Source organism: Leisingera sp. ANG-S5 (genome assembly GCF_000813925.1).
Lineage (GTDB): Bacteria > Pseudomonadota > Alphaproteobacteria > Rhodobacterales > Rhodobacteraceae > Leisingera.
The window spans coordinates 111,315-167,539 of the sequence record NZ_JWLH01000010.1 but is presented as its reverse complement, the minus strand read 5'-3'; the positions used below and the strand labels follow the sequence as shown (position 1 = coordinate 167,539).

Genomic DNA, 56,225 nt, shown 5'->3' with positions numbered 1-56,225 from the left:
GCTGCGGCACCCGTCAAAGCAAGCGTGAATATTGCGAAGAAAACCAGCGCAAGCAGGATCGGCCCGAGCTTGCCCGGCAGCTTGCATACCAAGCCGCGCAGCCATTCCCATCGCCTGGAGCACCTTTCAAGACTGCTGTCGATCACTGTTGCGTATAGGGGCAAGGCGCTGACCAGCGTCGCGTAAAGGTAAACACCGGAAATGTTCTCAAAGAAGGCGGACCGGACAAGTGTGGGCCCAACCACCTGCAACGCCTGCCAGTGATCCCCTCCGAACGAGCCGAACCAGTCAGCCGAAATGAAATATATTACTCCATGCAACAGGACGAAAATGACGACCCTTGCAGGCAGGTCGATCAGGAGGATACGGGCCTGCATGGCTGCTTCACGCTGCTTGGCGGTACTTACGGCAAAAAGAAAGAAGCTCACGTAGTTGACGGCAAATACAACAGGTACACCATTTGTCACGACCTGCCGCAGAAACCGGCTGAACGCGGGCCCACTTTCCAAAAGCAATGCCCCGAAGCCCGGCGTGAGGGCGATATAGAGCAGCAGTAGCGGAAACAGGCCTGCACAACTGACAACCAATGTGTTGCGGACAAATTTCCAGGCAGGCATATTGATGCTGAAGTATGTATTCATTGCACAGCGCATTGCCACCCATTCCGGCACGAAGCCGATGGGCGGCGCTCATAGTCCTCAAAACGTTTTGTTCTACCAGTTAGGTTATCCGTCAACATATTCAGGAAAGGGCGGGCAGAGAACGGCATTGACGAAAGCACTCATCCGCTGCGGCAGCGAAGCTGCTTCCGTCCCTGACAGCCAGTTATCATACCATCGTCATCAACTTGTACTCTTGTCAGGAAGTGCCTCCTGAGTTCTCAGCACTCTCAATCGCCTCGAGGATCGCGCAGTCCGCAAGACTTCCCTTTCCAGGGCAAGCACCAAGGAGGCGGTCAAGCGAATCCCGGATGCGGATTAAACCTTCGATTTTGGCCTGAACTTCGCCGCGCTTGGCTTTTGCCTGCGCCTGCACGTCCTTACAGCTCGCGCCGGGCGCTTCCAGAAGCGCGAGCAGGCCGGCGGTCTCTGCCAGCGAAAAGCCGAGCCGCTTGGCCCCCGCAATGAACCTGAGCCGCTGCAGCGTTCCGCCGCCATAGTCCCGCGGACCGCCAGCGGTTGGCCGCGGCGGCTGGCGGATCAACCCCTTGCGCTCATAGAAACGGATAGTTTCCACTCCGATCCCCGCCGAACGAGCGGCTTTTCCAATCGTCAGAGTTGCCATGGCAGCCTCCTCTCAGGATCAACCATTGACTCCGTACCATGATACAGAGGGTAGCATATCCGGCAAGCGGGATTTGCATGGGACCTTTCATCAAACGCTGGCTTCTTCCTGTCTTGGGTGCAGCACTGGCGCTCTGGCTGATCTTCCGGCTGTACGGGAGCCTTGACTTCGCACGCTTCCTTGACGGGCTGCGCCAGGCCAACCCGGTTTGGCTATCTGTGCTGGCGGCCACGATCCTGCTTGAACAGGTATTAAGCGGCTGGAAGTGGCGGCAAATCCTCTTTGATGTGAAACCGGTCGGTTCGTTGCCACTGACAGGTGCGCTGCTCGCTGGGTACGGCGTGAACGTGCTTGTACCGCTGGGCGTCAGCCCGCTGGTGCGGGCCTGGCTGGTCGCGCGCCTGCACGGGTTAAAAATGGCCACGGTGCTTTCGACAGCAGTCATCGCCAGGTTTCTCGACGGAGTCGTGTTCGCGCTTTTTGCCGGAGCGGTGGCTGCCGCAGGGCGCATTCCGCAGATTGAGGGGGATCTGCGCCTCGGTCTTAGCGTTGCGGGTGCCTTGAATCTGCTGCTCTTCGGCGGGCTGCTCTGGGTGCTCTTTCGTTTCCGTGACCTCTTCAACCGCGAGGAACCGCTGATCTGCCGTCTCTTCGACTGGATCACCGAACGCATGGGCGCGAGCGGTCCGGGGCTGCGGGCATCGCTAGGCGCGGGCATCGTCTGGCCAAGGGCGCGCGCGCGGCGCATCGCGGCTATCATCGCGGCCGTCGCGGGCAAGCTGGTGGCGGCGACGCATTTCCTTTGGGCGGGACTTGCGGTGGGAGTGCTCCTGAGGCCCTGGGACTACCTCTTTCTGATGGTATTCTCAGGCTTTGCCATGGTCCTCGGGCGGTTCGTGCGGATCCCGGCGGGCTTTGTGTTCGGTGCGGGCTTTGCGCTCAAGGCGCTTGGGGTTGCTGACGAGCCTGCGCTTCTGATGATCCTTTTCAGCTATATCCTCACGATTATTCTTGTGGTCGGCATCGGGCTTGTTGTGCTTTGGCAATCGGGTCTCGACATCCGCCATGCCCGTGTAAAGGCGGAGACAGGCAATGCCGGGCCATGAAGCGCAAGAAGCCGTACGCCGGCGGGGGTTCTGGCGGATTGCCGGTGCGGGCGCGGCTTTTCAGGGCGGATCCGCGGCAGTGGACAGCGCAACAGTTGTAGCCAGCCTGACCCACATGCTGACAGGCAGCGCGCTGGCCGTCGGCTATGCCAGCGCCGTGCTGCGGCTGGGATGGCTTCTGCCGCAGCTGCCGGTGGGATACCTCGCCGAACGCGCCAAGCGCAGGATGCCGTTCTATGTTTTTGGTGCTTTTGGCCGGGCTGCAGCAGCCGGAGCCATCGCGCTTCTGCTCTGGCGTGGAGCGGATTGGCCGCAAGTTGACTGGCCGCCGGAGCCGCTCGCCGCTGGCTTTCTTGCGCTCTGGACGGCCTATGCTTTTGTCAGCGGCGTCGTTGCGGTTCCGTACAACGATATCGTAGGGCGTGCGATCCCCTCCAACCGCCGCAGCCGGATGCTGGCGTGGCGGTTTTTCGGTGGCGGGCTGCTCGCCATCGCCGCCGCGGGGGCGCTGCGTCTGGCCCTCGAAGTGATGCCCCCGTTGCAGGCCTATGCGTTCATGTTTGCGCTGGGTTCGGCGCTGATGTTCCTATCCTCAGCACTGTTTGTCTCGGCCGGAGAGCCGCCTTCATCGCCCGGCAGGCGTCCCGCCGTCCGGAGCGCGGGAGCGGCTGACTTTCTGCGCGAGGGGCTGGTCACCTTCCGGCAGAACCGCGCGTTCCGCCTGTTTCTGATCTTTCACTGGCTTGGCTCCGCCACGCTGATGGCGCTGCCCTTCTACATCGTAGCTGCACGTGAAAGCGGGATCGGGCTGGCCGGGGTTGGCACGCTCCTGGCCGCGCAGACCGCAGGAGCACTGGTCTCGAACCCGCTTTGGGGCCGCATCGGCGACGGCATGGGCAAACTGCCATTATTGTGGTGCGTGACGTTCCTCCGCCTCATGGCGCCCGCCCTCATGCTTGCCCTGCTCGCCGCCGGAGCGGGAATTTTGGGCTTTGCGGCGCTTTATCTTGTCATCGGCGCAATGATGAATGGCGTGACCATCAGCTACCTGAGCTTTCTCATGGAAATCTCGCCCGATGACCGGCGTCCCGCCTATTCAGCGTGGTTCAACACCTTCGCTGCACCTGCCGCCCTCTCACCCCTGCTGGGCGCCATCCTCGCCAGCCTGATCGCCACGCCCGCGGTTTTTGCGGCGGCCATCACCGCCGCTCTTGCGCAGTTTGCGGTGCTTAAACAACTTGACCGGCTGGCCGGGGAGGCCGCACCTTGATCCCACATCCACATTGCCTCTGACCTGGCCATCCGGCGAATTAATTTATGCCGTTGGCACGCTGCAGCTCCCGCACGTACTGGGTGATGCCTTTGACGTCGCCATCGGTCAGCCCCTGCTGAGCAGGCATGCTTCCGAAATCCCAGTGATGCGCGCGCACGCCGTTGCGGACTGCGAGCAAGAAGGCGGCGTCGCCATGGTGCGAAGGTTCATAGATCTTGTGGACCAGCGGCGGCCCCATGCCGTTGCGGCCCGCGGCATTGTCACCGTGGCAGTCGGCGCAGACCGCGTCAAAGGCGCGCTTGCCGATCTTTGCGGCCTCACTCAGGTCCGGCGGCAGCTGAACCTCGGCGAGCGGGGCGCCGGGCTCCGGAACGGCGCGCTGCGCAGTTGCATCGTTGCCGCCGGCGCTGCTGTAGACGAAATAGGCCGCCGCCGCTGCCACGGCTGCGGCCGCGAGGATGGCGAGAATCTTATTCATGAGGGTCTCTTTCTTTCATAGGTGAATGAATTGCCGTGAGCCGGGTTCGGGCCATACTGATGCTGGCTGGCCTCCGCCGGTCCGGGCTCCCCGCGGGAGCCGGATGCGAAGGCGCGGATCTCTTGGTAGCGGATCCGCACATCCTCGCTTTGCTGATAGAAACGGAAAAGATCCTTTAGCGGCGAAGAAAACTCCTTGTGTGCCGACAGCATCGCCACAAGCGCGCCCAGCGAAACCCGCTCCTGCAGCACGAAATAGCCGCCCAAGGAGTAGAACAGGAACGGGGTCAGGGCGGTCAGGAAGTTGTTGATCGCCTTGGCCAGGAACTTCAGCCGGTGGATTTGCAGCCGCAGGTCCTGCAGCTGCCGGAAACTGCGCGCAACCGGCAGCGCGCCCTGCCCCGAAGCCCGCATGTCCCGGTCCAGATTCTCACCCAGCAGGCGCATCTCGCGGATCCGTTTGCGGGACACCGCATTCACCCGCCGCTGCAGCTGCGGCACGATGATCAGCTGCAGCGGAAGCACCGTCAGGGCGGCCGCCGCAAGGATCGGGTCCTGCACAAACATGAACAGAAGGATCGTCGCCAGCGTCCCGCCCTGCAGCAGCGGGACGGTCAGCAGTTCAGAGGCAAAGCCGCCGACAGGTTCAACCTCGGGTCCAAGAACCGGCATGATGGCAGGCTGGCGCTGCGCGGGCTGATCCTGCCTCCACTGGCGGTAGACAGCAAGCCGCAGCCGGCGCACGAAGCTTTCAGCCACCCGGCCCTTGCGGATGTTCAGCCAGTATTTGTTGAGCCCGTTGAGCGAAATCGCGACCAGATAGCCGCCGCAGAGCAGAAACAGCAGCGAGACCTGCGAGACCTCGAAGCTCAGGACCGGAATCGCGGCGTCTCCGCTTTCGAAGACCCGGTTCACGATCTGCTTTGGCAATTCCAGGGTCAGGTAAAGGATCGGCATCGCGCTGAGGCTGAGCAGAACTAGGACCGTCTGCTGCTTACCGGTCGTGCGCAGGATATGGCGTGGCAGTCCCGGCTCCAGACCGCCTGCCGGTAACTGGGGTGGCGTAAACGGTGCCGCCCGCCGCAGAAAACGCTGGCGCAGCAGCCAGGCGGCCTGACCTGCCAGGGTCAGCACAAGCAGCGCGGGCGCCAGCACCAGAACCAGATGCATCACCGGGTGCAGCCATCCGGGCGCGGTATCATCATACCAGAACCCGAAAGCGCCCGCGGCGTCGTGTGTGAGAGAATGCAGATCCAGCATCGCGGGAATGATTGCCTGTTGTCTGATGTTCACCAGCGGCGCCGAAAAGTAAGTGTTTTTCTGCTCCTGGGCGCTGGCTGGGACCGCTGGGGTTTGAAAAAGGCGGAGGCCGGCGGGCGGCCTCCGCCACCGGTTATTTCAGGGCGGTCAGGGTCAGTTTGCCTTTGACCCGTTCGGCGACGAATTCGATGGCGTCGCCGGCTTTCAGCTGCTCCAGCATCGTGTCATCGGCGACCCGGAACACCATGGTCATCGCCGGCATGTCCAGATCCACAAGCTCCTCATGGATGATGGTGACCTTGCCGGACTTGGGATCGACCTTCTTGACCGTTCCCGCGGTGAAGGTGCCGCCGCTGCCTTCGAGCACGGCAACCGGGCCGTGCATGCCGGATTCGTAGTGGCCGGGGATCAGGCAGGCGAACTCGAAGGTGCCGGCGTTGGAGAAGGTCCAGACCACTTCGCCGCTGGCGCCCGGGTCCAGACGCACCGAGTTCGGGTCGTCATGCTCCATCTCCATCTTGGCCATCAGCTCCTTGTGGTGGACATTGCGCTCTGCCGTGTCCAGCACGAACTCATGCTCCAGCTCGCCGGCGTTGGTGATCACGAATTTCACCGTCTCGCCCTTGGCAAAGGAAAAGCTCGACGGCTCAAACAGCATCTCGCCGTCATCGGTTTCCTTCATGGTCACGGCGACTTCCCGGTCCGCATGGGCGGCATCGCCGGGCTTGCCCACTTCCATGCCGCCATGGCCGCCGCCGTGGGTGCCGCCAGCAAGGGCCGGCGCAGCGGATAGAGCTCCAATCAGGGCTGCGGAAAGGATCTTGTTCATGTCTGTCTCCTCGTGAGGTTTGGGTGGGTGCCTGAGGCCGTTCAGCCTTTGGCGGTTGGTTTTGGGGTAATGCGGGTCTGCGCGTCTTCGGCGCGGGCAAAGTCCGGCAGTTCGCCGGTCCACTCATAGGCCTGGGTGCCGGGCGGGTTCTCGTACCAGCCGGGGTCGCTGTAGTCGTTTGCATCGATGCCTTCGCGCACCTTCACGACCGAGAACATGCCGCCCATCTCCAGCGGCCCGTACGGGCCCCAGCCAGCCATCATCGGCACGGTATTGTCGGGCAGCGGCATCGACATCTCGCCCATGTCGGCCATGCCGGCGGTGCCCATCGGCATGTATTCGGGCTGCAGATTGCGGATCTGGCCCGTCAGCTTGCGCTTGTCGGTGCCGATGAAGGTCGGGACGTCATGGCCCATCGCGTTCATCGTGTGGTGCGACTTGTGGCAGTGGATCGCCCAGTCGCCCGGATGCACCGCGTCGAACTCATAGGCGCGCATGGCGCCGACGGGAATGTCGATCGACACCTCCGGCCAGCGTGCGCTTTCGGGCACCCAGCCGCCATCAGTGCAGGTGACTTCGAAATCATAACCATGCATGTGGATCGGGTGGTTGGTCATGGTCAGGTTGCCGGTCCTGACCCGTACCCGGTCGCCCTGGTTCACAACCAGCGGGTCGATGTCCGGGAAGATCCGGCTATTCCAGCACCACAGGTTGAAGTCCGTCATCTCCATCACCCGCGGCACATAGGAGCCTGGGTCGATGTCGAAGGCGTTGAGCATGATCAGGAAGTCCCGGTCCACCCGCATGAAATCCGGGTCCTTGGGATGCACGATGAACATGCCCATCATCCCCATCGCCATCTGCACCATCTCATCCGCGTGCGGGTGGTACATGAAGGTGCCGGATTTGATCAGGTCGAACTCGTAGACAAAGGTCTTGCCCGGCGGGATGCCTGGGTGGCTGAGGCCGCCGACCCCGTCCATGCCCGAGGGCAGGATCATCCCGTGCCAATGCACCGAGGTATGTTCGGGCAGCTTGTTGGTCACGAAGATCCGCACCCGGTCGCCCTCCACCGCCTCGATGGTGGGGCCGGTGGACTGGCCGTTATAGCCCCACAGATGCGCGATCATGCCGTCGGCCAGCTCCCGCTCGACCGGTTCGGCGACCAAGTGGAATTCCTTCACCCCGTTGTTCATCCGGAACGGCAGCGTCCAGCCGTTCAGGGTGACCACGGGGTTGTAGTCCGGCCCGGTGGAGGGCGACAGCGGCGGCTGGGTTGCCGCGCTGTCCATGCTGGCGGCTTCGGGCAGGCCCATGTTCACGGTCTTGCCCCAGGCCTGGCTGGACACCAGCGCAGCACCCGCGGCGCCGGCCCCAAGCAGTTGACGTCTGTTCATCATGTCATGTGATCCTTTCAATGGCCTGCGCCGCCGCCCGCGGCGATTTCCACGCTTCCGCCCTGCGGGGCTGAGCCGGAACCGCCGCCGTAAATCGCGGCGCTGACATTTGCCTGAGCCAGCCAGAAGTCGCGCTTGGCGTTGGCCGCTTCCAGCGAGCTTGCCAGTTTTTCACGCACATCGGTCAGCAGTTCGAAGGTATTGGTGATCATGCCATTATAGCTGAGAAGCCCTTCTTCCTCGATCGACTTGCGCAGGGGCACCAGCACGTCCCGGTAGTGGCGCGCGATCTCATAGGAGGAGTGATATGCTAGCTCAGCACTGCGGGCCTCCGAGCGGACATTCACCGCCCGTTCCGCCAACGTATTGGCCGCCTGCATGTAGGAGAGTTCAGCCTTGCGCATCCGCGCCTTGCCGGTGTCGAATACTGGAATTGCGAACTCCAGCTCCAGTTGCGGCAGGGTTTCGGTGTGGGTTTCCCCGTCCTCGCGCTCGCGCTCTGCCTCGGCACCGGCAATCAGCTCCAGGTCGGTGACAAGCCGGGTCCGGTCGGTCAGGCCAAAAGCGCGGGCCTGCGCTTCCAGCCCGAGCTTGGCGACTTTCAGGTCAACCCGGTTCCGCAATGCCGCCGTCTCGATCGACGAAACCCGCGGCAGGGACTTTGGCAGCGGCGGCAGCGCATCCGGCACATAGTAATTGGCATCGCTGCCCCACAGGCCCATCAGCCGGGTCAGCTCCTCCTTGGCGAGCTTTGCCTCCAGCCGGGCGCGGGCTACTTGCCCCGCAAGCTCTGCATTAAAGGCAAACTCCCGCGCCTGTCCCGCCTTGTTCAGCGCACCTGTCTTGCCCAGCTGGCTGGCCAGCTCCGCCCCCGCTGCCGCTGTTCCGCTGGCCTGGCGCAGATAGCTCAGCCGCTCAAAGGCGGCCACCGCATTGATCCAAGCCTGCCGGGTCTGCCCCGCCAGCGCCAGAGTATCGTTCACCGCGTTCAGCTGGGCCTGCTGAAACTGCGCCTCAGCCACGGCGATGCGCTGCTTGCGGGTCTTCACGTCCAGCAGGTTCACAGCGATGGTGGATTCCAGCGCCCGGTACAGGCCCAGCTCCGGTGCGCCGATCCCCATCAGGCCGATCGAAACCACCGGGTTTTCCGGTGTCATCTGCTGCCAGGCCTCTGCTGCTGAAAGGCCAACCGCAGCGTAAGACGCCTGCAGCCCCTTGTTGTTCAAGAGCGCAGCCTGCACCGCGGTATCGGCAGAGATCGTCTTGCCCTGCACCAGCTGCCGGACCTCTTTGGCCAGCGCCTCATTCTGGGCCTGTGTCTGGGCGAAGGCCGTGCGCTTGCCAATGGCGGCAGAGGTCTGGCGGGCGACTTCCTGAAACCCGGCCTGCGGGCTGGTGTATTTCTCCGGCACCGCAGCCGAGCAGGCGGCCAGCACCAGGGGCGGCGCCAGAAGGACGCGCCAAGTTTTTGCCGTCATCAGTGGTTCTCCTGCTGCTGCTCGTTGACACCACGCCAGGAGGCGGGGCCGCTAGGCTCGTAGTTTTCAAACCCCTTGAGGGGAGACTGGTACTTTAAGGAACGGTATGGACCGGAAGGTGCGGCGGCAGTTTGCAAGGCTGCGGTATCGGGCAGTGCCGCCGGTGTCCTGGCGCACGCCCCCAGCAGCAGGGCGCCCGCCCCGGCCAGAAAAAGAGACTTCATGTGGTTTTCCTGAGAAATATCTGTAGAAATTCTGTGCTAGAGCACAGAACAGATTCAATGACCGCTGTGGCGGTTCAGGATCTCAGGTTCTTGGAGGACGCAAGACCTTGACCTGGTCCTGTGAGGGAAGCTGGGCGGAAGCCATTACCCAGCGGATAGGCTGCTGAACAAAGGTTGAATCCGGCTGCAGAGAAATCACCGCAACGGCCATACAGGCGCCTGCGCAGCAGTTTCCGGTATCAGCAGCGTTCCAGGGAGCGACCGGTCCATCGTGTGCGCTGGTATGGGAAGCGTCGTATGCCGCGCCTGAGATGGCCGCATCGGCGTGGCTGCCCCCACTATGAGAAACTACCGCACTACCGTGATGGCCAGCGAGGGAATGCGCGGCGGACGGAAGCGCAAATCCCAGCGAAAGGATCACTGCAAATGCAGCAGCCACCCTGATCAGCCGGAAGATATGTGCCAGAAACGCCATTCCGGTATTTCTCCTGACAGGACCGGCCCGCGTCAAGACGGCAATGATGCATGCAGCGCACAAATTTGCGTGCCCCTAAGGAAATTCTGGATTTTGCGCAACATTCCGCCAATGCATGCATTGCTTCCAGCAAACCTTCCCGCGCGGGAGGGGTGGCCGAAACCGGAAACACTTGAGAACCAAAAGTTGAGTGAAAGGCGCGAATCATACCGCAGAAATCTGTCAGCTTTCGGAGACTGTGCATGCCTCGACGACACACACATAAGATCATGCAAAATGTGGCCTAACCGGCTTGCTTTCAAGCTAGCTTCAAGGTGGTAAGCCCTGTCTGCCAGCGGCTGGAGACAAGGCCGGCTTCGATCACTACTCTACAGAAAATTTAGCTGGAGTGAGCTGCGCAGCAAATTTGACATGCATTTCGAGGACTAATGCCGGGTGTACCCTAAGTTGGCTTGATTGCTGCTGCATGACTGAAGTAATTTCCGCACTGATCACAGGCCTAAGACCGGTAGGCAGTAGTCTGGCGCATGACAGGCTTTATAACCCTTGCGGTCCTGTGGGCCCATCACTAGTGCCCGCGTTTTAGCGCGGGACGCCATTTGATTTTGTTCATAAGTTGTGAGCGGGGCCGTTGCTGAGCGTTTTCAGGATCGGGCAATCGGGCCGATGGTCGCCAGAGCATTGCTCAACAAGGTACCTGAGCGTGTCTCGCATGGCTTTCAGACCTGATATTTTTGCGTCGATCTCTTGCAGATTTTGTTCCGCAACGCGTTTTACTTCGGCGCTGGTGCGGGACTCGTCATCATAAAGCGCCAGTAGGTCACGGCAGTCCTCAATCGTGAACCCAAGTGATCGGGCCCGACCGATAAATTCAAGACGGTGCAGTTCTCTCTCTTCGAATTCGCGATATCCATTGCGACCGCGCGTGGGTTTGACTAATCCGATATCCTCATAATATCGGATGGTTTTGGCCGGCACACCTGACCGTTCTGCAACATCCCCGATATTCATGCTGTTTCTCCCTTCGGTCGGCCTTATTCAGCTGGCGCGGACTGCAATGCGGCTTTCGGTCCTCTGATTTCCACATGGTGCTTTCCTGCCGCTGGCTTAATCCAGCGCAGGCGCAACGCATTGGTCAGAACAAATACGCTGGACAGCGCCATAGCGCCTGCTGCTAGCACCGGTGACAACAACGGCCCGCCGAAAGGGTATAGCACCCCCGCCGCGACCGGGATCAGCAGCGTATTGTAGCCGAACGCCCAGAACAGGTTTTCCCGGATGTTGCGCATGGTGCCCTGGCTGACCGCAAAGGCGTTGACAACTCCATTGAGGTCACCGGACATCAACACGACATCGGCGGTCTCAATAGCCACATCGGTTCCAGTGCCGATAGCGATACCTACGTCCGCAGCAGCAAGGGCCGGTGCATCATTGATACCGTCCCCGACAAAGGCCAGCTTGCCGCCATCCGCACGCAGGTTGTTGAGCGCAGCAACTTTGCCTTCTGGCAGCACTTCGGCAACCACATGGTCAATCCCGAGATCGTCGGCGATCGCTTGGGCCGTCACGGCGTTGTCGCCGGTGATCATAGCAACCTTGAGGCCCATCCTGTGCAGCACCTCAATGGCACCAGGCGTTGTCGGCTTGACCGGATCGGCCACGGCAATCACCGCGGCAATCTGTCCGTCAACAGCAGCGTAAAGCGGTGTCTTGCCCTTGCTGGCCAGCGAACCGCTTTTCCCGGCCAGCGCACCAAGATCCACGCCTTCGCGTTCCATAAACCGGTCCGCGCCGATCAGCACCTGACGGCCTCCAACCGATGCCTGGACGCCAAAGCCGGTGATCGAGTCAAAGCTGTCGGCGTCCGGCAGCTTGATCTCCCGCGCTTCCGCTGCTGCAACGATAGCCTTGGCAATTGGATGCTCCGAACTTTGTTCCACGGCGGCGACCAGCCGCAGCACCTCATCTTCGGTCTGGCCCCCGGCCAGGATCAGGTCAGTCAATTCCGGCCGGCCAGCGGTAAGCGTGCCGGTCTTGTCGAGCGCAACCACCGTGCTTTCCTGCAGCAGCTGCAGCGCATCTCCCTTGCGGAACAGCACGCCCATTTCGGCGGCACGGCCGGTTCCAACCATGATTGAGGTCGGTGTCGCAAGGCCCATTGCACAGGGGCAGGCGATAATCAGTACCGCCACCCCTGCGACCAAAGCGAGGCTGAGCGCGGGCTCGGGGCCAAACAGAAACCAGACAGCGACGGTCAATGTCGCAACCGCTATTACGGCGGGCACGAACCAGGTGGTAATCCGGTCCACCAGCCCCTGGATCGGAAGCTTCGCGCCCTGCGCCTGCTCGACCATCCGAATAATCTGAGCCAGCATCGTATCACTGCCCACCTTCGCCGCCTGGAAGGTCAAAGCGCCGGTCCCGTTCACAGTGGCACCTACGAGCTCGGAGCCTTCGGTTTTCTGCACTGGAATGGGCTCACCTGTGATCATGCTTTCATCGACATAGGAGGAGCCGCTCAAAACCACCCCATCGACCGCGATCTTTTCGCCCGGTCGCACGTGGATGATATCGCCCACAGCAATGTCTTCGACCGCGCGCTCCTCAATTTCGCCGCCACGCTCAACCCGTGCGGTTTTCGCCTGCAGCCCGACAAGTTTACGGATCGCCTCGCCCGTGCGGCCCTTGGCCCGGGCTTCCAGCAGCCGACCCAGCAGGATCAGCACGACGATCACTGCGGCGGCCTCGTAATAGACATTGGCCGTCCCCGAAGGCAGCCATGAGGGCGCGAAAGTCGACACCAGCGAGAACCCGTAGGCCGCCGATGTGCCCAGCGCCACCAGCGAATTCATGTCAGGCGCGCCTTTGAGGAGGGCCGGAAAGCCCTTGGTGTAGAATTGCAGGCCCGGCCCGAACAGGACGATTGTGGTCAACAGGAATTGCAGGAAATAGCTGGTCTGCATTCCGATTGCGCCCGCTACGAATTCATGCATGCCTGGAATCACATGGCTGCCCATCTCGATCAGGAACACCGGCAGGGCAAGAACGGCCGCAAAGAGCGTCCGCCGGGCCAGTTGCCGGGTTTCCTCAGCTTTGCGCTTTTCTGCGTTGTTCTGCACACTTGATTTCGGCTGCGCGGGATACCCAGCTGCCGTAGCCAGCGCTGCAAGTTCGGCAGGTGTCGTGGCGCCTGCTGCAAACCGCACCGTCGCGGTTTCAGTGGCCAGGTTGACGGCGGCGTCCAAAACCCCCGCTCCCTCCTTCAGTGCCCGTTCCACGCGGCCGACACAGGAGGCGCAGGTCATGTTTTGGACTTCCAGTGTGGCTTCATCGGTCACGGCGGGATATCCGGCCTCCTTCAGCACTGCAGCCAGGCCAGCGGCAGAGAGCGACCCGTCGTGGCTGACCTGCGCAGTCTCGTTCGCGAGATTGACCGTGGCACCAGTGACTTCGGGCAAGGCCTGCAGCGCGCGTTCCACGCGTCCCACGCAGGATGCGCAGCTCATGCCTTCAACTTGGAACCGGACTGTTTCGTTCTGTGTCATTTCATCACCAAAGCTGGTTGTTTGCAGCAACATGGGACTTCCAGTTACTGGAAGGTCAAGGGTCATTCCCCTTTCCTGCTTGAAAATAGTTTCATCAGGCGATTGACAGTGCATTGCCCGCTTGACCTTCCCGTGCGGTAACCCGGTAGCACCAGGCATGGAACCAAGGAGAACCAAGCATGATCACATTTAAGGTCAACGACATGAGCTGCGGCCATTGCAAATCGGCAATTGAGAAGGCAGTCACCAACCTGGACAGCAGCGCGACGCTGGAGTTTGATATGGAGGCGCGGAAAGTCCGGATCGAAAGCAAAGCTGCTCGTGAGAGCATCCAGGCAGCGCTCAAAGAGGAAGGCTACGCGTCCGAAGTTTGCTGACACTGTTCAAGGGTGCCGCTAATGGCGGCACCCTTGTTTCTGGCTCGGGACACCTTTTTCCCGCGTTCCCGCTGCCGGGCAAGCCATGGTTTCGCCAGCGGCTTCCGGGCAGCCATCAGTCCTTCGACAGTTCCGTTGCCCTTCGCGCAGCAGGCAAAGGCACCACAGCAGAATTCCGCGGCATCAGCCGATCTTCACCAGCGTGTCGGTAACAAATTCGTAGGTCGGCACATCCAGGTTGCGCGGAGCCGGGCCCTTTCGGATACGGCCGGAAGTATCATAGTGCGAGCCGTGACAGGGGCAAAACCATCCCCCGTATCCGCCAGTCGGATCGCCACCTCCCTGGCCTAACGGGATACAGCCCAAGTGGGTACACACGCCAACCACTATCAGCCACTCGGGCTTCTGAACCCGATCGGCGTCCAGTTCCGGATCTATCAGCGTTTCTGCATCATCCGCGCGGGCCTGAGCAATCCGGGCTTCGGTCCGGTGATCGATGAAAACGGGTTTGCCTTTCCATTTCAACGTGATCCGGCTGCCAGGCTCGACACCCTCAAGATCGACCTGCACAACCGAAAGCGCCGAGACATCGGCACTCGGGTTCATGCTGTCGATCAGTGGCCAAATGGCGGCTCCAGCGGCCACGGCTGCGGTACCTCCTGTAGCATAGTAGAGGATGTCGCGCCGGGTGCCAGGGCCGGAATGTTCCGGATGGTCATTGTCCTGTACCATTGTCAATCTCCCTTCCCTTTGAGTGACAGCCGGGCGATCCTCAGCGGCCGTGTCCAACTGCCATAGTGCCCCCCTCTCCAGTCCCTTTTGTGCTTCGATTGGCTTCGCCTTGGTGACGCATCGTGCTCATCCTTGGTTTGGGTATGGCAATTTTCGAAAGAACTTCCGCTTACCTACAAGATGCCGTGAGACGGCACCCATCCAGCCGCCCTTCCATCCCAGGCGGAAGCTCAAGACAGTCCGGCACACCGCCCCCGTTGGCCCGGAAGCAAAGGAGCGCTTCAAAAAATTGCCCCGATACAGCGCCCCGAGATGGCCATTAGGATGTATCGCCGGGCCCAACTGTGCCCTCTTCTTCCTTTTCGCGCCTTCCGGAGCTGTGTGTCCCAACGTGGCCACGGTGCCCCCGGTGCATCAAGAAATGCATTACCAGGCAGGCAACTAAAAGTGAGGCCGGCGACAATATAAGCGGCAATACGAATTCACGGTATTCCCATCCCATTACAATTGCGCCAAGGGCAAGTGACCCAGCCAATGGCCCCCATTTGCGCCAGATGGATGGCTTCCGGGTGTTTCGAACGATGCTATCCTGTCCGGTTTCTCTACTCATTGCAGTCTCCTTTCATCTACCTATTCAGTTGGCTGCCGGTGCTGGCTGTGTACGCCAGACGTGTTGTCCCGTTGCCCTTCCCGGGCAAGAAACAGCCGCTCAGCCAGCAGCACCGCGATGATCACGGCTAGAGCAATCAGCACAATCATTGGATCCGACTGCCACTTGATCACTGAAAATGCCGCCAGAACCGCCGCGTCGAGAGCCAATGCTGTCAGCAGGATCCAGCCGCGCACTTCGATCTTGCGCCGCAAGTTCCGCCAGACGCCCCAATGCACTGCCATATCCATGACCAGATAGAAGAACGCCCCCAGCGAGGCGATGCGCCCAAGGTCAAACAGCACGGTCAATGCACCGGCAACAAACACGGTATAAATCAGCATGTGCGACCGGATGGAGCCGGACATGCCGAAATGGCTGTGCGGGATCATCTCCATGTCGGTCAGCATGGTGAGCATGCGGGAAACGGCGAAGATGCTGGCTATCAGCCCCGACGCAGTTGCCACCATAGCCAGTGCCACGGTCAGGTAGAATCCAACCTGCCCGAGCACCGGGCCCGCGGCCTCGGCAAGGGCGTAATCCTGCGCTGCGCGGATCTCCTCTGTGCTGAGGCTGGCGCCGACAGCCAAAGCCACCAGCAGATACACTGCGGTACAAATGGCGATTGAGATCAGGATGGTCCTGCCGACATTGCGGTGCGGATCGGTGATTTCAGCACCGCTGTTGGTTATCGTGGTGAAACCCTTGAACGCCAGGATGGACAGGGCCACCGAGGCTGCGAAGCCCAGTCCGCTGGTTTCTGCACCGCCGTTCCCTGATTGCCATTCACCGCCGCTGGCCCAGAGTGCCGCAATGCCGAACAACGCGATCCCTGCGATCTTTATGGCGGACATCACGATTGACCAGCGCCCGACAGAACGGTTTCCGGAAACATTGACCATATACGCGAAGATGATCAGCGCCACGCCGATCAACGGCACCAACGGTCCGCCATCGATACCGAAAGGCCGAAGCGCGTAAGTCGCAAAGGTGCGCGCCACCAGGCTTTCGTTGATCACCATCGACAGCGCCATGAGAACCGAGGCCGCAGCCGCCACCGTACCCGGACCATATGCCTTGGTCAGGATCATCGCGATTCCGCCGGCGGAGGGCCAGGCGTTGGACATCGCAATATAGCTGTAGGCGCTGAACATCGTGACCAGCGCACCTGCGGCGAACGACAGAGGGAACCAGGACCCGGCCAACCCCGCAATCTGTCCCGTCAACGCAAAGATACCGGCCCCGATCATCACGCCGGTGCCCATGGCGACAGCCCCGGTCAGAGAAATCGAGCCGGACCTGTAGTCCGCGGCCTGGGCATGTCCTTCACTTTCCTCGCTCATCGCGGACTCCTATGAACTAATTGCCTGGTTTCTTTGCTGTTTGCTGTTGCGTCTGCGATCCGGCGCGGGCCTCCCCGACCTCCTGCACCATCACGCTCTCCGCTCACGGCCCGGCCCCGGTTGTTCACTCGCCTAGTGTCGAAACAGCGGCCTGCAGCCGTCTGGCTCTGAACGCGGCGACCACGCCTGACTGCGCTTGCAACACCGGACAGAGAGGCGAGGAAAAGGAAAGTTTGCCCGGTCATATCTTTACCCCGCGTAGGCGCAGGGAATTGAGCACCACGGAAACAGATGACGCGCTCATTGCAAAAGCGGCAAACATCGGACTGATCAGAATGCCGAAGAACGGAAACAGTACTCCCGCCGCGACCGGCACCCCGGAGGCATTGTAGATCAACGCAAAGAACAGGTTCTGCCGGATGTTGCGCATGGTCGCGCGCGCCAGGCGCCGGGCACGCACGATGCCATCCAGGTTGCCCTTGACCAGAGTGAAACCCGCACTTTCGATGGCCACGTCGGCGCCGGTGCCCATGGCGATACCGACATCCGCCTGTGCCAGCGCGGGCGCGTCATTCACGCCGTCCCCGGCCATGGCGACGCTGCGCCCCTGTTCCTGCAACTCGCGGATAATTCGGGCTTTGTCCTGCGGCAGCACATCCGCGCGGATCTCGTCGATACCCAGCTTCCCGGCAACGGCGCGGGCCGTGCGCTCATTGTCGCCGGTGGCCATGATGATGCGGAAGCCCAGATCATGTAGCGCCTTCAGCGCGGAAGGGGTCGCTTCCTTCACCGGATCGGCAACGGCCACCAGGCCGGCCACGGCGCCATTCAGTACCACGAACATTACGGTTTCACCCTGATCCCGACGGGCATCGGCCGTAGAAGCAAGACCGGCAGCCTCCAGCCCCAGGTCCGCTATCAGGCGGAGGTTGCCAAGCGCCACCGCATGGCCGTCCACACGCCCCTTCACCCCCTTCCCGGTGACTGCATCAAATTCCGTGGCCTCACCGAGTTTGATGCCCCGTTCCAGCGCTCCGGTCACGATGGCCTCGGCCAAAGGGTGCTCCGAGCCTTTCTCCAACGTCGCCGCCAGCCGGAGCACTTCTGCTTCGTCATGGCCCGGCTCGGGCACAACCGCGATCAGCCGCGGCTTGCCCTCGGTCAGGGTGCCTGTCTTGTCGACAATCAGCGTGTCCACCTTTTCGAACCGCTCAAGCGCCTCGGCGTTCTTGATGAGCACACCGGCCTGCGCACCCCGGCCGGTCGCGGTCATGATCGACATCGGCGTCGCCAAGCCAAGCGCGCAGGGACAGGCGATGATCAATACGGCGACCGCCGCGACCAGGCCATAGCTCAGCGCAGGAGCCGGACCCCAGATCGCCCATCCGGCAAAAGCCAAGACCGCAACAGCAATCACGGCCGGCACAAACCAGCCTGCCACCTTGTCGGCATACTTCTGGATTGGTGCGCGGCTTTTCTGCGCCTTAGCCACCATATCGACGATCTGGGACAACATCGTGTCGGCCCCGACTCTCGTGGCTTCAATCACCAATGACCCGGTGCCATTGATCGTCGCACCTGTAACACTGGAACCCTCGACCTTCTCGACCGGGACAGGCTCTCCGGAAATCATGCTTTCGTCGACCGAGGAGCGTCCCTCCAACACCGTGCCGTCCACCGGCACCTTGTCTCCCGGCCTTACCCTCAGCCGGTCTCCCACCTGCACCTCATCCAGGGGGATCTCTTCTTCCTGTCCACCGATGCGGATCACCCGTGCGGTCTTGGGCGCCATATCCAGCAGGGCACGGATCGCCCGCCCGGTCCCTTCCCGGGCCCGCAATTCCATCACCTGCCCCAACAGAACAAGCGTGACAATCACTGCCGCAGCCTCAAAATAGACGCCGACATGCCCTTCGGCGTCACGGAAGCCGTCAGGGAACATGCCCGGTGCAAGTACTGCCGCAACGCTGAATAGCCAGGCCGCCGCCACTCCCATGCTGATCAAGCTGAACATATTGAGGTTCATGGTGCGGAACGAGTTCCAGCCGCGAACAAGAAACGGCCAGCCGCTCCACCAGACAACCGGCGAGCCAAGAAGCAGTTCAATCCAGAGTGTGTTACGTTCCCCGAAAATATCCCGGACACCTGCCAGGCCGGCATAGGGCCCCATGGTAAGAACCAACAATGGAACTGTTAGTATCGCACCGGCCCAGAGCCGCCGGGTGAAATCGGTGAGTTCTGGGTTTGGCCCCTCCTCCGCAACAGAACCTGCTTCTCGCTCCAGCCCCATCCCGCAAAGAGGGCACGCGCCCGGTTCGGTTTGCCGAACTTCCGGGTGCATTGGGCAAGTATACACAGGGCCTTCCCAGCCAATGGGAACCTTGTCATAACCTCCACTCAGAGCAGTTTTTCCATGCCCGAAAGCTGCGTGCCCATGGTGGTGAGCATGACCGGCCGTTTCCTTGCCAGCTTCTGGGACAAGGTGCATGCCGCAAATCGGGCAGTTTTCAGCTTCAGCGCTCCGAATGTGCGGGTGCATCGGACAAACAAATTTGTCTTCGTCTGCTACACTGGAGCTTTTATTGTTGGGAAGTTCGTTCATGTTATTGCCCTTCCGGTTGGGGAATGCCGCCATCGTGAGTTTTCAAGTCACTGTAAGGTCAACGCAGCCAGCGTATGATTTGCCGCCTCGGCTAGAAGCGGGGCGATGCCGATAGCATTGCTTTCATGAGGAATCGTATCGGTGGTCACGACTTGGCTTGCCCCGGCGGCCAGAATCTCGGCGTGAGCTTGCCCGGCAAAGACTGCATGGATTACCGCACACAGAGGCGGCTTGGCTCCGGCTTCCGCCAGCCGTTCGATTGCCCCCACCAATGTTCTCCCCGAGGACGCAATATCATCGACTAGAACTGGTGTGCCGGAACATCTCCACTGGCGGCCGGATTTGCTAACCTCAACTCTGCGGTCGCCGGAACGCACCTTGCGCAAAACCTCGTATGGACAGCCAACGAGCGAAGCGACCTCCGCAACCCATTGCCGGCTTTCGCTATCGGGGCCAACCAGCACCGGATTTTCAACACTCTCCGCGATCCACTGTGCCAGCAGTGGCGCAGCAGAAACCCGGCCAGCGGGAATGGCAAACAACTCATCAAGGGCCTGGATCCGATGCAGATGCGGATCCACCGTCACAAGCCAGTCAAAGCTTTCCTCGAGGAAACGGGCGAACAATCTGGCGCTAACCGCCTCTCCAGAGTGGAACCTCCGGTCCTGGCGCATGTACCCCAGATAGGGCGCAATTAGACCGGCGTGTACAGCGCCCATCTCGCGCGCCGTATCAGCGGCAAAGCGCAGCGGCATCGCATGCCGGTCCGGGTCACACAAAGAACACAGGATCACCGACTCGCGGCCTTCGAGATCACCATGCAGGGTTATCCGGCTCTCGCCATCCGGAAACCGGTGCCAGTCCACTGGCGCCACTTCTGCCCCGATCAGCGCCGCCAGTTGATCTGCCAGTGGACGCATATTGTGAAATGGGATCAGAACGGGTCTCATTTTGGCACCTCAATGCGGAAAATCTCTTTCTGCGCGCTGGAAAAATCGCTGGCATAGGCCAATTCGCCCGGCGTCTCAGCCCAGATTTCGAACAGGGGTTGTCCGAGCTGGACCAGTGTCCCGGGCCGCGCCATAAGCAACACCCCTGCGCGGGCCTGCTGCGGGGCCCCGGCCAGTTTTGCCACCCGGGCAATAAGGCGGTTGTCGATAGCTGTGATCACTCCATCGCAAGGGGCTACAAAAGGTATCCGGTAGGGGGCTTTAGCCGGCTCGGCAAACCCGCCCTGAGCCGCGCATATCGCCATGAACCGATGCTCCGCCGCGCCGCTGTCGAGCAAAACCCTCGCCCGCTCAACGCCTGCGGTTTCTCCGCTCATTTCCAGCAGGAGCCCAGCCAGTACCAGCGCCCGTTCTCTCAGATCGCCCGGCGCATCTGGTGTACGGCGCAGCACCTTCAGCACATCCATTGCCTCGAGTGCCGGACCGATCCCGCACCCTACTGGCTGGCTGCCGTCGCTGACATGAATCGCCAGGTCCAATCCAATCGCCCGGGCTGTGGCGCGCAGCCGCGCCGACAGGGCTTCGGCCGCATTTTCCGAACGCACTTTCGCGGTGGGCCCCACAGGGATGTCGATCACGACACGGTCCGATCCGGCCGCCGCCTTTTTGGAGAGAATGCTGGCAACCAATTGCCCGTCGCTGTCAAAGTCGAGAGGCCGCTCAATGCGGATCAGAATGTCGTCGGCCGGGCTAAGCCCCAAGGCTCCGCCCCAAACGATGCAGCCACCCTGCGCTTCGACAACCTTGCTCATGGCAGCAGTATCGAGCGCCACCGGAGCCATTACCTCCATTGTGTCAGCGGTCCCTGAAGGCGAAGTAATGGCACGGCTGGATGTCTTGGGGATCACAAGCCCCGCTGCCGCGACGATGGCCACTACGATCGGTGTGGTGCGGTTCCCGGGCAACCCGCCAACGCAATGCTTGTCCAGCACAGGCCCTTCGCCCCATTCCAGTGATCTGCCAGCCTCCTGCATGGCACGGGTCAAAGCGATGGTTTCACAGGTACTCAGGTGCTCTCCTGCACAAGCCGTTACGAAGGCAGCCAGATCCAAATCCGACAGCCGGTGTGCCATCGCATCTTTTATGATCGTGGCGAATTGCGCTTGGTGCAGCCGCTCACCATAGACCTTGGCGCGGATTAGCGAAGCCGCCTCTGGCAGTTCGGGGTGAGAGAACTGACCCATATCACCCAGCCTCGGCCGCAATGCCGCCCAAGCTGCGTCGGATAGCGCTGCCGCTTCCGGACCCAGCCATCCTGCCCCGGTGACAACGTTCAGCGATGCGATCACGGACCGTCCGCCGCAGTCGATCCGCACCCGGGTCAGCGCACGAAACCCTTCGGCGCGGCAAACATGGCAGTCCAGATGCATGAAGACGACAGGCTGGCTGTAAGTGTCTATTTCCGCCCGTACTAGCGGAAGGCAATGTCTATCACGCGTCATCGCGGCGTCTCCAAACGGATTGTTTCAAGGTGCTCTGGCACCCTCGCTTTCCAGCCCAGTTCATGGTTGATGCGAAAACGCAGCGCGTCGGCCGCTTCTGGCTCACCGTGAGTCACGTAGGTCATCCGGGGTGGGACCGACGCAGCGCCCAGCCATTCAAGTAGCTCGTTGGCATCGGCATGGCCGGACAAGCTGCCCGGAGAGATCACCTCAGCCTCGATCGGGATGTCACGCCCAAAGATGCGCAAGTGATCTGCTCCGGCGGCAAGCGCAGCACCGCGCGTTCCGCTGGCTTGAAACCCCGACAGCAGGATCGCGTTACGGCGGTCCCCTCCATATGAAAGAACGTGATGCAGAATACGTCCTCCAGTCAGCATGCCGCTGGCTGAAATGATGATTTTGGGGAAAGGCATGGTGTTGAGCTGCTTGGATTCTTCAACAGAACGCACACGCTTGGCGAGTTCAAACATATCCAAGCATTCGGCCCAGCTGACCTTATGCTCACTGTGATGGCGGTGATAAATTTCGGTGGCATTTGTCGCCATCGGGCTGTTTAGAAAGACCGGCACTTCGGGAATATCACCGCGTCTGCGAAGCCGCGCGATGTGATACATCAGCCCCTGTGCCCGCCCTACCGCAAAGGCCGGGATGAGGATTGTTCCGCCCCGCCCGATAACCCGGCGGATAACACGGGAGAGCTGCGCTTCGGCATCGACAAGCTCATGCAGGCGGTTGCCATAGGTGGATTCACACACAAGGACGTCTGCTCCCGCAAACGGGGTTGGAGAGCGCATCAGAGGGTCGCTTTGACGGCCGAGGTCACCGCTGAAATGCAATGACGTGCTACCAAGGCATAATCGTATTTGCGCAGCTCCAAGCAAATGCCCTGCCGGGATGAAGTTGGCCGTGATCCCGTCGCCTAAATCGACTGGCATGTCGAATGGCACAGTTTCCAGCTTGCTCAGCGCCTTCTGCGCATCCTTTCGCGTGTAAAGGGGGGTCGGGCGGGCATGGACCGAAAACTTCTTACGGCGGGCAAAGGACGCCTCTTCCTCCTGCAGATGTCCACTGTCGGGCAGGATCAAGCCGCACAATTCCTTAGTCGATTGTGTGCAAATGACCTTGCCCGCGAACCCTGCCTTAACCAGCGCAGGGATATAGCCGGAATGATCGAGATGTGCATGTGTCAGGAGAACAGTATCGATAGATCGAGGCCGGACCGGAAAAGGCTTCCGATTGCGTAAGCGGAGCTGCTTGAACCCTTGAAACAGCCCGCAATCGATCAGGATCCTGCGACTGCGCCATTCAACGAGGTAGCGGGATCCAGTGACGGTCCCGGTGGCCCCGAGGAAGCGCAGGGTCGGTTGCTGCGACTTGCTCATTGCACGTCTCCTCTTCTATTGCTCCGAACGCTTTAGGGTAGCAAGGTGACTTGTTGCGCCTCATCCACGCGCGGCGATCACGTTGAAAATTGGCCCAAATACGAGTGCCACGAACCAACCGTAGGCAAAGGCTTCTGCTAGTCCGATCAGGAAGGAAGTTGCTGTGAGCCACGTCATGCCAGGCATCAGCGAGATCCAAGCGCGGTACATCGCATACTGCGGAAAGATCAGATCGAAGCCGACACACAGCATATAAGTCACGGCCAGGAAAATGCTCAGCGCCCAGCCCAGCTTGACGACAGGGATACGCGGGGGCGCCATCACGTTTTCGGGGCCGACCTCAGAAACTTGACCGGTTGCGCAAGGGCCGCATCCAAGCCGCAGCACAGCAAAGACTAGCAGAGCTGCAGTCGCAAAATAGAGTATGGCAAACACTTCTCGAACTCCTGAACACACCACACAGCATGTGAACCGGGCCGCTTGGCTGGGCGCTCAACTGGACCGGGTGGTTGGTTCAGGAAAAATTCGGAGGGTGTGGAGACGGTGAAAGGGCTATTCCGTCCGCAAGCAGCCGGATATTGAGTACGGCAACCGACATTTCCGGCTTCCATTCAGGCATCAGGACAATTGGGAGTAGAGCCAAGGCGTGACACATTGCATGCAGTCCACAGTCACCCAAAGACGCAGGCACGCTATAGAGGTTCTGATCGTGCTGAATAGACTCTTGCTGCCCAAAATCCGCAGCTAAGGCCTGAACATGGCTATAGCCAGGCATTGAATGCTCTGCACCTACCGTTCGGTCCGACCCCGCAGACGCCATCAGAATTGCAGACAACAGCAGGACCAGAGTCAGGTGAAGCGCCGAGCGAAGCCGCCGCAGTCCAATTCTCCTGTACGTTACTCCTGCAACTCCCACGATCCGCTTCTCCAAATGACTACTCAAGTCTACATTTTATTTACCCGGAGGCCTTGATTTGCCTCAACCGCCTTGCTCTCGCTTCCAGGCTGCCCAAAGAAGAGGCGCTCCGGTCAGCAGCCCTAGCCCCAGCACTGCCCAGATGGCACCAGGTCCATCAGGCCCGGCCAGCTCACTGCCAAGATGCGCCAGGATGAAGCTCGCTGGCAAAATGCCCGCCGCGGTTGCGAGTGCGAAGCGCCAGAACCGCAATGCAGTCAGCCCTGCTGCATAGCTGATCAAGTCAAATGAAACGAAGGGCAAAAGGCGGCTGCCAAACACCGTCAGCATCAGCGCATTCTGCGATCCCATGAGACCTGTCTCAAGCTTAGCGCCCAGATGGCGCTGGATAGCCGAGCGCCCCAATCGCCGGGCAATCAGAAAGGCGATGATCGCTCCCAACTCGGCCCCCAGTGCAACGAGACCGGTGCCCAGCACATGCCCGTAGGCCGCCCCGGCTGCCACCGCTACAGGAGCTGAAGGCAAAGGGCTGGCAACGATCGCCATAGTCATGAGCCCTACGATCACCAGCGGCCCCAAGATGCCAGCTGCATCGACCCAGGCTGTAATGTCTGCACGCGTCATTACAGGCGGCAAAGCATCAGCCCTCCAAAGAACAAGCACCAGCAACAAAGCGACGGCCACAACCGCTAGCACCGACCTGTGGCAGCGACGGAAATCCGGTAATCGTCCTGTGCGCAGCATGTGCCTTCCTCGTCGAAATCGTTGGCGCGTTTATTGATGTATCGCCATCTTCCACAGACTAGGGCATTCAGGATTGGCCGATCCACCTCGCCCGGATGGGCAATTGTATCGCTCAGTCGTAGCGAAGCGCTTTGCGACAGCTCGATACAAATAGGCGAGCTTTCCAAGCAATATTGCACCGGCCCTGAGTGCTGTTGCCCGCGATAGAGCAATCGTCGTCACTCCGCAGCTTCGCGTGCCTGTTTTACCAGTTCTTGCAGTTGCGGTTGCTCAACAAAACCGGGAATCAAGTTTTCGCCAATCACGAAAGACGGCGTGCCGTTGAAGCCCAACTTGCGCGACAGCGCCATAGAAGTGGCAATATGCTCCTCCACCTCTGGCGCGTCCATGTCCTGGCGCAACTGTTCCACGTCCAGCCCGGTTTCACGTGCGATACGGATGACCGCAGCCTCCGTAGCCCTGCCCTGCATTCCCATCAGAGCCCAATGGAATTCTTCGTACTTTCCTTGTATACGCGAAGCCAGAGCGGCACGCGCGGCAAAGACAGACCCGTCACCCAGGATGGGCCACTCGCGGTAGACCAGCCGGATATTGGCATCATCTTTCAGCAGCCCCTGCACTGGAGCCATCGCACGGCGGCAATAGGGGCAGTTGTAATCGAAGAACTCGACAACCGTTACATCCCCTTCGGGATTGCCCAGAACCGGGGCGTTGGGATCGCGTTCCAGCGTGGCACGGTTGTTGTCAAGAACCACCCGAGCAGCTTCAGCTTTGGCGGCGTCCTGGTCACGCTGCAGCATTTCGACCGCCTGCATGATGATTTCGGGCCGCTCCAGGATTGCCTCATAGACCAGTTGCTTGATCTCCTCCTCTGTCAATTCTTTGGTCAGGCCGGGCAAAGGCAAAAAGGTAAGACAAAGTACCGGCAATATACGTTTAGGACGGATCATTGGTTTCTTCCTTCTTGCTGGGCTTCTACTTCTGTTCTTTCTGCTTGGTACCGCTGCTCGCGCTCGGGCCAAGCTGATTTTATGAAATTCAGGATACCGCGAATTTGCGCATCACTCAGCTGGCTGCCAAAGCCTGGCATGCCGCTGTCCAAGGCGACTCCGCTGTTTGCTAGCGCAGCCTGCCCCCCCAATTTGGTATACTCGAACAGCATTCGGTCAGAATGGTGCCAAGTGTGGCCCGTCTCATCATGCGGAGGCGCCGGCAGACGGCCATCCTCTCCTGGGCTGCGCCAATTCGGCTGGCCCTCCAGATTTGCCCCGTGGCAAGACGCACAGTACTCCGCATAGAGCACCTTTCCCTGTGCAACTGACACCGCATCAGCCATTGGCGCGACCGGGAAAGAAGGCCGGAAAACCCACGCCGCTGCAACTCCGGCGACCGCCAGCACCGCCGCCGCACTGATGACCGCCCGCGTCATGCCTGCACCCGGATCCAGGTCATCATGCCAGAGGCCGCATGCGAAAGCATGTGACAGTGGAATGCCCAATCGCCGGGATTATCGGCAACAAAAGCAATCTCGTGGCTTTCGCCGGCAAAGCTGAGAAGCGTGTCGCGCAGGTGGCCCATCGAGCCATCGGCATTTACGGTGCGGAAATGCATCCCGTGCAGATGCATAGCGTGCGGGAATGCTGTGTCGTTGGACACTGTGACCCGGACAGTCTCGCCCCGCGCCACCGTGGCCAGCGGAGTCTGCGTCATGCCAACAGTACCGTTGAAGGCCCAGAACTGGTTCGCCTCCACCATTTGCCGGAACCCGGTGTTCTGCCCGTTAAGAACAGCACTGCGCAGCGAACCCATTGCTCCGCCAGCCATGTCAAGCCGCAGCTCCCTCGCAGCATCCAACCCCGTCACCTCCATCGCCGGGTTCGGCGGAAGCGGCGCCGGGGAACCGCGCCGGGCGCTACTGGACACGCCGCGCACCGGGAAGGCAGCATGGGCATAGCCTTGATTGTCCTCGATCCGCGCGAGAAACGCCTCTTCGCCGTCTCCGGCTGTGACATCTACAAGGAGATCAGCACGCTGGCCGGGACCGAGCAGCAAATCTCCCGAAACGGTCTTGGGTGCTGGCAGCGGCATCCCGTCCAGCGCCATCACCCAGCCCTCGAAGTTGACCAGCGCCAGCATGAAGATCCTAGCGTTGGAGGCATTGATCAGCCGAAGCCGGAGCCGCTCATGCCGCTTGACCGATTGGGTCCAGGCTGACTGTCCGTTGGTCGAAATGAAATTGCCCAACCGGCCAGCATGTGACCGGTCATGGCGCGTCTCGAAGTCTGGATTTAGCTGCCCGCCATCAGGTTCCAGCAGCCAGTCATCGAGTACCAGTGTGATATCCCGGTCAATATCCGGAGGTGCCTTTTCGTCAACAATGAGCGGGCCGTGCAGTCCGCGCGCCACCTGTTCGACGGACCGGTTGTGCGCGTGATACCAATAGGTGCCTGCATCCCGAACGGTGAAATCATAGTCGAAGCTGCCCCGTGGCTGAACCGGTGCCTGGGTAAGCCCAGCAACCCCATCCATCGAATTCGCCGCGCGGATGCCGTGCCAATGGACCGTGCTTGCCTGCGGCAGATCGTTGACAAAACGCCGTCGCACCCGGCCGCCTTGGGGCACCCGGATTTCCGGTCCCGGCGTGCCGCCTGAATAACCCCAAATCTCAGTTTTTGGGTAGTCTGACGGCAGTAGCTGCACCGCTTTGACGGTGGCGCGCAACTCCATCATGTCCGGCACCAGGGCATCCCCCCGGACCGGCAATTCCGCCAACACGCCAGCGGCACCCGCCGCTGTCAGAAACCCTCGTCTTGAAAACATTTCTCTTTCCTCTCAGACAAGCGAACCGCGAGGGACGGTTCACTGATGTTCTGATTATCTCAATAATCAGAACATTCACTCAGTTTGGCGGAGGGCGGTATGCCTCTACTGCTTCCAAACCGCGTCTCCCTTGGCTTTGCACTGCCGCCTTCCAGCATGGGAACGTCAATGCCGCCTCATCACCATTTTTGTATCCGAGAGTATCCCAGACACATTCGCCCAAGTTCTTAGGACGGGCCCGAGCGCCTGCTTTTCCATGACAGGCTTCTAGAGCTCCCACACCGCGCCCCTGCCAAGGCCGTGGTGCGGTTAGTGAACGTTTGGGGACGCATCTCTCTGCATCTCGGACCGAACTCTGCCTATCCGACAACCGGCAAGTCCTATGCGCAACCTCAGGCTGGCAAGTTCACCACGGGGTGAAGCACAACCCGGGTATCCAACGGCACCCTGTCGTAGAGGTTGATCATCTGATCGTTTACCAGCCTTGCACAACCATTCGACACGCGCCGTCCGATTGTGTCCGGTTCATTGGTGCCGTGAATACGCAGAAACGTATCCCCGCGCCCGGGCTGAAACAGATAAAGCGCGCGTGAGCCAAGTGGATTACCGAGACCACCGGGCATGCCATCGGCAAACCTGGCATAGCGGTGCGGTTCGCGCTGTATCATGTCCGGTGTCGGCTTCCAACTGGGCCACACCTTTTTCGCGCCGACATAGAATTCGCCCGCCTCGTACAGGCCAGGCCGGCCAATCCCGACCGCATAACGGATCGCGCGGCCCTCAGGCAGCGTCCAGTACAGTGCGAACTGCTCTGGATCCACATGCACCTCATATGGCGTAAGGTCGTTCTGGATGCGCACCTCGCGCGGCAAAAGCTCTTCGGGCATATCGTAGACCGGAAGCGTTGGCGTATGCGCGCTGCCCTTTGAACCCAGCACCGTCAACGCCCCTGCCCCGACAATGAAATCCCGTCTCAGCATAATTCCTCCTTCTGACTGTTTCACCGGTACCGTATAGTCTTCTGAGCCCCTGCCAAAGATTAACACCCGCTGCGCCCTCGATAATCAGCACGTCTGCTTGCCTGCCATTTCTTTCACGAGCCCCTGCCTCCGGCTCAGCCTCTGACACGCGCCGCAATACGCGGAGCATGAGATGTCATTCGTCGAGTGCGGCCTTGCGGCGCCTGAACTCTTCTTCGTCGATTTCACCTTGGGCAAACCTGCTGCGCAGCACCTTCAGCGCGTCACTAGAGGTGTCCGGGCCTGCGCTACGCTTGTCAGTCAGCCATCGCACCGCCACTACGATGAGAGCAATAAACGCTCCCCAGAACAGCAGCATCATCAGGGCGCCGAGCATACCGAAGCCGCCTGCCCACATCATGTGGCCATATCCCCGGTCCCAGTCACCCGAAGTATCCGCCCAAGCCACAGCAGAAGCCAAGGGCAGAAGCACAATTGCCAGAGTTGCAACCTGTCGTTTCATCTTTGTCTCCGGTTCACGTTTCAATTTCGGTTTGATCCTTCGCCAGAGGGATTGCGAGCGTCGCCAACAGCCCGCCATCCGGACGGTTAGCCAGGGTTATGTCACCGCCATGAGCCCGCGCAATCGTACGAGCGATGGATAAGCCGAGCCCGTAGCCGCCGGTTTCGAGCGACCGCGACGCCTCCAGCCGCAGAAACGGATCAAACACCCGCTCCAAATCTTCCTCAGGGATACCTGGGCCGGAGTCTACCACCGTGATCAAAGCGTTTTTGCCATCGATCCCGTATCCAACCCGCGCCCAGCCACCATAGCGCAGCGCGTTCTCGATCACGTTGCGCAAAGCCCGCCGCATCGCGTTTGGCCGCAGGCCAACTTCTGTCGTCACCCCTGGATGTAAATCGAAGCGATCAAGCATATCAGCGCGCAGCTGTTCCAGGAACTTACCCAGTTCACACACCTCTAGCGGCTCGGACACCGCCAGCCCCCGGGCGAAAGCCAATACCGAGTCTACCATGCTCTGCATTTCCTCGATCGAAGATATGAGGCTGTCCCGGGTTTCCTCCTCGTCGACAAATTCTGCCCTGACCCGCATAGCTGTCAAAGGCGATCGAAGGTCATGGCCCAACGCCGCCAGCAGCCGGGTGCGATCTGCAACAAAACGTTTCAGGCGTTCTTGCATCCGGTTAAACGCATCGGTCAGATCTTGCACTTCGCATGGCCCTACCGCAGGCAGTGCGTCCACGTCTTCTCCCCTCCCCAACCGGTCAGCAGCAACGGAAAGCCTGCGCAGCGGTCCCGTTACCCGGCTCATCAAGAACCAGAACACAACAATTAGAATGAAGCCCGCTGTAAGCGCAAAAGTCAGTGTCGAAAAAAGCGGCCATTGCAAAGGCGGCCGTTCAAACCGGGTATCAACATTCAGCCATTGGCTGCCAGACAACGCAATGGACAGCTTCAATTCAATCGCCGACATGTGTCCGCGCATCATTTCCCGGTGCATAGCGGCCATTTCCTGATCGAGGTGGGGCAGCGGCAGATCCGCGCCATCAACCTCATGCAGCTCAACCCGGATCTCGCGGCTGAAGTTACCATCCAGAAGTGCCCGCACTCGCTCTTCGACAATCCCATTGCCGTTATGCGTCATATGTTCGACTTCGGGCTCCGGTGCGATACCGAACCGTACCAGCGGCGAATTCGCAGCCCGTAGAATCGAGGCGTGTAGACTTGCAGGCGCTTCTTCGATCAGTCGGGCCACATTGGCGGCACGTCCAGCAGTTTCCGCTCCGAGAGCCGCGCGTACCGCCAAACTGCGCTCGTCGACAAATAGCCAAAGGCTGACCGCCTGAGCGGCGGCCAGCGCCAGGATCACCAATAGCACCAGTTGGCCGCGCAGACTGTTGAGGACACGCCTCATCCGTCCATCACCTCTACATCTGCCGCCAAGCTATAGCCGCCGTTGCGCACGGTGATGATCAGGCGCGGCTGCATGGGGTCCTGCTCAATCTTGCGGCGCAAGCGGCTGATCTGGTTGTCTATTGTCCGATCCAGCGGCGGCGCCCGCCGGCCCGCAGTTAAATCCATAAGCTGATCCCGGCTCAGGACCAAACGCGCCCGCTCCAGCAAAACCGTCAACAGCTTGAAGTCGGCACCGGTCAGGGCAGTTTCCTGCCCGGTGCCGTCAATGAGGACACGACGGTCGCTGTCCAGCACCCACTGGGCAAACCGAACGTTTTTCCCGGCCAAGCGGCCTGCCAATGGTTCGGAACGATCGGTGCGGCGCAAGATCGCTTTGATGCGTGCCAATAGCTCGCGCGGATTGAATGGCTTGGGCAAATAGTCGTCGGCACCGATCTCCAGGCCGACTATCCGGTCTGTTTCCTGCCCAAGGGCCGTCAGCATAAGGATTGGGATACCGCCTTCCCCAGACAGTCTCCGGCAGACCGAAAGCCCGTCTTCACCCGGCATCATCACGTCCAGAACAATCAGATCGAAATGCCCGGTTGCCAGTTTCGCATCCATCTCTGCCGCGTCTTGCGCTGCAGTTGCGCGCATGCCGTTCTTTTCCAGGTATCGTGTTACCGCAGCCCGGATTTCACGGTGATCGTCAACGACGAGAATATGTGGCATTTCATTCATTTGCATCGATTATAGGTTATTGCTGCAAGTGGTCCTGCAGAGTTTTGTCGCAGAATGTATCAACTGCTTCGGCTGTGACAGGGCGATACAATTCCCCGACCCGGCGCTCTGGCAAGCTCACGCCTGACATCCCAAATTGGATGTATCCAAACACCCTGGGAAAGGTCTGGACATGACGAATTTGAAACTTATTGCGCTTACTCTCGCGGTATCCGGCACAATGGCGGGCGCAGCACTGGCAGAGGCCAGCCACGGCCACAGCGGTAAACCCGGTGCCAATACATCAGGCATGATGCAACAAAATGCAGATTCGCAGATGATGGGCCGAGGTATGATGTCTGACATGAAGCGAATGCATAACATGATGATGCAGATGCACGGGCGGCACGCCATGGGCAGCGCCATGATGGACCGCCAGATGTTGGGCATGGGCAAACCCGGCATGTTGGCGGAAAAACTTCAATCCGCTCTGAAGGAGTACGACGCGGACAGCAATGGCACGCTTTCGATCGATGAGTTCGAATCCTTCCACAGCGCTATAATCCGCGAACAAATGGTAGACCGTTTTCAACATCTCGATGCAGACGGCAACGGCGCGGTGACTGAGGAAGAGATCTCAGCCCAGACGGCACGCATGAAGCAGATGATGGCAGGATCCGGCATGGCCCATAGCGGTCAGCAATCCAAAAGCAATCAGCCCGGCAATGGTATGATGGACCAGCCAAAGGATAACTGATCCTCAAGACACTTTACTGGATGCCACCTGGCACTGCCTGATGGCATCCTTTCTAGGGGCAAGTATCTCAACGTATCCCTTAAAAGCTGGGCATTTTTGCTGTACTACTAAGCAGCGGCAAGCTTGTGGCGGGTGATCGAACAATTACTCGCTTGCCGATTGCTAATGCAAAGTAGATCCCTTTTCTCGCCCCATAGCCATACCCAGGTCATTTCCGCAAATGATGCACTCCCATCGTTTCCGAGACACGGAAACACGCAGCTGCTGGACGCGTTCGCGGTGGACCGTGGAGCAGGTTACCGGCCGTCACGTCTTTCCCGACGGCTCAGCCGATCTGCCGGCGCGAAAGCTCTAAAGTTCTATATTTGTTAAACATTTTGACACCGGCCTGCGGCATCTGGGTCCAGCGCGGGGCGCACCGAAGATTGGAACAGCTCATTACGTTTCAAATTTTCGAGTCGTGCGCAGCGGCAATTTGTGCTATTTTTGTCACGAGGCGAGCGCTGCGGGAGTTGGGATATGTATATCCTTCCAATAGTGTTTGGTCTTCTTCTTTTTGCCACGCCTAGCGCGGGTCAACAGACAGTCTTTCACACAGCCAGTTTCCCGGACGCCACCACGGTTCAATTGAGCGTGACCCAATACCAGGTCACCAGCGAGGAAGACTTCGACTTTGAAGTCGCCATCAAACTGGTTCAAACAGATGCAAACGGCACAGTTCTCTACGACGACACTAGGAAACACCCGGTTCGGGTCAAATGCGGAGAACCGGCATATGTCGACACTGGTCTCAAAAGATTCATGATCAACACAGCCACCCCCAGCGGCGATTGGCAGCACGACCTTTGGGCTATGCTCTGCACAACAGCAATATCCTGAATGCCAGCAAAGCGTCATACCAACCCTGAAGTTGGCTCAGAAACCCTGTCTCCAGCCATACTGAGAACAGCGGTAAGGGTTAGTCCGGCCGAAGGCGCTCACCGAGACCATTTCGAGCTTCGGCGTCAGACACCAATTCGACAACCAGGCGACCGTATCACTTTCGTAACCCTCGTCCACAGATCTGACAGCTTTTTCGATGATACCTAGCACGACCTGAACGTCGCCTGGCACTTCTGAAACCACCAGGGGACCGTATCCAAAAAATGGACAACACTTGATAGTGCCTTCTGAGCCGGCTGGACTTCTGAATACCCTCGCGTTTTTTGTTCCTGACGAGGCACTTAAATAAGTCTCTGGTTCCGCATGTTGAGCGGATCGTCTCAGAGGTCATTTTAGCATGTATTTAGCACTGTTGCCTACACTGGCCCATTCCCCGGCTCCCCACGCGAGATCCCTGACAGCCGCGCATCATCTTCCGGCGCCCATTTCTGACGCAGGCCGCGCACATAATCCGCGTCCTGCTTCAGCTTTTGCCGTTCCTTGGCGAGGACGCGTTTCACGGTCCGGGCCACCAGTTGAGCAATACGCGTGACTATCCGCATTGCTGGACGGATTTCTTTCAGCGTTTCGGCCCGCGCACCCTTGGTATCCGGAGCGGCCACGCCCCAGGTCAAGCCTGCCTGCTGATCCGCAGACGCCTCCCGCCAGCAAATCGCCCCTTCAGCAACCAAATCCAACCCGGACTCGATGGCATCCGTGATGACCTCTGCCACCGTTGCCTTCAACCGGACCTTTTCTTCTGCCTCCTGCAGCCTCTTCTCCTCAGCCAGCCGGGCAGCCCGGGCCTCAGCAGCCGCTTTCTCTGCCTGACGGCGGTGCTGAACCATCTGCTGCAGCTGAGCGGCCAGATCAGATTTCTCCGCCTTCGTGGCGTTCAGCACCTGCTCGGCCTGTTGCCTTTCTTGGATAACCCGCGCGCGTTTTTCCTCTTCGGCCTTCCGCGCTGCCGTTTCGGCCCGGTACTTTTCTGCAGCTTCTTCCGCCCTTGCCTCATACCCTTTCACTCTCGGCTCCAATACCCCGACCTCAGCCACAATTTTCTTTTTCAGAGCATTCGCGGCGTCAGCCGCTTTTTTATTCTGCACAGCCTCTGCCTCCGCTGTATCGCGGCGGCGGATCATCTTTGCAGCTTCCCGCGCGGCCCGCTGTTTGCGGGCCCGCGCCTCTTTTACCGCGCGCTTACGCGATTTCTTGACCGTGGCCTTGGCCAGGTCCCGGCCGGTTTCAACGGCCGCCTTTGCCTCGTCCTGGGCATCGCCCAGGATGCGCTTCTTCTCCGCTTGCGCCTTGAGGCGCTCCTCGGCACGCCACTTTGACGGCGGCACATGCTGCCGCCGCTCGGGCAGAGGTTTTCCCTCTGCCCGAGCCTGGCGCCGGGCCTCGGCACGGCGCTCCCCCCGAGTGATCCCAATTGTCTCGAAGGCTTCTCCGGCAAGATCCTGGGCATGCTCATAGCTTTTGATGAGCGGGTTCTCAGATGCCTGCAGCAGGATCTGATGCCCGCGGTTGGCGGATGGTTTCTCGGTCCAAACGGCCACGACAAAGTGGATGTGATAAGCCTCCTCATCGACGTGGGCACTGGCATAGCGCAGTTGACCGTTTGGAAAGTTTTCACGGAGGAACGACATGGCGGTTTTGCGGAAAGCAGAGACACGTTCCGGATCCCATTCAGAGAGCCCTGCGCCGCCGAACCAGTCTTTGTTGACAGTGAATATGCCTTCACGAAGCGGGCCTCTGCTGCAGGATCGCCAGGGGTCTGCAGGCCCTTCCGCCTCCAGCTTCCTGGCGTCCTTCATGCGTGACTTGGCCTTCAGAGCGCGCAAATGCTCCTCGTGATTGTGACGGCGCATCTCAGCAATTTCGCCGCGTATCTGCTGCTGCCAGCCCGGCTCGCCGGCCAGCACCTGGTTCAGCCGCGACAACTCCTGGTCGACATGATCCAGGTCGCCGCCGCCGCGCTCGTCATGCATCTTGAACTTGCCAAGGTCCCGCGGAAACAAGCCTGCAAATCGCAGCACGACCGGTGCTTCATTAAGAATTACGGGCTTTGAGTTGGTAAACTTGGGCTGTACTGTCATCTTGCTGCTCGGATCTGCTTCTCTGATCCGAGTCTCCGCGAAGACGAAGAAAATCCCGATAGGCTTATTTTTGTTTTTGTGAGGCTTGTAACTCACTAGGCAAGTTGCAATCCCGGGCTGGACCCCGGAATTTCAACTTGCCAGTTCGCGAGGGGGATACCCCCTTCGATCCCCTCCTCGGTCGCAGTCCGGGCTCCGCCCAAACATGCTTCCTGCGGCCAGCAGCCTGCTGGACTCGCCCTGCCGGGGGCCTGGGATGACTTATTGTTTTTCGATAATCTGGAAGGGCAGCAAGCCGATCATGCGAAGTTGGAACCAGACACCTGGGTCATTTCCTCCAGGCGCCCGCACTTACTTTTGCAGATACCCTTGTTCTTTAAGGTGCGCGATCAGAAGCCGTTCAACAAAAGAGGCTACAGACCGGTCATCCTCCGCCGCTGCCTTTTCTACGGCTTTCTTGGTTTCTTCAGTCACTCGTACAGATATCGCTGATGTTCTGGCCATGTGTTCACTTGTGTGCAGTTGACATTCAGATTCAATGGGTGCATATTGCATTTAGTTGCACACATTTGCAACGGACCGAGGGGAAGGTGGAAGCTCCCCGCCCGGCCCTAACCAAACCGATCTCGCGGAAGGAGACCGACTATGGCTGATACTTTCCGTATCATGCGCGAGTGCGCGCTGAAAGACCCGTGGCCCGCATCTGTCGCAGATGGCAGCCCCACCTTCATCAACCACACCTTCGGCGCACTAACCAAGGCAGTGGACGAAGCCCTGAATTTGGAGCGTGATCTGTCTCACTCCCTCGCCTGGGATCCCGCTTGCACCAACTTTCAAGAGGCCGCAGAAGCCAAATGGCAGGATTGCCTTAAACTCAGCGGCGACATCCTGACCGCGCAGGTGGTCCGGGCCAGCGACTTGCCTTTGCAGCGCATGAGCATGCTGCTGCACTTCCTCATCGAGTCCACGGGGCCGGAAGAGGCTCTCAGATTTCAGCAGCTGTTCCATGAGAACCAGGAGCTGTTCACCGTCGAAGATGGTGATTGCCAAGCCCTGCTGCAGACAGGCGCGCGACAGATGAACGCTCTCATCGAACTCTCTGTGGCGGCTGAAGCGCAGAACTTTCTGCCCAACTAGGCCCACCATCCCAGCATTCTTCTGACCCGGCCCGCGGCGGACACGCCGCTGCGCCCGGCTCAGCCATGCCATGTCTGAAGTTTCAGCAAGCGCCAGTTCCGGCGCCTGCCCAGCCCAATTTTGCCTATGCGGAGGCTGCTATGCCCCACTCAACCTGCGAACATTTCCCGCAAACGGTCCATCCCCACTGGCGCGCCGCCGCCAACGCAAAAGGATTCAAAATCGTCCAGCGCATCAAAGACCGGTATCATCTGCTTCTAGCCTGCCAAAGCTGCGGCTTGGCACATGCCAGCAAGATCTTTGTTCTAATGAACAGCCAGCCGCAGTGCCCGCATTGCATCGAAGCGCGCTGGCAGGCCGACGCCGCGGCCGCAGGTTTAAAGTGGGCAGGCCGCGATCCGGAAGACCGTCACTATGGCCACTATATCGCCCCCTGCGGCCATAACTTGCGCCGGCAATTTGAGATGGTGAAGCGGGCAGCCGAAGGCCTGTGCAGTGTACGGTGCGAGATTTGCCACGCTGACAAAGAACAGGCTGAAGCAGAAGAACGGGGGTGGCACCTGATCGGAGAAGACACAGGTGGCAACCAGAACTACCGTCTGTACCGGCATGCGTCCTGCGGCCACGAACAAAGGATCGCCCGTGCCAACATGCAAACCAGCCGGTTTGCCTGCGGGCAATGCGGTGAGGACTGGCCTGCCGCACCAAGCTACCTCTACGCGATGCAATTCCGGCTGGCCTCCGGGTTGCGCCTCGTCAAGCTTGGCTTTTCACGGAACCCGGATTCCCGCCTGCGCCACCAGTTGCTGAAGCACCGTGACCTGGACGCGAAGATCCTGAAGACCGTTCCGATGGCAACCGGGCAGCTGGCCTTGCAGGCCGAGAAGCGGCTGCACGCGAAGCTGCAGGCGGGGTTTTCCGATCAAGTCGCACCGCCAGAGCTCTACAGTGACGCCCTGCGGGTCCGCAGCGAGGTCTATTTCGCCGATGCGGCCCAGGTGATCTTCGCGATGCTCGACGCCATCGAGGCAGAAGAAGACAGCTAAGCGCCCCCTCCCCTTCAATTTCCAACATCTCCCGCCCGGTTTCACCGGGCGCCCGATCCCTTTTGCCTGTTCACAGGAGGCTTGCCATGAGCCAGCTCGATCTCTCCAAATCCGCACGCCCCGATTGGTGGCAGTTCGCCGAAGGCTGCGCCCGCCGCTATCATCTCTATTACCATGAGCTGCAGCAGGCGCGCCGCAAGACACTCAAAGAAGACGCGCCAGACGACAGTGCTGGCGCCGAGGAGCCCCTTGTGCCCCCTGCACCGGATCACCCCCATTCTTTGCTGCAACATCTGAGCGAGCAGCCGGACGCGCGGCATCTGCCGCCGGAACTCTGGGAAGCGCTGGAGCAGGAAGGTGCCGACCCATATGCCTGTGACAACACGGGCCGCTGGCTGCCGGACCCAGACCTGCCGGCAGACAAGCTGCTTCTGCTGCTGCGGATCGCCGCGGCCTTCGGCTCCCCGGCTGCAGTGGACGCGCAGCTTGCCCGTGGCGCCGTGCTGATCCTTCGCAACGTTCCTGCTTCCGGTTTTTCAAGCGTGGAAAACCTCCTTAACCACGCCCTGCTGCCGCCGGGCTGGCAGGCCTATGACGCCCGGCGCCAGGTGCAGCTGCCTCAGCGCGTGACCCTTGCTGTCCCCAGTGCCCGCGATGGTGCGATTGAACAGCAACACATTGATGAGCTGCGCGACCAAATCATCAAAGGCCTGGCGCACAGCCAGCCTTTGTGGATCTGCCTGCCGGATGAGATGGCCCTGCCGGCGCCGCTGGTGGCGGAGCACTGTCATCAGCTGGCATTGCCACAGGTGGACGCAGATTTTCTGATCGCCCTGTTGCGTCGGACCCACAGCCGCACGGGCCGCATTGATGAAGCCGCCGCCCGCGCCGCGCTGCCCCCGAGCGGCCAGCTGCAAGAACTCTCCACCCCCACACTCTCTTTCGCCCTGCGTGCGCCCACTGCCAAAAGGGTCGCGCAGCGCATCACACAAGCGCTTGCTGCCGCTGCGGCTTCACCGCCCGAAGCCCACGCCCCGAGGGAAGAGATCACAGGCATTGGCCCAGCATATGACACCGCCCGGCAACTGGTTGCTGACCTGCGCCTGTGGGCCGAAGGCGGCGTGGCCTGGAATGAGATCCCGCACTCCTTGCTGCTTTTTGGCAAGCCAGGCACCGGCAAAAGTTATCTGGCCAGGGCAATGGGAGGGAGCGCCGAGGTTAATTGCATCGAGACCAGCTGCGCTGAATGGCAGGCCAACGGTCACTTGGGTAACCTCCTGCTTGCGATGCGCAAAAGCTTCGATGAAGCGAAGAAGAATGTTCCCTGTATCCTTTTTTTGGATGAAATTGACGCGATCGGTTCCCGCGACAGCGTCGGCGACAACAGTGCCAGCTACAGGCGCCAGGTGGTCGCCGGGTTCCTTGAGCAGATGGACCGCGTCAGCCGGGAGGAAGGGATCATGGTCGTCGGTGCCTGCAACCACCCGGAGCACCTAGACCCCGCGGTGCTGAGAGCCGGGCGGTTTGACATCAAGATCGAGATGCCGCTGCCAAGCAAGGCGATGCTGCAGCACCTCATTGCTGAGCGGCTGCAGGACGCAGTCCAAGAGGGGGATCTGCAGCTGCTGGCGCGGGACAGCATCGGCAAGACCGCCGCCGACATCGACGCCGCGGTGCGCTCTGCCCGCAGTGAAGCCCGGCACAGCGGCTGCCCGCTCGATCTCCAGCTTCTACGCCGCCATCTGCAAGTCATGGAACTGAAGGAGAGCCATGACTTACTTTACCGCATCTGCGTCCATGAATGCGGCCATGCCATCGTCGCCTGGATCTTCGGCGAGGCGATCACACAGGTCCGGGTGGCTGCCGCAGGCGGAACAATCGAACGGGATGTTCCTCCGAATGCAGGTCTGCCGTCGGATTTCGACCGTCAGTTGTACGTCCACTTGTCCGGTCGGGCAGCGGAGCGGCTCATCTTTAATACTGTGTCCGCGGGCGCTGGCGGCAGTGCCACGTCCGACCTCGGGAAAGCAGCGCGGATGGTCCTGGCAATGGATTTTGAACTGGGTTTAGGCGCCTTCGGCAACAGCTGGTTTGGACCGCAGGATCACGCGCAATTGGCTGAACCCGACCGCAAACGCCTCCGTGAGAAACTCGACTACGCCGAGGACCACGCGCGCGCGCTGCTGTACCCCCATCAGCAGCTGCTGCAGGACATGGCTGCAGACTTGGTGCAGAAACGAGAGTTCGATGCCAAAGCGGTCCGGTCCTGGCTGCGCGACGTGCCGCGCAAAAATGGTCCGGAGCCGGTCCAGGACCAGTAGATGCGCCCGCCAACCAAGCCGCGCCGCCACCGGATTTGCACAAAGCTTATGCGCAAACTTCCGCGGTGCAGGCACCGGTTGACCCAAAATCCGGATAATTCCCTCCTGGAAAAACTTTGCCCAAAACCCCTGCCGGACAGTTCTTTGCCCAACGTCCCTGCCCGGCGCCCTCTGCAGAGGGAAAGTTCCGTATTTCTAGGCACTTATCCACATCTCTCGCCTCTACAGGTTCATAGCGCGGGTCGATCCAACCCAATCGAGCGCCGTAAACTGTCTCCATCAACGCACGCGGGCGGCCGCCGCCCGCCGGAGACAGGAGACCTCGGTCAATGGCACGGGACCGGAGAAGACATGCCAAAAGCCAGCAGGCGCCGGAAACACCCGGTCGCCCGGCCACAATCAACTGCCTGCTTGAGGATCATCCGATGCATGCACTGTCCGAGGAGCGTCTGCTGACCACAGAGGAAGCTATAGCCTATCTCGCCCGCTTCAAAATCTTCACCAGTCGCAGCGGGCTGGACTCCAAATTCAAAAGCGGCAGCCTCGCACGGGTTGAGGTGAGCGGACGAGTTCGCATCCTCTACCGTCCGCCGGATCTGCTAAACGCATTCTTTAAGGGGGAGGTTCAGAGATGCCCCTCATTCTCTTTCGGCGCAAAAACAGCCAAGGCAAACCCACCGGAAATTTCGTCATCCGGGGTACCCTCGCAGGACAAAGCATTTATGAGAGCACTGGAGTTAGCGACAAAAAAGCCGCAGAAATCATCCGTGTAAGACGGTCAGCCGAAATCATCGAGCGTGCGACACTTGGTAAGTCGGCAACCCTGACTTTTGCCGAGGCTGCGCTGACCTACATGGAAAGTGGTGGGGAAACCCGGTTCATCGGACCGCTGCTGATTCACTTCGGGGAAAAGACACGGCTGGCCGACGTCGACAATGACGCGGCGAACAAAGCGGCACGGGCGATCCTGATGCCCGACGCTGCACCCGCCACCATCAACCGGCAGATCATCACCCCCATCAGCGCCATCTACAATCTAGCCGCTGACGATGGCCATGTGACTCCGCGCCGCTTCCGCCGTCGCAAGGAGCCCCAGTCCAAAATCCGCTGGCTGACACCTGGCGAGGCCGAGGATCTACTGGAAGCAAGCGAGCCACACCTGCTCCCGATCGTGACATTCCTGCTTGGAACCGGCTGCCGCACCAGCGAGGCGCTGGGACTGCAATGTGAAAACCTTCACCTAGAAACCCGTCAAGCGCTCATTCCGACATCCAAGAATGGCGAGCTGAAAATGGCCGAATTTCCGGCGCGTGTGATGCGTCTGCTTGCTGCTTCAGGACTGCCGGAAACCGGGGCTGTTTTCCGCACGCCGAAGGGAAAGGCATACAAGCTCAGCACCGGCAGCGGCGGTCAGATTGAAGCTGCCTTCACCAAGGCGCGTGTTGCGGCCAAACTAGGCGGCGATGTGACACCGCACACGCTGCGGCATACCTTTGCCACATGGCACTATGCGATGAACAAGGACTTGCTTCTGCTGATGACGCGTGGCGGCTGGAAGAAACCAGATATGGCGCTCAAGTATGCCAAGCTGGCCCCCGCCGATCTGCCAGAAAAGCTTCTGGCGCACGGCTGGGACTTCCGTACACAGTTGCAGGCCGATCAGGGGCAGAAAGCCATTTTCGGGGCAAAGATCAGGGTGATAAAGTAGGTAGGATGCCGGGGTGAAAAAGTTGATTTGGTTAGCCTAGGCTCCGCATATACGCCATTTTTTAGCCATGAGCGCATTCACTTTCGCAGGCGGGGTGCGGCAAGCTGACCCCGCGCTCATCCGTCAGATTGCGTCAATTAGTGAAGGGTGACACATAGTTTTTTCACTAAGGCGCCACTAACCCCTCAATCTTTTTTTCAGCAGACTCCCCTCTCTCGCACCAGTCTTCATTATTAACTCATTGGTTTGCCATCGGAGCAAGCAGACGTTTATGCTGCGTGCGGCGAAATCGAGTTTCGAGCCCCTAACCTGCTGGTGCTGCGGCTTACAGGAATGTCTGTTTCCGTGTTTCCTACCAGAATGCCGCCTTGTCAGACTTTTATCTGCTGGAACTATCGTCACAGTATCGACAGCAAAAAATCTCTTCGAAGACCAGCAGATTGACGACAGATCAAGGGAAACCTGAGCGCATGTAGGCGATGATCTTCCAGATGTCTTCTTCACTCAGCGTTTGTTTAAAAGCTGGCATGTCTGTTCCGAAGCGTTCTCCACCCTCGGAGATAGCCCAAAGAAGATACTCATCTCCCGACATCGGCATCTGGATCAACCATCTCAGGAGGGCCGGAGAGGGAACGAGCGAGCGTCCGGCTTTACCATCTCCCAAACCCTTGGCGCCATGACACCTCGCGCAGTTTTCCGTGTAAAGTGCCTGACCCTCCGTAAGATTTCCGGGTGTCGCGCGAATGGTGCTTCGAGCCCCCCGATAGGCTGAAGGCACGCCCTCGTTCATGTATGTCCAGTGTCGCTGCATGCGCTGCTGCTGGCCAGGTCCCATGTTGCCATGCCCCCAACCAGGCATGCGTTCAGACCTCATGTGGCCCGGTCCCATTGGCCCATGACCCCACCAGTCTCCTGCTTGCTGTTGGGCACCGGCCACACCGGCAATAGCGATAGACAAAACGCCAAGGGCAAGAATGCGTAATCCACGCCGTGTCATCTTCTCCTCCTTACTGATTCCGCTCGATGAATGTCGCCTCAGGCCGCTTCGTAACTCGTGAACACCTCGGTGCTGCCGTCCTTAAGGATCAAGAATACGTCGTAGGCCTCACGACGATCTTCCGGCCCCATCCCAGGCGAACCGTAGGGCATCCCAGGAACAGCAAGTCCAATGGCGCTAGGTCGCTCCTCCAATAGACGACGAATGTCGGCAACCGGTACGTGCCCCTCGATCATGTAGCCATCGATCTCGCCTGTGTGGCAGGAGATCATTTTTTCGGGAATGCCGTTGTCCAATTTGTGGCGGACGAGCAGTGTTCCAAAGCTGCGCTCCTCGGTAACGCGAAAGCCTTCCTGCCGAAGGATATCGATCCAAGCACTGCAACAGCCGCAATTCGGATCCTTGAGAACATGGATGGAAGGTGTGTTTTGCGCAAACGTGGCAAATGGTGCTGTGCTGGCGAAGCCTGCGGCGTAAGTCAGTATTTGGCGGCGTTTCAGGTGCATAGTGAGAGTCCTCTGTACTTGCGACTCAGTTGAGCAAATTTCGCATCATTCGAGATAGGTTGTCTTGATCCTCGTCAAACATGCTGATGTTCTCCAACTTCCCGGCGCTCGGCGAGCGCTTGGCGCACGATCTGGAAAGCAGGGGAAAGAAACAACGTTGCCATGACCGCAGCAACAATCAGGTCAGGCCAACCGCTTGCCGTGCCCCAGACCCCCAAGGCCGCAAACATAACTGCCACGTTCTGGCGCCAAGCCCTGTCGCTACGGCAATCAAGCAAAACGAACTCGGGCTATGCTACCACCAAACCGGCGAGAAGCAGCAGACCGACCGTGATAAGCGACAGGCTGTCAATGTCTTGCAGGAGAGCTTCAATACCGGTCATCCGATGTGCTCCCAATTCACCCTGCGCAGCAGGAGAGCTGACCTACATCCATGTCAAAGGTCTGCGCTGCGAGTTTCAGCCCTTCTACGGTAGTGAGATAGGGAAATATCGTAGTTCCAAGTGACTTAGCGGTCATTCCGAATTTCAAGGCCATGGCCAGAGTCTGGACGCTGTCGGAGCCTTCCGGCGCCATGATAACACCTCCCAGAAGCTGGTCTGTCCTGGCATCGGCCACCAGTTTAATCAGGCCGCGCGTGTCCCGAGCCGCAAGCGCGCGCGGCACGTTGTCGAGCGTGAGAACGCTGGTTCTCACCTCATGGCCCGCCGCTTGCGCCTGCGCTTCGGTCAGGCCGGCGCCCGCCACCTGCGGGTCGGTGAATACAACCCAGGGCATCGCCGCATTATCGTAGGTCTCTTGACCGCCCAGAACTGCATTGCGGGCTGCCAGTTTCGCGCCATAGGCTGCCATGTAGACAAACTGATCGCGGTCCGTCACATCCCCGGCCGCATAGACGCCGGGGCGGCTGGATTGCATATCCACGCCGACAGCAATGGCCCCTCGCGCATCCGTTTCAACCCCCAGCTCCGCAAGGCCAAGTCCCTCGGTATTCGGGGTGCGCCCGGTTGTCAGGACGAGATAATCTGCCTCCAGATCCTGCACCGCACCGTCCTTTTGCACGTGCAGAACTGCTTCGCTGCCTTCACGGTGGCTACCCTCGTAGCTAACGCCTTCCAAAATCGTAATGCCTTCGTCGCGCAGGATTTCCGCCAGCGCTTCGGAGACCTCTGGCTCAGCCTGCGGCAGCAGGCGAGAGCGGCAGACAAGAGACACACTGACGCCCATCCGGGACATCATCTGCGCCAATTCAACGCCGATGAATCCGCCGCCCAGAAAAATCAAGCGTTCAGGCAAATGCTCCAATTCCAGCAGAGACGTGCTGTCCAGGGACGGCACAGTTTCAATTCCCGCGATGTCTGGCTGTGCTGGCCTCCCGCCGGTTGCGATGATCACCTTCGGCACCTGGATAAACCGGCCTCCTGCCTCGACACCGCCCGCAACCAGCCGCGCGGGGCCTTCTTCGATATAGGTGACACCCTCGTATCCTGGGAGCAAATCGGCATACTTCTTCTGCCTCAGCATAGCGACCAGATCATCCTTGGCCCCGGTTATCGCAGCCCAGTCTGTGACTTCTGCGCTGGCTTTCAGACCGCGAAAGCGATGCGCAGCCATCGCGCCATGCACCGCCTCGGCGGCACGGATCATCGTTTTCGAAGGCACACAACCCACATTCACACAGGTGCCGCCGATGGTGCCGTGCCCGATCAGCGCCACGCGTTTGCCGCCTTTGGCCGCAGTAATCGCGGCCGAGAAACCCGCCGATCCGGCCCCAATGACAGCAAGGTCATATTCTCCATTCGGCGTGCAGCAGTCGCTGTTCATTTTTTGATCCTTTTCAGGGCGCGCGCGGGCGCCGTTGTTTTGTGATTGGTTCATGCTCCGGCGAACTTTGCCGGGATCAGATTCAGCCCCAAAGGAGCACCATCCTAGTGGGGGCAGAAACAGCCGCAGCGCATCGAACGCCAGACCAATGCAAGAGCCGCAGCCGCCAGCCCAATGGCAATCATGCCGTACCCGGTCAGCCACCCGCCAACCGTTCCGACAAGCGCAGACAAAAGGACACGGCCGCCACAGCAGATTATCACCAGCGGTGCCGCCAGGATTGTCGCGGCGAGGCCTCCCATCAGACTGTCGCGCACAGGATCAGCCCTTCTCCATCGCCGGATAACCAGCATTTGCGGAGGCTGCCGAAATAGCTTCAGCGCTTGTTGCCGCGCTGTCAAAAACAACCGTGGCAGTCTTTGCTTCAAAATCCACGTCTACAGAGCGCACGCCACCCACCCCCGCCATGGCGTGCTTCACAGTCACCGGGCAGAGCGCGCAGGTCATATTTTCAACTGCGAAGGTTACAGTCTCCTCCGCTGCAACGCTTTGGGCGGCAGCGGGCAGCGCAAAGGAGGCGATGGACGCCATTCCGAGAAGGCCAAAGCCGAGAACCGCGGCGAGCATTTTTTTCATGAGATATTCCTTTCAATAGAAGAGCGGCGCCCACCAGGTGATGGTCAGAGCTGCCACAACAAGAACCAGCGAGATCCAGAGTGCGGTTTTGGTGATGCGTGCCGAAGAAGGCTTGGCGCAGTAGGAGCCAGGTTCGCAGGTGGCTGGCCTGCGGAAATAGACTTGCCGGAAGCCGGCGCCGATGAAGCCAAGCGCGATCAGAGCGAATACCGGCTTGTAGGGCTCAAGTGCGGTCAGGTTACCAATCCAGGCCCCCGAGATACCGAGCGTGAGCAAAACCAGCGGTCCGACGCAACAGGCGGACGCAAAAACCGCGCCAAGCAGACCGCCCGCGGCAAGCCAGCCTTTGCTGCTTCGGTTCACACCCGTGTCCGCTTCTCCGGTTTGCTTTTCAGCAATCCTCATATTTTTCTCCTCACGAATAGGGCTGGCACCTTGTGTAGGGCCTGTAGTAGCTACAGGGGCAAGGAGGTTATTTACGATGCCAGATCACAAAAACGCGACATCTCTCACTCGGGGGGAGCTGGCCAAGGCAACGGGCTGCAACCTTGAAACCATCCGATATTACGAGAAGACCGGCATCATGCCGGACCCGCCGCGCACGGCTGCGGGCCACCGCATCTACGGGCAGAGCCACATTCAGCGTCTGCGTTTCATCCTGCGGGCCCGCGAGCTCGGCTTTGCCATTGACGAAATTAAAGGGCTGCTTGGCCTCGTGGATGGCGGCACCCAGACTTGCGGCGAAGTGAAAGCCCTGACTGAACGCCATCTCAGCGATGTGCGCCGGAAAATTGAAGACCTTCGCAGGATCGAAAAAGTATTGGCCGCAACAGCAGGCCAATGTTCCGGCGAGGATGTCCCGGAGTGCCCGGTGCTGGAGGCGCTGGCATCTTGACCGGGACGTTTCTGATCTTTGCCCTGGCAGCCCTGGCGGAAATCGCCGGGTGCTTTGCCTTCTGGGCGTGGCTGCGCCTCGACCGTTCGCCGCTCTGGCTCGTGCCCGGCATCGCAAGCCTTGTGCTGTTCGCGTATCTTCTGACGCGCGCAGACAGCGCATTTGCCGGGCGGGCCTACGCCGCCTATGGCGGCGTCTATATCGCCAGTTCTATGTTCTGGATGTGGCTGGCCGAAGGCAATCGCCCCGACCGCTGGGATATAGCAGGAATGATGATATGCCTGATCGGTAGCGCTCTCATTTTGATGCCGTTGCGTAGTTAACGTCCGCCGGCAAGCAATCTTAGAAGAAGGCTGGAGCCCTTCTGTTTCCCTTGGCTCCAGCCTTCAGTTCGGAATCCCTTGCTACGCGCTGTGGAGGGGCGCCGGCCACTCAGCATTTCAGCCGCCTATAACCGTAGTCATAAACTGTAAGGATCCGCTCAGGAAAACCGCTTGTGCAGGGCGGAGTTGACCGCCTCCGACGCAAGCACAAGCACAACAATGGCCATGGTTACCGTCGCGGCCTTGTCATATTGGAACGAGCGCACGTAGGTCTGGACATAAAGCCCGATGCCGCCCGCACCGACAATGCCGAGGATTAGGCTTTCGCGCAGGTTCAGTTCGAAACGGAACACGGTGTCCCGCAGGATGACCGGCGCCATCTGAGGCCAAATCGCCCATCGCAGCTGCTGCGTGCGGCTGGCGCCAGCACTTTCCAGTGCTACCACCGGGGCGGCGGCCACATTGTCGATCGCTTCGGCATAGAATTTCGCCAGCATCCCCGTTGCATGGAAGGTGATGGCGAGGATCCCGGGCAAGGGCCCAAGCCCCACCGCACCAACCATGAGCATCGCCACCAGGATCAGCGGAATGGAGCGGATCATCGCCAGAAGGCCGCGCACCGGGCGCCAAACGGATGACGGCACTAGGGTCTCGGCTGCGAGAACTGCCAGCCCAGCGGACAGGATGACCGCAAAGAAAGTACCGAGGATGGCAATCCGCAGGGTTTCTGCCAGACCCCGCATGACTTCGCGCCAGATCGACAGGTCCGGCGGCATCATCCGCCCGAGGAATTCGCCCAGGCGAGGCCCTGCACCGGGAAGCTTGTCCAGCCCCATTTCTGCGCTTGTGGCGGACCAAAGGACGGCCGCCGCCAGCACGATCCAAGTCAGCACCTGGCTCATCAACTGACCACGCGCAGCCCGGCGCCGGGAACCGTGCCGTGGTAAAGTTCGGCGATGTCGTCGCTGGTCACCTGAGCGGAGGGTTTGTCGAACTGCACTGCGCCGGCTCGCAGCCCCACAATCCGGTCGGCAAAGCGGCGCGCCAGTTCTGGCTGGTGCGAACTGAAGACGACTCCGATGCCGCGTTTGTCAGCTGCGCCTGTGATCAGGCCGAGGATCCGTTCCGCATGGGCGGGGTCAAGGTTGCTCACCGGTTCGTCGGCAAGGATCAGCCTGGGATCCTGCGCCAGGCAACGGGCAATTGCCACCCGCTGCCGCTGACCGCCTGAAAGCTGGTCCGCCCTACGCCGGGCCAGATCGGAGAGACCGGTATCTTCGAGCGCGGCAGCTGTTTTGAGGTGGTCCTGCTCGCCAAACCGCCCCCAAAGGGAGGGCCAGATGCGCATCCGGGAAAGCCGCCCGTTCATCACATTCTGATAGACAGTCAGCCGGTCAACCAGTGCAAATTCCTGAAAGATGAACCCGGCACCGGTGCGCAGCTCACGCGGCGGAGCCTGCGTTGCCGAAAGCGGCACCCCCAGAACCTCGGCCTCGCCGCGCCAGCCGCGCAGGCGGCCGTCGAGCAGTGCGAGCAGGGTGGATTTCCCGGCGCCCGACGGGCCAAGCAGGGCCACCCGTTCACCCGGTGCGGCGCTGAGCGACACTTCGCACAGCGCCGCGGCGCCGCCGAAGTGGTGCGACACTGCATTCAGGGTGAAAGCTGCTGTCATTTCAGGTACCCGTAGCGCCGTGCCGTCTCGCGCACGCCTTCGTAAACGTCCCGGTCCACCGCGATGTAGCCGTCCGGCCCATAGAGATACGCCAGCAGGTGGCGGTTGCCTGGCTCATTGAGCTGCAACATGGTTTCGATGAACTTGGCCTGCACGCCCTTGTCCAGGCCGGGCCGTGCAACAACCGCATGGCTTGGGATCTGTTCGCTTTCGGCCAGGACTTTGACTTCTGCCTGCTGATCCGGCGTCAGCAGAAGATCGGCATACTGGCTGGCGCCGGCGGCATCCACAAGCCCATTCGCCATGGCCTGCATCGCCTGCTGATAGCCCCCGGCAAAGAACTTCCGGCCAAAGAAATTGTCCGCATCGGCGGCATCGGCGATGAGCCCCTCGCGCACGAACAGATCAAGCGGGTATAGATAGCCGGACTCCGATACCGGATCGGCAAAGGCAATGTCACGCCCTTTGAGGTCGGCCAGCGTCTCGATGCCGCTGTCCTTGCGGACAAACACGCGACCCGCATAGCTCGGCTGCCCGCGGTAGACCTCGGACAGCAGTGGCACGGCACCAATCTGATCCTCGGCCAGAACATAAGGCAGAGCGCCCATGAAAGATATGTCTGCATCGCCGTTGCGCAGCGCCTCGACGGCGGCGGCATGGTCGAAGGTCACAAACCCTGTCACCGGCATTCCCATGCGTTCGGACAGCCAGCCGGTGACCGCCTTTATGTCGCCCAGCAGCTTTTCGGGGTTTTCTTGCGGAATGAAGGCCAGTTTCAGCTCCTCACCCGCTGCCAAGGCTGGCGCGGCGAGGATTGCGGCCGATACGGCCAGAAAATTGCGGCGCGACAGCATCAGAACATCCTCTCGTCAATATCGGCTTGCATCGCTTTGAACAGGTCCCACTGGCGGCCTGCCTCCTCCCAATCGCCTTTGGCGCTTGCATCGCCGACAGCCCGCAGGATGGCCGCGAACTCATAGATCTCCGGCTTGGAGTTTTGATTAACCATGACACTCGCATCTGCCGCCAGATCAGGGGCGACCGTATCCACCAGAAGGGCGATGTTTTCGGCATCGCGCATCGGCAGCAGCGTATCCAGGGTGCTTGCGAAAGTGGTCAGTTCTTCCCAGGACAAGCGGAACACGCTGTCGCGGCCTTCAAACGCCTGATAGGGTTCCTCACCATCTCCGACAGCCTCGAGATAGGCGGTCAGATCGGCACGCTGTGCCTCATCCAGCCCCAGAACTTTGCTTTCGTCGAACCAGTCCACAACGCTGGCCAGCGTTGGCAGCGACCCGTCGTGCATATAGGGCGCGGTGAAGTTGATATTGCGCAAGGTGGGCGTTTCAAAGTGGATTGGCGTACCGCCCGGGAAGGGGGGCTCGGCAGTGCCGATGTCGTATGTGAGACCATCGCGGAAGTTACGCTCGGGCGTGTGGCACGAGGCGCAGGAGCGGTCTCCCAGTCCGGCGAAATCGGTGTTGAACAGCTTCTCCCCGCGCTTGGCAGCTTCCGAGGCCAAATTCGTCAGCCTGCCCGCCCTGTCGATTTTCGGATTCGGAAGAAAGTCGAACTGCTTGACATAGGCCTCCAGCGCGTCCAGCTGGAAGGGTGTCGGCTCATCGCCTGCGAACTCGGTCACGATCACATTGCGGATGAACCGCCGCAGGCTGGGCTCGCGCCCATCGCGCCCGTAAGGCGCAGTAAAGCGGATGCCCCGCATTGAAGGCGTGTCCAGATGGTCGTCTACCCGGTCATTGAACATCGGGTTGAAGAAGGAGCCGTCCACATCCATGCCGCCCGCGTATTTTGACAGTCCGGGGATGAAGAAGTCCCGGTTCACATCCGAACGGTTGTGGCAGGTGGAACAGGCAATACCCAGTTCGCGAGCCGGGCCGCCAAAAATTTCCGGGCTGTCGAACAGCATGTCGCCATAGGCAACCAGCGGCAGGTTCGCCTCATCCTCGCCAGCTTCTTCAAATTGCAGCACCAGCCGGGGCAATTCCTGCTGATCGGCGATATTCGACCCCGGCGGCAAGGTTGCAGGCAGCGACACCGGCGTTCCCGAGCGCACTGCGCTTTCGGGGACCGGGGTCAGCGTTTCGCGTTCCGCATAGGCGGCAGGCAAATAATTTTCTGTCAGATAGGTTTCGAGCGTTGCACGTGCTGCGGCAAAGCTCTCTGCATCGGTCTCTTGCGCTCCATGGCCAAGCACGCCAGCAGTGCCAAGCGAGGAGTTCAGGGCGAGCCATGCCCGCCCCAGATCGCGCGCGGCATTCGCATCCGCCGCCTTGATGCCGTCCTCGAACGCCCGGAACAGCGCTTCGGCATTGGCAACCTCATGTGCTGCGTAGGGCTGTCCAAGCGCAGTCTCTGCCGCTGCCAAGTGACGCAGGATACCCTGGGCCACGGCTGCCGTGGCCGCCTCGAACAGCGCCTGGCGGTCATGCGATGCAAGAGCCGCGCTGATTGCGCGGGCCTCATCCGGGCTCACCCGCGACATGGCATCTTCAGACAATGCGCTGCCCGGTGCCGGTGCGGTCCAGCTGTTTTCGATTTTTTCCCAGGGAACCGGGGTCAGGTTCCCCATGAACAGTGTCAGGCGGTAAGCGGCAGAGCGCGGCGCCCATGGGGCTTGCTCAATCGCTGTGGCCCCGGCGGCCACCGGCAAAAGGCCGACTAATGCCGCTGAAATGAGGTTTTTCATGGTCGAACCTACAAAAGTTAGCTTTGGCTAAATTGTGTAGTTTCTTCTATGCCGTTGTCAACCCGCCTTGTTGCAGGCATACAGGGAGGCCAAAATGACATGCGATCTTATGAGCGACATGACCGAAACAGATGAAAACGCCCTCAATCGAAGCCCAGATGAACAGGCAAGCGGTTTTGAGGCCGTACGCACGGCTCATCAAAGCGAGATGGTCGAAGATTATGTCGAGCTGATTGCCGAGTTGATTCACATGAACGGCGCAGCGCGGCCTGTTGAAATCGCCGAGCGTCTAGGCGTGACCCAGCCCACGGTCTCCAAGAACCTGAACCGCCTGAAACGGGAAGGGCTGATTCTGCAGGAGCCCTACCGTTCGATCCGCCTGACGGAAGAAGGCCGCCAGCTGGCCGAAGCCTGCCGCAAACGGCACAGAATCGTTGTGGATTTCCTTGTGGCTCTTGGCGTGTCGCAAGAGGTGGCCGAATATGATGCCGAAGGGATCGAGCACCACGTCAGCGAAGAAACCTTATCTGTATTCCACGCGTTTACCAGTGAACGGACAAAAAGCTGAGCTATTTTTGGCGCTATTGACTGGGGCGGCTAGAAAGCCCACAAAATTCCCGATGAGATCGTGCTGCCCATGACGAGTGCGGCTAATTTAGGCGGGCTTTCAGCACAGCAATACAGCTGCCCGCGCGATTGCCTTCCGGTTTTACCCCTATCAATCTGCAGGCTGGAAGCATCCGTGAGTGATTTATTGCCGGGAGACGAGGAGATCTATTGTCTACCGGCAAGAGGCATCCAATCTTCCTCGGCATGAGACGCTTTCCAAGGCTTCCGCTGGAACCGGTGTGCCTTGCATCGACTGTCATGAACCATGTCCAAACAACTCCGCGCCGGTGTGCATGTTGGCGGATGCCTCAAACTCCAGAACGGAATAGCGGATGCCATAGTGTTTTGCGAGAGACGATTTGATATCCGACTTGATCTGCTCAGCATTGGCAAGGCATCCCTCTTCGACTACCACATGGCAATCGAGCGCGACCTCGTGTTCCTGCATTTGCCAAAGATGCACGTGATGAACATCGGCAACACCGTCCACGCTCCGGATCACTTCCACGACCCCCTTGCCGTCTATGTCCGGCGGGCTGCCCAGCATCAGCGTCCGGATTGGGCGGCCGATCTCGGTCACAGCGAGGTAGAGAATGTAAAGCGCGATACCAATTGTGATCGCAGGATCAACCCACTTCATGTCATAGAGAATGATGAGCGAGCCACCGATAATCACGGCGACTGAAGCCAGCGCATCAGAAAGGTTGTGCAGGAAGAGTGCTCGAATGTTAACACTGCCTTTCTGCATCGAGTAAGTGAGAAATGCGGTTAACGTGTCCACCACCAGCGCAATGCCGCCGAGGATTACGACAGTCCAGCCCGCAACCTCGGGGGGGTCGATCATCCGCATGCCCCCCTCGTAGATGAGATAGACACCAACCAGTATGAGCGTTGTGTAGTTGACCAGCGCAGCGACAATCTCGATCCGGCCGTAGCCGAAAGTCATACGCTCGTCGGCGGGCCGCCGGGCGATCTTGCGCGCGGCAAACGCGATGAGGAGAGATGCCATATCTGAAAAGTTGTGCAGCGCGTCCGCGATCAAAGCGAGGCTGCCCGCGAAAATTCCGCCGACGACTTGAGCGATGGTCAGAAGGGCATTCGCCCAGATCGCGATGGAAATCCGACGGTCTCCAGAAGCAGGATCGATATGAGCATGGCCATGATCATGCGGCATCTTGGTTTTTCTCGTGGCGGTGGTTCACTAGGCCCAGTCCCGGGATGTGCGGCACGTGCCCGGACCGTATTGCGCGGACACGAGCATTCATCCAGTGGCGGATAACTTTGCGATAGAGCCAGTCACGCAAAATTCCGAACGCCTGCCGGTGGTCCCGGTAGAATTCGTCCGGTGTGCCGAAAGTTCCAAAATCCCGGGCAATACCAGTTTTCTGAATGTAAGTGTCTCCACCTGTCCAATCGACTGGTGGCGCGCTCAAACAATTGGTTCCGGCACCATAGCCGCATAGGCTTTCGGTACCGGAAAAGGCGGCCTGGAGCGTCCCTAAGAATGCCTCGTCAAGGATGAAACCCTCGAGATTGACCCAGCCTTCCTCTGTCTCGGCCTCCACCCATGAATGCAAGATCTCGTCTGGAGCAATTGGATAAACGATCTCTGGTACCACGCCCCGCTGCAGCGCCTTGTGGATCGTGAAGCCATGCAGCCGGCACCGCACACCCACTCCGCGTAAAAGCGCCATGAGCAGTGTGCCCTTGGTGTTGCACTGGCCGTAGCCGTCGGTGAGAACCCTGGAGGCTGGGATGTCATCCGCGTGGTTGTAACCAAAGGCAATCTCGTTGCGGACGAAGCCGTACACCGCGCCGATTTGCTCATGCTGGGCCAGTTCCTTCCACCCGCGGTTCGTTATTAGCCTGGCAATTGACGGATGGTCAAAGTCCAATAGCCTCGTAGGCTTAAGAAGCGGATCTGCCGGATACACTGCATTTCTCCTCGAATCTTGCAAGAAGGGGTGTAACCGCTACAGTAACTGTAGCTTCAAGCCCTAATCCTGCAATCGCTATCCAGGATTGTCAGGATCACTTGCCTTTAAGCTGTTATGTGGTCCACTCCTTTTGCAGGCTGTGAGCCTCCAGACTTCGTGCTCGCAGCGGCTGCCTTCGAAAGAAGGCATGTCAGTGCTTAAATGCACAACGCCCCGGATAGTTGAGAGCTGCACTCATGCGCCGATTTCGTCGTGCTCCGTCAGACATTCGGCATGATCACGGAGCACCTCAAGGACCCGGCAATCAGATGTCTTGCCGCCACTGCATTCATGCACCATTCGTTCAATCTCAGTGCGCAGCGCCTCAAGTCTGGCGATCCGCTGATACACCTGCTTCAACTGCCGCCGTGCTATAGCATCGGCTTCGTCGCAGGACCGTTCCGGATGGTCGCTCAGATCGAGTAGTTCCCGGATTGCATCCAGAGAAAAGCCGAGCTGGCGCGCGTGACGGATGAAGGATAGGCGATCAAGCTCGGCTTCACCATAGCGCCGCTGACCGCCTTCGGTCCTGCCTGGTTCGGGCATCAGGCCAATCTGTTCATAGTAGCGGATGGTCTGGACTTTGGTGCCAGTCTTCTTTCCCAAACTGCCAATCGTGAGCATACGCACCCCCAGGACGCTACAGTTCTGGTAGGTTTAATTGGGTCTGGCACTGGCCACAACTCAATTCACAGACACGCGACAAAGTCCCTCTCCTGAAAAAAACGGTTGAACCTCTAGTAGCTGCAGGGTGTAGACGCGCAAAAAATACGTGGAATCAGAAACGGGCTGCTTGCTTTGAAGCTTAAACTCCTTCGGAAAATTCTTTGGGCGCTGGCGGCTGTTGCGCTAATTTGGCTTTTGCTTTGGGCGGATTATCGTGCGGATCAGGCACGTGAGACGCAGTCGGCTTTCCGTGCGGCCTTCGAACTCACGGACCATCAAGGAATAACACGGACGCAGGAAGACTTCGCCGGGCGGTGGATGCTAGTCTTTTTTGGCTTCGCGAACTGCCCCGATGTCTGCCCGACGACTCTCGCTGAGGTCGCCGCTGTGATGGAAGGTCTAGGTCCGGACGCCGGGCGGATTCAGCCGCTCTTCATCTCGATCGATCCCGAGCGCGATACACCAATGACGCTTGCAGATTTCGTACCGCGCTTCGAGGCCGGCATCATCGGTCTCACGGGGACCCCGGACCAGATCGACCGGACAGCGAAGAGCTTTCACATCTTTTACGAAAAAATCGAGGAGGCTGCGGCCCCCGGCGGTTACACTATGGGGCATTCCTCGCAGCTGTTCCTTTTCGATCCTGAAGGTGGCTATGTCACGGCGTGGCCCTATGGCACGCCAGCAGAAGAGATCGTATCCAGTCTGAGAGAGCAGATTTCCTTATGACATTCAGGCTATCATCCGACACGTCGCTCGCAGCCGCATGGATCGTTGCACTAGTTTCCTCACTGTCTGTTTTGTTCATTGGCGAGGTTCTGGGGCAGACGCCTTGTGTCCTCTGCTGGTTTCAACGGGCATTCATGTTCCCGCTGGCGGTTGTGCTGGGTTGCGGGCTCTGGTGGCGGGACAGGAGGGCCGGCCGCTACGGTGTCGCGCTTTCTCTCGCCGGCGGAGCCATCGCATTGTGGCATCTCGGCCTTTTCTGGGGGCTCATTCCCGAACGCATCCAGCCCTGTACTGCGGCAGGTCCGTCCTGCACTGACCAAGGCCAGCTTGTCCTCAGCGTGCCAATCCCGCTGCTCTCGTTCCTGGCCTTTGCCCTCACCGCTGCCCTGTCAGCCGCTTCTTTGAAGGAAAATACCGAATGAACCGCCGCTCATTGATCCTTTCCGTTTCTGCTCTCGCAGTTGCGGCCTTTTCTGGCGCCTCTTGGTATGCAACGCGATCAGAGCCCATTGGGGAGGCCTCTTCAGTCACCCCGGAGATTGCCGACGCTTTGATCCGGCCCTATTCGCCGGTTCTCGGCCCCGAGGGTGCGACCGTGACGATCGTGGAGTTCTTCGATCCTGCGTGCGAAGCCTGCCGCGCATTTTACCCGGTCGTGAAGGATATTATGGCCGAGCATGGCGATACAGTGCGTGTGGTGATCCGCTACACACCGTTTCACGGGGAAGCTTCGGAAGAAGCGATCCAGGTCCTCGAAGCTGCGCGCATGCAGGGGGTCTTTGAGGAAGTTCTGGAAGCGATACTGCGGGATCAGCCCCGCTGGGCGTCCCACGGTGCGCCCGAGCCCGGCCTCATCCTCAATATCGCTGCGGTCGCAGGTCTCGACGCAGAAGCCGCGCGGACGCAAATGCGCCTGCCGGATATTGTAGGCATCCTCAATCAGGACCGTGCCGATGTCGAAGCCGTGGGTGTGCGCCAGACGCCGACCTTCTTTGTGAACGGCAAGCCGCTCGCTACTTTCGGCGAGGCAGAATTGCGCGCGCTGGTCGCAGCCGAAGTCGCGGCAACCAATAGCTGAGTGACAATCTGAAAGGAAACTGGCGAAATGAAACCGGTACTTCATGCTGCCCTTGCAGCACTTGTGCTGCCACTCGGCGCCGCCTCCGCCGCGCTGGCCGGTTCCGGCCAAGTGAGCATCGAGAATGCCTGGTCGCGGGCATCTATCGGCACCAGCCGTCCCGGAGCTGCCTACATGGAGATAGTGAACGAAGGCGATGAGCCGGTCACACTGACAGGTATCAAGACTGATATTGCCATGATGCCTGAAATTCATCGGAGTTCGACGAACGAACAAGGCGTCAGTTCAATGGCTCCCGCGGGTGACGTGTCTATTGCGGCAGGAGAGACCGTCGCGCTGGAGCCCGGCGGTCTGCATGCCATGCTGATGAAACTTCAGCGCCCGATGAAGGAAGGGGAGACTTTTCCGCTTTCGCTTGTTTTTTCGGACGGTGGCTGGGTAACGGTCAACGTGCCGGTTCTTGGCATCGCAGCGCGCGGCCCGGGAAACTGATGCGGCGGCGTTCAGCTCTCGGATATGGCGCGGCGGCATTTGGTGCGATTGGCCTGACACTCTTGCTGGGCTGGTGGCGTGTAGACGGCCCCGGCGCACCAGAGCCCATGGACCAGCGGCCCTTGCCGCTTACGGCGATGGACTTCCGCCTGACTGACCACAAA

General features: G+C 60.0%; 58 protein-coding genes and 1 pseudogene (2 of these 59 cut by a window edge). 17 read left to right on the top strand and 42 right to left on the bottom strand.

Annotated features, from left to right (window positions below; genetic code table 11):
* Together RA25_RS15385 and RA25_RS15380 are read right to left on the bottom strand one after the other, a co-directional pair.
* Nucleotides 1–641, bottom strand: the 5' portion of a protein-coding gene (locus tag RA25_RS15385) for a hypothetical protein (RefSeq protein WP_027236578.1). The gene continues 43 nt to the left of window position 1, outside the view; only the first 641 of its 684 coding nucleotides appear in the window; it begins with the start codon at nt 639–641; the stop codon falls past the left edge of the window.
* A 217-nt stretch (nt 642–858) separates the two neighbouring features.
* A complete protein-coding gene (locus RA25_RS15380; RefSeq protein ID WP_027236577.1) occupies nt 859–1,284 on the bottom strand; it encodes a MerR family DNA-binding protein in 426 nt (141 codons plus the stop codon).
* Nucleotides 1,285–1,361: 77 nt separating this feature from the next.
* Here RA25_RS15380 and RA25_RS15375 point away from each other — a divergent pair, with 77 nt between their 5' ends.
* Both RA25_RS15375 and RA25_RS15370 read left to right on the top strand, forming a co-directional pair.
* Nucleotides 1,362–2,390 carry a lysylphosphatidylglycerol synthase transmembrane domain-containing protein gene (locus RA25_RS15375; protein ID WP_027236576.1) on the top strand — a complete coding sequence of 343 codons (1,029 nt, stop codon included), beginning with the start codon at nt 1,362–1,364 and terminating at the stop codon, nt 2,388–2,390.
* Between the two features lie 79 nt (nt 2,391–2,469).
* Entirely contained in the window at nt 2,470–3,660 is a 1,191-nt protein-coding gene (locus RA25_RS15370) for an MFS transporter (protein ID WP_206539695.1), read from the top strand.
* A gap of 40 nt (nt 3,661–3,700) precedes the next feature.
* Here RA25_RS15370 and RA25_RS15365 read toward each other — a convergent pair whose 3' ends face one another.
* From RA25_RS15365 to RA25_RS15330, 9 genes are all read right to left on the bottom strand, one after another.
* The gene (locus RA25_RS15365) at nt 3,701–4,141 is read right to left on the bottom strand and encodes a c-type cytochrome (protein ID WP_027236574.1); all 441 of its coding nucleotides are present in this window, start codon (nt 4,139–4,141) and stop codon (nt 3,701–3,703) included.
* On the bottom strand, nt 4,138–5,433 hold the full coding sequence (locus tag RA25_RS15360; RefSeq protein WP_193747987.1) for an ABC transporter ATP-binding protein: 1,296 nt from the start codon (nt 5,431–5,433) through the stop codon (nt 4,138–4,140). Before RA25_RS15360 ends, RA25_RS15365 begins: the two co-directional genes overlap by 4 nt.
* 100 nt (nt 5,434–5,533) lie before the next feature.
* Complete coding sequence (locus tag RA25_RS15355) at nt 5,534–6,229, bottom strand: copper-binding protein (RefSeq protein ID WP_027236573.1); 696 nt, start codon at nt 6,227–6,229, stop codon at nt 5,534–5,536.
* A gap of 41 nt (nt 6,230–6,270) precedes the next feature.
* A complete protein-coding gene (locus tag RA25_RS15350; protein WP_027236572.1) occupies nt 6,271–7,629 on the bottom strand; it encodes a multicopper oxidase family protein in 1,359 nt (452 codons plus the stop codon).
* Between the two features lie 14 nt (nt 7,630–7,643).
* Nucleotides 7,644–9,104: a TolC family protein gene (locus RA25_RS15345; RefSeq protein WP_027236571.1), complete on the bottom strand. Its 1,461-nt coding sequence runs from the start codon at nt 9,102–9,104 to the stop codon at nt 7,644–7,646.
* Nucleotides 9,104–9,328 carry a hypothetical protein gene (locus RA25_RS15340; RefSeq protein ID WP_051357810.1) on the bottom strand — a complete coding sequence of 75 codons (225 nt, stop codon included), beginning with the start codon at nt 9,326–9,328 and terminating at the stop codon, nt 9,104–9,106. Before RA25_RS15340 ends, RA25_RS15345 begins: the two co-directional genes overlap by 1 nt.
* An 82-nt stretch (nt 9,329–9,410) precedes the next feature.
* Nucleotides 9,411–9,803 (bottom strand): hypothetical protein, encoded by a 393-nt coding sequence (locus tag RA25_RS22770; protein ID WP_152612217.1) that lies wholly within the window; start codon nt 9,801–9,803, stop codon nt 9,411–9,413.
* A gap of 609 nt (nt 9,804–10,412) precedes the next feature.
* Nucleotides 10,413–10,814, bottom strand: a complete 402-nt coding sequence (gene cueR / locus RA25_RS15335) for a Cu(I)-responsive transcriptional regulator (RefSeq protein WP_027236569.1) — start codon at nt 10,812–10,814, stop codon at nt 10,413–10,415.
* Between the two features lie 23 nt (nt 10,815–10,837).
* Nucleotides 10,838–13,348 carry a heavy metal translocating P-type ATPase gene (locus RA25_RS15330; RefSeq protein WP_027236568.1) on the bottom strand — a complete coding sequence of 837 codons (2,511 nt, stop codon included), beginning with the start codon at nt 13,346–13,348 and terminating at the stop codon, nt 10,838–10,840.
* A gap of 179 nt (nt 13,349–13,527) precedes the next feature.
* Here RA25_RS15330 and RA25_RS15325 point away from each other — a divergent pair, with 179 nt between their 5' ends.
* Complete coding sequence (locus RA25_RS15325; protein ID WP_027236567.1) at nt 13,528–13,725, top strand: cation transporter; 198 nt, start codon at nt 13,528–13,530, stop codon at nt 13,723–13,725.
* Nucleotides 13,726–13,908: 183 nt separating this feature from the next.
* Here RA25_RS15325 and petA read toward each other — a convergent pair whose 3' ends face one another.
* From petA to RA25_RS15250, 16 genes are all read right to left on the bottom strand, one after another.
* Nucleotides 13,909–14,457, bottom strand: coding sequence for a ubiquinol-cytochrome c reductase iron-sulfur subunit (petA, locus tag RA25_RS15320; RefSeq protein ID WP_036797405.1), 549 nt, complete (start codon nt 14,455–14,457; stop codon nt 13,909–13,911).
* A gap of 319 nt (nt 14,458–14,776) precedes the next feature.
* Entirely contained in the window at nt 14,777–14,959 is a 183-nt protein-coding gene (locus tag RA25_RS23500) for a DUF2933 domain-containing protein (RefSeq protein WP_226429044.1), read from the bottom strand.
* Nucleotides 14,960–15,087: 128 nt separating this feature from the next.
* Nucleotides 15,088–16,449 carry an APC family permease gene (locus tag RA25_RS15315; protein ID WP_051357809.1) on the bottom strand — a complete coding sequence of 454 codons (1,362 nt, stop codon included), beginning with the start codon at nt 16,447–16,449 and terminating at the stop codon, nt 15,088–15,090.
* 241 nt (nt 16,450–16,690) lie between these two features.
* Entirely contained in the window at nt 16,691–19,051 is a 2,361-nt protein-coding gene (locus RA25_RS15310; protein ID WP_027236565.1) for a copper-transporting P-type ATPase, read from the bottom strand.
* Between the two features lie 47 nt (nt 19,052–19,098).
* Complete coding sequence (locus tag RA25_RS15305; RefSeq protein WP_027236564.1) at nt 19,099–20,001, bottom strand: ribose-phosphate diphosphokinase; 903 nt, start codon at nt 19,999–20,001, stop codon at nt 19,099–19,101.
* A complete protein-coding gene (locus RA25_RS15300) occupies nt 19,998–21,503 on the bottom strand; it encodes a thymidine phosphorylase family protein (protein WP_027236563.1) in 1,506 nt (501 codons plus the stop codon). Before RA25_RS15300 ends, RA25_RS15305 begins: the two co-directional genes overlap by 4 nt.
* Nucleotides 21,500–22,885, bottom strand: coding sequence for an MBL fold metallo-hydrolase RNA specificity domain-containing protein (locus RA25_RS15295; RefSeq protein ID WP_039173621.1), 1,386 nt, complete (start codon nt 22,883–22,885; stop codon nt 21,500–21,502). Before RA25_RS15295 ends, RA25_RS15300 begins: the two co-directional genes overlap by 4 nt.
* 60 nt (nt 22,886–22,945) lie before the next feature.
* Nucleotides 22,946–23,320 carry a DUF5676 family membrane protein gene (locus RA25_RS15290; RefSeq protein WP_193747986.1) on the bottom strand — a complete coding sequence of 125 codons (375 nt, stop codon included), beginning with the start codon at nt 23,318–23,320 and terminating at the stop codon, nt 22,946–22,948.
* 544 nt (nt 23,321–23,864) lie between these two features.
* Nucleotides 23,865–24,425, bottom strand: coding sequence for a VTT domain-containing protein (locus tag RA25_RS15285; RefSeq protein WP_152612228.1), 561 nt, complete (start codon nt 24,423–24,425; stop codon nt 23,865–23,867).
* 338 nt (nt 24,426–24,763) lie between these two features.
* Nucleotides 24,764–25,423, bottom strand: coding sequence for a DsbA family protein (locus tag RA25_RS15280; RefSeq protein ID WP_446720382.1), 660 nt, complete (start codon nt 25,421–25,423; stop codon nt 24,764–24,766).
* Nucleotides 25,424–25,491: 68 nt separating this feature from the next.
* On the bottom strand, nt 25,492–25,974 hold the full coding sequence (locus tag RA25_RS15275; RefSeq protein WP_039173618.1) for a c-type cytochrome: 483 nt from the start codon (nt 25,972–25,974) through the stop codon (nt 25,492–25,494).
* Nucleotides 25,971–27,365: a multicopper oxidase family protein gene (locus tag RA25_RS15270; RefSeq protein ID WP_039173616.1), complete on the bottom strand. Its 1,395-nt coding sequence runs from the start codon at nt 27,363–27,365 to the stop codon at nt 25,971–25,973. The genes RA25_RS15275 and RA25_RS15270 overlap by 4 nt, the downstream gene beginning before the upstream one ends.
* Before the next feature lie 392 nt (nt 27,366–27,757).
* Entirely contained in the window at nt 27,758–28,345 is a 588-nt protein-coding gene (locus RA25_RS15265) for a L,D-transpeptidase (RefSeq protein WP_036797401.1), read from the bottom strand.
* A 175-nt stretch (nt 28,346–28,520) separates the two neighbouring features.
* On the bottom strand, nt 28,521–28,847 hold the full coding sequence (locus RA25_RS15260) for an SHOCT domain-containing protein (protein WP_226429034.1): 327 nt from the start codon (nt 28,845–28,847) through the stop codon (nt 28,521–28,523).
* 13 nt (nt 28,848–28,860) lie between these two features.
* Nucleotides 28,861–30,261, bottom strand: a complete 1,401-nt coding sequence (locus RA25_RS15255) for an ATP-binding protein (protein WP_027236554.1) — start codon at nt 30,259–30,261, stop codon at nt 28,861–28,863.
* On the bottom strand, nt 30,258–30,983 hold the full coding sequence (locus RA25_RS15250) for a response regulator (protein WP_027236553.1): 726 nt from the start codon (nt 30,981–30,983) through the stop codon (nt 30,258–30,260). Before RA25_RS15250 ends, RA25_RS15255 begins: the two co-directional genes overlap by 4 nt.
* A gap of 172 nt (nt 30,984–31,155) precedes the next feature.
* On the opposite strand from RA25_RS15250, the gene RA25_RS15245 reads away from it, so the two are divergent.
* Both RA25_RS15245 and RA25_RS15240 read left to right on the top strand, forming a co-directional pair.
* Nucleotides 31,156–31,719 carry an EF-hand domain-containing protein gene (locus tag RA25_RS15245; RefSeq protein WP_226429035.1) on the top strand — a complete coding sequence of 188 codons (564 nt, stop codon included), beginning with the start codon at nt 31,156–31,158 and terminating at the stop codon, nt 31,717–31,719.
* A gap of 519 nt (nt 31,720–32,238) precedes the next feature.
* The gene (locus tag RA25_RS15240) at nt 32,239–32,598 is read left to right on the top strand and encodes a hypothetical protein (RefSeq protein ID WP_036797399.1); all 360 of its coding nucleotides are present in this window, start codon (nt 32,239–32,241) and stop codon (nt 32,596–32,598) included.
* A gap of 419 nt (nt 32,599–33,017) precedes the next feature.
* On the opposite strand, the gene RA25_RS15235 is transcribed toward RA25_RS15240, so the two are convergent.
* Nucleotides 33,018–34,835, bottom strand: coding sequence for a plasmid recombination protein (locus RA25_RS15235; protein WP_206539694.1), 1,818 nt, complete (start codon nt 34,833–34,835; stop codon nt 33,018–33,020).
* A 255-nt stretch (nt 34,836–35,090) separates the two neighbouring features.
* Nucleotides 35,091–35,213, bottom strand: a complete 123-nt coding sequence (locus tag RA25_RS23435; protein ID WP_206539693.1) for a hypothetical protein — start codon at nt 35,211–35,213, stop codon at nt 35,091–35,093.
* Between the two features lie 171 nt (nt 35,214–35,384).
* Here RA25_RS23435 and RA25_RS15230 point away from each other — a divergent pair, with 171 nt between their 5' ends.
* The 4 genes from RA25_RS15230 to RA25_RS15215 all read left to right on the top strand — a co-directional run bounded on the left by RA25_RS15230 (nt 35,385) and on the right by RA25_RS15215 (nt 40,951).
* A complete protein-coding gene (locus RA25_RS15230) occupies nt 35,385–35,876 on the top strand; it encodes a hypothetical protein (RefSeq protein WP_027236549.1) in 492 nt (163 codons plus the stop codon).
* A gap of 278 nt (nt 35,877–36,154) precedes the next feature.
* A complete protein-coding gene (locus RA25_RS15225) occupies nt 36,155–36,922 on the top strand; it encodes a GIY-YIG nuclease family protein (RefSeq protein ID WP_241477424.1) in 768 nt (255 codons plus the stop codon).
* Between the two features lie 86 nt (nt 36,923–37,008).
* Complete coding sequence (locus RA25_RS15220; protein WP_051357807.1) at nt 37,009–39,243, top strand: AAA family ATPase; 2,235 nt, start codon at nt 37,009–37,011, stop codon at nt 39,241–39,243.
* 631 nt (nt 39,244–39,874) lie between these two features.
* Nucleotides 39,875–40,951 (top strand): tyrosine-type recombinase/integrase, encoded by a 1,077-nt coding sequence (locus RA25_RS15215; RefSeq protein ID WP_027236547.1) that lies wholly within the window; start codon nt 39,875–39,877, stop codon nt 40,949–40,951.
* Nucleotides 40,952–41,402: 451 nt separating this feature from the next.
* On the opposite strand, the gene RA25_RS22180 is transcribed toward RA25_RS15215, so the two are convergent.
* The 6 genes and pseudogenes from RA25_RS22180 to RA25_RS15185 form a co-directional block, all read right to left on the bottom strand.
* The gene (locus tag RA25_RS22180; RefSeq protein WP_082023082.1) at nt 41,403–41,948 is read right to left on the bottom strand and encodes a c-type cytochrome; all 546 of its coding nucleotides are present in this window, start codon (nt 41,946–41,948) and stop codon (nt 41,403–41,405) included.
* Between the two features lie 38 nt (nt 41,949–41,986).
* Entirely contained in the window at nt 41,987–42,454 is a 468-nt protein-coding gene (locus RA25_RS15205) for a DUF411 domain-containing protein (protein ID WP_027236546.1), read from the bottom strand.
* Between the two features lie 74 nt (nt 42,455–42,528).
* Nucleotides 42,529–42,696, bottom strand: a pseudogene (locus RA25_RS23115) (cation transporter); the annotation flags it as partial.
* A 157-nt stretch (nt 42,697–42,853) separates the two neighbouring features.
* Entirely contained in the window at nt 42,854–44,278 is a 1,425-nt protein-coding gene (gene merA, locus RA25_RS15200) for a mercury(II) reductase (protein WP_027236545.1), read from the bottom strand.
* A 321-nt stretch (nt 44,279–44,599) separates the two neighbouring features.
* Nucleotides 44,600–44,914: a cation transporter gene (locus tag RA25_RS15190; protein ID WP_027236544.1), complete on the bottom strand. Its 315-nt coding sequence runs from the start codon at nt 44,912–44,914 to the stop codon at nt 44,600–44,602.
* A gap of 12 nt (nt 44,915–44,926) precedes the next feature.
* Nucleotides 44,927–45,319: a mercuric transporter MerT family protein gene (locus RA25_RS15185; RefSeq protein WP_039173611.1), complete on the bottom strand. Its 393-nt coding sequence runs from the start codon at nt 45,317–45,319 to the stop codon at nt 44,927–44,929.
* A 76-nt stretch (nt 45,320–45,395) separates the two neighbouring features.
* Here RA25_RS15185 and RA25_RS15180 point away from each other — a divergent pair, with 76 nt between their 5' ends.
* Nucleotides 45,396–45,809 carry a MerR family transcriptional regulator gene (locus RA25_RS15180; protein ID WP_039173608.1) on the top strand — a complete coding sequence of 138 codons (414 nt, stop codon included), beginning with the start codon at nt 45,396–45,398 and terminating at the stop codon, nt 45,807–45,809.
* A complete protein-coding gene (locus RA25_RS15175) occupies nt 45,755–46,132 on the top strand; it encodes a YnfA family protein (RefSeq protein WP_051357805.1) in 378 nt (125 codons plus the stop codon). Before RA25_RS15180 ends, RA25_RS15175 begins: the two co-directional genes overlap by 55 nt.
* A 158-nt stretch (nt 46,133–46,290) precedes the next feature.
* On the opposite strand, the gene phnE is transcribed toward RA25_RS15175, so the two are convergent.
* The 4 genes from phnE to RA25_RS15155 are packed head-to-tail and all read right to left on the bottom strand — an operon-like array spanning nt 46,291 to nt 50,511.
* Nucleotides 46,291–47,034 carry a phosphonate ABC transporter, permease protein PhnE gene (gene phnE / locus RA25_RS15170; protein ID WP_036797393.1) on the bottom strand — a complete coding sequence of 248 codons (744 nt, stop codon included), beginning with the start codon at nt 47,032–47,034 and terminating at the stop codon, nt 46,291–46,293.
* Nucleotides 47,034–47,804, bottom strand: a complete 771-nt coding sequence (locus RA25_RS15165; protein ID WP_027236539.1) for a phosphonate ABC transporter ATP-binding protein — start codon at nt 47,802–47,804, stop codon at nt 47,034–47,036. The genes phnE and RA25_RS15165 overlap by 1 nt, the downstream gene beginning before the upstream one ends.
* A complete protein-coding gene (locus tag RA25_RS15160) occupies nt 47,801–48,658 on the bottom strand; it encodes a phosphate/phosphite/phosphonate ABC transporter substrate-binding protein (RefSeq protein ID WP_027255756.1) in 858 nt (285 codons plus the stop codon). The genes RA25_RS15165 and RA25_RS15160 overlap by 4 nt, the downstream gene beginning before the upstream one ends.
* On the bottom strand, nt 48,658–50,511 hold the full coding sequence (locus tag RA25_RS15155; RefSeq protein WP_036797390.1) for a cytochrome c peroxidase: 1,854 nt from the start codon (nt 50,509–50,511) through the stop codon (nt 48,658–48,660). Before RA25_RS15155 ends, RA25_RS15160 begins: the two co-directional genes overlap by 1 nt.
* Before the next feature lie 109 nt (nt 50,512–50,620).
* Between RA25_RS15155 and mntR the strand changes: the two genes are divergently transcribed.
* Entirely contained in the window at nt 50,621–51,079 is a 459-nt protein-coding gene (mntR, locus tag RA25_RS15150; protein WP_152612216.1) for a manganese-binding transcriptional regulator MntR, read from the top strand.
* A 297-nt stretch (nt 51,080–51,376) separates the two neighbouring features.
* On the opposite strand, the gene RA25_RS15145 is transcribed toward mntR, so the two are convergent.
* The 3 genes from RA25_RS15145 to RA25_RS15135 form a co-directional block, all read right to left on the bottom strand.
* Complete coding sequence (locus tag RA25_RS15145) at nt 51,377–52,294, bottom strand: cation diffusion facilitator family transporter (RefSeq protein WP_027236536.1); 918 nt, start codon at nt 52,292–52,294, stop codon at nt 51,377–51,379.
* On the bottom strand, nt 52,284–53,054 hold the full coding sequence (locus RA25_RS15140; RefSeq protein WP_039173604.1) for a transglutaminase-like domain-containing protein: 771 nt from the start codon (nt 53,052–53,054) through the stop codon (nt 52,284–52,286). The genes RA25_RS15145 and RA25_RS15140 overlap by 11 nt, the downstream gene beginning before the upstream one ends.
* A gap of 237 nt (nt 53,055–53,291) precedes the next feature.
* Nucleotides 53,292–53,720: a MerR family transcriptional regulator gene (locus RA25_RS15135; protein WP_039173602.1), complete on the bottom strand. Its 429-nt coding sequence runs from the start codon at nt 53,718–53,720 to the stop codon at nt 53,292–53,294.
* Nucleotides 53,721–53,894: 174 nt separating this feature from the next.
* Here RA25_RS15135 and RA25_RS15130 point away from each other — a divergent pair, with 174 nt between their 5' ends.
* The 5 genes in view from RA25_RS15130 to RA25_RS15110 are tightly spaced (at most 27 nt apart) and all read left to right on the top strand, a layout consistent with a single transcriptional unit that may run on beyond the window.
* The gene (locus RA25_RS15130; RefSeq protein WP_051357804.1) at nt 53,895–54,491 is read left to right on the top strand and encodes an SCO family protein; all 597 of its coding nucleotides are present in this window, start codon (nt 53,895–53,897) and stop codon (nt 54,489–54,491) included.
* The gene (locus tag RA25_RS15125; RefSeq protein WP_027236532.1) at nt 54,488–54,913 is read left to right on the top strand and encodes a disulfide bond formation protein B; all 426 of its coding nucleotides are present in this window, start codon (nt 54,488–54,490) and stop codon (nt 54,911–54,913) included. The genes RA25_RS15130 and RA25_RS15125 overlap by 4 nt, the downstream gene beginning before the upstream one ends.
* On the top strand, nt 54,910–55,569 hold the full coding sequence (locus tag RA25_RS15120) for a DsbA family protein (RefSeq protein ID WP_027236531.1): 660 nt from the start codon (nt 54,910–54,912) through the stop codon (nt 55,567–55,569). The genes RA25_RS15125 and RA25_RS15120 overlap by 4 nt, the downstream gene beginning before the upstream one ends.
* A gap of 27 nt (nt 55,570–55,596) precedes the next feature.
* Entirely contained in the window at nt 55,597–56,061 is a 465-nt protein-coding gene (locus tag RA25_RS15115; protein ID WP_027236530.1) for a copper chaperone PCu(A)C, read from the top strand.
* Nucleotides 56,061–56,225, top strand: partial view of an SCO family protein gene (locus RA25_RS15110; RefSeq protein ID WP_039173600.1) — the 5' end (the start) only. The gene runs 462 nt beyond the window's last position; 165 of the gene's 627 nt are visible here — the first part of the coding sequence; it begins with the start codon at nt 56,061–56,063; its stop codon lies beyond the right edge, outside the window. Before RA25_RS15115 ends, RA25_RS15110 begins: the two co-directional genes overlap by 1 nt.

Bases quoted from the DNA above. Each gene is read 5' to 3' on its own strand.
- phnE (WP_036797393.1), bottom strand. From the start codon at position 47,034: ATGAGCCAGGTGCTGACTTGGATCGTGCTGGCGGCGGCCGTCCTTTGG.
- merA (WP_027236545.1), bottom strand. From the start codon at position 44,278: ATGAACAGCGACTGCTGCACGCCGAATGGAGAATATGACCTTGCTGTC.
- RA25_RS15135 (WP_039173602.1), bottom strand. From the start codon at position 53,720: ATGCTCACGATTGGCAGTTTGGGAAAGAAGACTGGCACCAAAGTCCAG.
- mntR (WP_152612216.1), top strand. From the start codon at position 50,621: ATGAGCGACATGACCGAAACAGATGAAAACGCCCTCAATCGAAGCCCA.
- petA (WP_036797405.1), bottom strand. From the start codon at position 14,457: ATGGTACAGGACAATGACCATCCGGAACATTCCGGCCCTGGCACCCGG.
- RA25_RS23500 (WP_226429044.1), bottom strand. From the start codon at position 14,959: ATGGGATGGGAATACCGTGAATTCGTATTGCCGCTTATATTGTCGCCG.
- RA25_RS15350 (WP_027236572.1), bottom strand. From the start codon at position 7,629: ATGATGAACAGACGTCAACTGCTTGGGGCCGGCGCCGCGGGTGCTGCG.
- RA25_RS15165 (WP_027236539.1), bottom strand. From the start codon at position 47,804: ATGACAGCAGCTTTCACCCTGAATGCAGTGTCGCACCACTTCGGCGGC.
- RA25_RS15215 (WP_027236547.1), top strand. From the start codon at position 39,875: ATGCCCCTCATTCTCTTTCGGCGCAAAAACAGCCAAGGCAAACCCACC.
- RA25_RS15340 (WP_051357810.1), bottom strand. From the start codon at position 9,328: ATGAAGTCTCTTTTTCTGGCCGGGGCGGGCGCCCTGCTGCTGGGGGCG.
- RA25_RS22180 (WP_082023082.1), bottom strand. From the start codon at position 41,948: ATGACACGGCGTGGATTACGCATTCTTGCCCTTGGCGTTTTGTCTATC.
- RA25_RS15315 (WP_051357809.1), bottom strand. From the start codon at position 16,449: ATGAGCGAGGAAAGTGAAGGACATGCCCAGGCCGCGGACTACAGGTCC.
- RA25_RS15245 (WP_226429035.1), top strand. From the start codon at position 31,156: ATGACGAATTTGAAACTTATTGCGCTTACTCTCGCGGTATCCGGCACA.
- RA25_RS15325 (WP_027236567.1), top strand. From the start codon at position 13,528: ATGATCACATTTAAGGTCAACGACATGAGCTGCGGCCATTGCAAATCG.
- RA25_RS15250 (WP_027236553.1), bottom strand. From the start codon at position 30,983: ATGAATGAAATGCCACATATTCTCGTCGTTGACGATCACCGTGAAATC.
- RA25_RS15185 (WP_039173611.1), bottom strand. From the start codon at position 45,319: ATGAGGATTGCTGAAAAGCAAACCGGAGAAGCGGACACGGGTGTGAAC.
- RA25_RS15145 (WP_027236536.1), bottom strand. From the start codon at position 52,294: ATGCCGCATGATCATGGCCATGCTCATATCGATCCTGCTTCTGGAGAC.
- RA25_RS15230 (WP_027236549.1), top strand. From the start codon at position 35,385: ATGGCTGATACTTTCCGTATCATGCGCGAGTGCGCGCTGAAAGACCCG.
- RA25_RS15275 (WP_039173618.1), bottom strand. From the start codon at position 25,974: ATGACGCGGGCGGTCATCAGTGCGGCGGCGGTGCTGGCGGTCGCCGGA.
- RA25_RS15380 (WP_027236577.1), bottom strand. From the start codon at position 1,284: ATGGCAACTCTGACGATTGGAAAAGCCGCTCGTTCGGCGGGGATCGGA.
- RA25_RS15190 (WP_027236544.1), bottom strand. From the start codon at position 44,914: ATGAAAAAAATGCTCGCCGCGGTTCTCGGCTTTGGCCTTCTCGGAATG.
- RA25_RS22770 (WP_152612217.1), bottom strand. From the start codon at position 9,803: ATGGCGTTTCTGGCACATATCTTCCGGCTGATCAGGGTGGCTGCTGCA.
- RA25_RS15160 (WP_027255756.1), bottom strand. From the start codon at position 48,658: ATGCTGTCGCGCCGCAATTTTCTGGCCGTATCGGCCGCAATCCTCGCC.
- RA25_RS15355 (WP_027236573.1), bottom strand. From the start codon at position 6,229: ATGAACAAGATCCTTTCCGCAGCCCTGATTGGAGCTCTATCCGCTGCG.
- RA25_RS15305 (WP_027236564.1), bottom strand. From the start codon at position 20,001: ATGAGACCCGTTCTGATCCCATTTCACAATATGCGTCCACTGGCAGAT.
- RA25_RS15240 (WP_036797399.1), top strand. From the start codon at position 32,239: ATGTATATCCTTCCAATAGTGTTTGGTCTTCTTCTTTTTGCCACGCCT.
- RA25_RS15310 (WP_027236565.1), bottom strand. From the start codon at position 19,051: ATGAACGAACTTCCCAACAATAAAAGCTCCAGTGTAGCAGACGAAGAC.
- RA25_RS15285 (WP_152612228.1), bottom strand. From the start codon at position 24,425: ATGACGCGTGCAGACATTACAGCCTGGGTCGATGCAGCTGGCATCTTG.
- RA25_RS15260 (WP_226429034.1), bottom strand. From the start codon at position 28,847: ATGAAACGACAGGTTGCAACTCTGGCAATTGTGCTTCTGCCCTTGGCT.
- RA25_RS15365 (WP_027236574.1), bottom strand. From the start codon at position 4,141: ATGAATAAGATTCTCGCCATCCTCGCGGCCGCAGCCGTGGCAGCGGCG.
- RA25_RS15265 (WP_036797401.1), bottom strand. From the start codon at position 28,345: ATGCTGAGACGGGATTTCATTGTCGGGGCAGGGGCGTTGACGGTGCTG.
- RA25_RS15300 (WP_027236563.1), bottom strand. From the start codon at position 21,503: ATGACGCGTGATAGACATTGCCTTCCGCTAGTACGGGCGGAAATAGAC.
- RA25_RS15375 (WP_027236576.1), top strand. From the start codon at position 1,362: ATGGGACCTTTCATCAAACGCTGGCTTCTTCCTGTCTTGGGTGCAGCA.
- RA25_RS15120 (WP_027236531.1), top strand. From the start codon at position 54,910: ATGAACCGCCGCTCATTGATCCTTTCCGTTTCTGCTCTCGCAGTTGCG.
- RA25_RS15295 (WP_039173621.1), bottom strand. From the start codon at position 22,885: ATGAGCAAGTCGCAGCAACCGACCCTGCGCTTCCTCGGGGCCACCGGG.
- RA25_RS15180 (WP_039173608.1), top strand. From the start codon at position 45,396: ATGCCAGATCACAAAAACGCGACATCTCTCACTCGGGGGGAGCTGGCC.
- RA25_RS15125 (WP_027236532.1), top strand. From the start codon at position 54,488: ATGACATTCAGGCTATCATCCGACACGTCGCTCGCAGCCGCATGGATC.
- RA25_RS15220 (WP_051357807.1), top strand. From the start codon at position 37,009: ATGAGCCAGCTCGATCTCTCCAAATCCGCACGCCCCGATTGGTGGCAG.
- RA25_RS15345 (WP_027236571.1), bottom strand. From the start codon at position 9,104: ATGACGGCAAAAACTTGGCGCGTCCTTCTGGCGCCGCCCCTGGTGCTG.
- RA25_RS15175 (WP_051357805.1), top strand. From the start codon at position 45,755: ATGTTCCGGCGAGGATGTCCCGGAGTGCCCGGTGCTGGAGGCGCTGGC.
- RA25_RS15330 (WP_027236568.1), bottom strand. From the start codon at position 13,348: ATGACACAGAACGAAACAGTCCGGTTCCAAGTTGAAGGCATGAGCTGC.
- RA25_RS15205 (WP_027236546.1), bottom strand. From the start codon at position 42,454: ATGCACCTGAAACGCCGCCAAATACTGACTTACGCCGCAGGCTTCGCC.
- RA25_RS15255 (WP_027236554.1), bottom strand. From the start codon at position 30,261: ATGAGGCGTGTCCTCAACAGTCTGCGCGGCCAACTGGTGCTATTGGTG.
- RA25_RS15115 (WP_027236530.1), top strand. From the start codon at position 55,597: ATGAAACCGGTACTTCATGCTGCCCTTGCAGCACTTGTGCTGCCACTC.
- RA25_RS15270 (WP_039173616.1), bottom strand. From the start codon at position 27,365: ATGTTTTCAAGACGAGGGTTTCTGACAGCGGCGGGTGCCGCTGGCGTG.
- RA25_RS15155 (WP_036797390.1), bottom strand. From the start codon at position 50,511: ATGAAAAACCTCATTTCAGCGGCATTAGTCGGCCTTTTGCCGGTGGCC.
- cueR (WP_027236569.1), bottom strand. From the start codon at position 10,814: ATGAATATCGGGGATGTTGCAGAACGGTCAGGTGTGCCGGCCAAAACC.